At 43.1% G+C, this 57671-nt stretch carries 40 protein-coding genes (1 of these 40 running past the window's edge); 28 read left to right on the forward strand and 12 right to left on the reverse strand.

Annotated elements, in window-relative coordinates:
• The 6 genes from BUB28_RS01890 to BUB28_RS01915 all read left to right on the forward strand — a co-directional run.
• On the forward strand, nt 1–782 hold the 3' portion of the coding sequence (locus BUB28_RS01890) for a DUF5711 family protein (RefSeq protein WP_242939908.1). Its footprint begins 382 nt before the window's first position; the window shows 782 of its 1164 coding nt (coding positions 383–1164); the start codon falls outside the window, past its left edge; it ends in the stop codon at nt 780–782.
• A 67-nt stretch (nt 783–849) separates the two neighbouring features.
• Complete coding sequence (locus tag BUB28_RS01895; RefSeq protein ID WP_072948128.1) at nt 850–1746, forward strand: hypothetical protein; 897 nt, start codon at nt 850–852, stop codon at nt 1744–1746.
• A gap of 75 nt (nt 1747–1821) precedes the next feature.
• Entirely contained in the window at nt 1822–4179 is a 2358-nt protein-coding gene (locus BUB28_RS01900; protein WP_175547783.1) for an ATP-dependent Clp protease ATP-binding subunit, read from the forward strand.
• Nucleotides 4169–4870 (forward strand): cohesin domain-containing protein, encoded by a 702-nt coding sequence (locus tag BUB28_RS01905; protein ID WP_072948130.1) that lies wholly within the window; start codon nt 4169–4171, stop codon nt 4868–4870. Before BUB28_RS01900 ends, BUB28_RS01905 begins: the two co-directional genes overlap by 11 nt.
• A 268-nt stretch (nt 4871–5138) precedes the next feature.
• On the forward strand, nt 5139–6266 hold the full coding sequence (locus BUB28_RS01910; protein ID WP_072948132.1) for a DUF4317 domain-containing protein: 1128 nt from the start codon (nt 5139–5141) through the stop codon (nt 6264–6266).
• A 195-nt stretch (nt 6267–6461) separates the two neighbouring features.
• Nucleotides 6462–7142, forward strand: coding sequence for a hypothetical protein (locus BUB28_RS01915; protein ID WP_072948134.1), 681 nt, complete (start codon nt 6462–6464; stop codon nt 7140–7142).
• 134 nt (nt 7143–7276) lie between these two features.
• On the opposite strand, the gene BUB28_RS01920 is transcribed toward BUB28_RS01915, so the two are convergent.
• Nucleotides 7277–7690, reverse strand: coding sequence for a bis(5'-nucleosyl)-tetraphosphatase (locus BUB28_RS01920; protein ID WP_072948248.1), 414 nt, complete (start codon nt 7688–7690; stop codon nt 7277–7279).
• Nucleotides 7691–7959: 269 nt separating this feature from the next.
• On the opposite strand from BUB28_RS01920, the gene BUB28_RS01925 reads away from it, so the two are divergent.
• Together BUB28_RS01925 and spoIVA are read left to right on the forward strand one after the other, a co-directional pair.
• Complete coding sequence (locus BUB28_RS01925; RefSeq protein ID WP_072948136.1) at nt 7960–9501, forward strand: DUF3794 and LysM peptidoglycan-binding domain-containing protein; 1542 nt, start codon at nt 7960–7962, stop codon at nt 9499–9501.
• Between the two features lie 116 nt (nt 9502–9617).
• Nucleotides 9618–11093: a stage IV sporulation protein A gene (gene spoIVA / locus BUB28_RS01930; RefSeq protein ID WP_072948138.1), complete on the forward strand. Its 1476-nt coding sequence runs from the start codon at nt 9618–9620 to the stop codon at nt 11091–11093.
• A gap of 501 nt (nt 11094–11594) precedes the next feature.
• Here spoIVA and BUB28_RS01935 read toward each other — a convergent pair.
• Nucleotides 11595–15500, reverse strand: coding sequence for an endo-1,4-beta-xylanase (locus BUB28_RS01935; RefSeq protein WP_072948140.1), 3906 nt, complete (start codon nt 15498–15500; stop codon nt 11595–11597).
• A gap of 605 nt (nt 15501–16105) precedes the next feature.
• On the opposite strand from BUB28_RS01935, the gene yicI reads away from it, so the two are divergent.
• Nucleotides 16106–18406 carry an alpha-xylosidase gene (gene yicI / locus BUB28_RS01940; protein ID WP_072948142.1) on the forward strand — a complete coding sequence of 767 codons (2301 nt, stop codon included), beginning with the start codon at nt 16106–16108 and terminating at the stop codon, nt 18404–18406.
• 70 nt (nt 18407–18476) lie between these two features.
• A complete protein-coding gene (locus tag BUB28_RS01945) occupies nt 18477–19667 on the forward strand; it encodes a CPBP family intramembrane glutamic endopeptidase (RefSeq protein ID WP_072948143.1) in 1191 nt (396 codons plus the stop codon).
• A gap of 244 nt (nt 19668–19911) precedes the next feature.
• Here BUB28_RS01945 and BUB28_RS01950 read toward each other — a convergent pair whose 3' ends face one another.
• Nucleotides 19912–20895 carry a CPBP family intramembrane glutamic endopeptidase gene (locus BUB28_RS01950; RefSeq protein ID WP_072948144.1) on the reverse strand — a complete coding sequence of 328 codons (984 nt, stop codon included), beginning with the start codon at nt 20893–20895 and terminating at the stop codon, nt 19912–19914.
• A gap of 129 nt (nt 20896–21024) precedes the next feature.
• On the opposite strand from BUB28_RS01950, the gene BUB28_RS01955 reads away from it, so the two are divergent.
• From BUB28_RS01955 to BUB28_RS01985, 7 genes are all read left to right on the forward strand, one after another.
• Entirely contained in the window at nt 21025–22752 is a 1728-nt protein-coding gene (locus BUB28_RS01955) for an ABC transporter ATP-binding protein (RefSeq protein ID WP_072948146.1), read from the forward strand.
• A complete protein-coding gene (locus tag BUB28_RS01960; protein WP_072948148.1) occupies nt 22752–24641 on the forward strand; it encodes an ABC transporter ATP-binding protein in 1890 nt (629 codons plus the stop codon). The genes BUB28_RS01955 and BUB28_RS01960 overlap by 1 nt, the downstream gene beginning before the upstream one ends.
• 124 nt (nt 24642–24765) lie before the next feature.
• On the forward strand, nt 24766–25494 hold the full coding sequence (locus BUB28_RS01965) for a hypothetical protein (RefSeq protein ID WP_072948150.1): 729 nt from the start codon (nt 24766–24768) through the stop codon (nt 25492–25494).
• A gap of 315 nt (nt 25495–25809) precedes the next feature.
• Nucleotides 25810–26259 (forward strand): hypothetical protein, encoded by a 450-nt coding sequence (locus BUB28_RS01970; RefSeq protein ID WP_072948151.1) that lies wholly within the window; start codon nt 25810–25812, stop codon nt 26257–26259.
• 214 nt (nt 26260–26473) lie between these two features.
• Complete coding sequence (locus BUB28_RS01975) at nt 26474–27607, forward strand: CAP domain-containing protein (RefSeq protein ID WP_072948153.1); 1134 nt, start codon at nt 26474–26476, stop codon at nt 27605–27607.
• A gap of 220 nt (nt 27608–27827) precedes the next feature.
• Nucleotides 27828–28394 (forward strand): RNA polymerase sigma factor, encoded by a 567-nt coding sequence (locus BUB28_RS01980; protein WP_072948155.1) that lies wholly within the window; start codon nt 27828–27830, stop codon nt 28392–28394.
• Between the two features lie 13 nt (nt 28395–28407).
• Nucleotides 28408–29892 (forward strand): hypothetical protein, encoded by a 1485-nt coding sequence (locus BUB28_RS01985; RefSeq protein ID WP_072948156.1) that lies wholly within the window; start codon nt 28408–28410, stop codon nt 29890–29892.
• 320 nt (nt 29893–30212) lie between these two features.
• Here the strand turns inward: BUB28_RS01985 and BUB28_RS01990 are convergent, their stop codons facing one another.
• From BUB28_RS01990 to BUB28_RS02005, 4 genes are read right to left on the reverse strand one after another with little or no spacing between them, the layout of a single operon-like run.
• The gene (locus BUB28_RS01990) at nt 30213–31442 is read right to left on the reverse strand and encodes a sensor histidine kinase (protein WP_072948158.1); all 1230 of its coding nucleotides are present in this window, start codon (nt 31440–31442) and stop codon (nt 30213–30215) included.
• Between the two features lies 1 nt (nt 31443).
• Nucleotides 31444–32109 carry a response regulator transcription factor gene (locus BUB28_RS01995; RefSeq protein WP_072948160.1) on the reverse strand — a complete coding sequence of 222 codons (666 nt, stop codon included), beginning with the start codon at nt 32107–32109 and terminating at the stop codon, nt 31444–31446.
• A gap of 1 nt (nt 32110) precedes the next feature.
• Entirely contained in the window at nt 32111–32872 is a 762-nt protein-coding gene (locus BUB28_RS02000; RefSeq protein ID WP_072948161.1) for an ABC transporter ATP-binding protein, read from the reverse strand.
• Between the two features lie 16 nt (nt 32873–32888).
• Nucleotides 32889–35258 carry an ABC transporter permease gene (locus tag BUB28_RS02005; protein WP_072948163.1) on the reverse strand — a complete coding sequence of 790 codons (2370 nt, stop codon included), beginning with the start codon at nt 35256–35258 and terminating at the stop codon, nt 32889–32891.
• Between the two features lie 266 nt (nt 35259–35524).
• On the opposite strand from BUB28_RS02005, the gene BUB28_RS02010 reads away from it, so the two are divergent.
• The 8 genes from BUB28_RS02010 (at nt 35525) to BUB28_RS02040 (ending at nt 45575) form a co-directional block, all read left to right on the forward strand.
• Nucleotides 35525–38095 (forward strand): dockerin type I repeat-containing protein, encoded by a 2571-nt coding sequence (locus tag BUB28_RS02010; RefSeq protein ID WP_072948164.1) that lies wholly within the window; start codon nt 35525–35527, stop codon nt 38093–38095.
• A gap of 118 nt (nt 38096–38213) precedes the next feature.
• Nucleotides 38214–38879, forward strand: a complete 666-nt coding sequence (locus tag BUB28_RS02015; RefSeq protein ID WP_072948166.1) for a zinc-ribbon domain-containing protein — start codon at nt 38214–38216, stop codon at nt 38877–38879.
• A 266-nt stretch (nt 38880–39145) separates the two neighbouring features.
• Nucleotides 39146–39286 carry a DUF6688 domain-containing protein gene (locus BUB28_RS17610; protein ID WP_431767966.1) on the forward strand — a complete coding sequence of 47 codons (141 nt, stop codon included), beginning with the start codon at nt 39146–39148 and terminating at the stop codon, nt 39284–39286.
• Between the two features lie 277 nt (nt 39287–39563).
• A complete protein-coding gene (locus BUB28_RS02020) occupies nt 39564–40847 on the forward strand; it encodes a carbohydrate-binding domain-containing protein (RefSeq protein WP_072948168.1) in 1284 nt (427 codons plus the stop codon).
• Between the two features lie 17 nt (nt 40848–40864).
• Nucleotides 40865–41782, forward strand: coding sequence for an FAD:protein FMN transferase (locus BUB28_RS02025; protein ID WP_072948169.1), 918 nt, complete (start codon nt 40865–40867; stop codon nt 41780–41782).
• A gap of 4 nt (nt 41783–41786) precedes the next feature.
• Nucleotides 41787–43403: an FMN-binding protein gene (locus BUB28_RS02030; RefSeq protein ID WP_072948171.1), complete on the forward strand. Its 1617-nt coding sequence runs from the start codon at nt 41787–41789 to the stop codon at nt 43401–43403.
• Between the two features lie 71 nt (nt 43404–43474).
• Nucleotides 43475–44152 (forward strand): response regulator transcription factor, encoded by a 678-nt coding sequence (locus tag BUB28_RS02035; protein WP_072948173.1) that lies wholly within the window; start codon nt 43475–43477, stop codon nt 44150–44152.
• Nucleotides 44142–45575, forward strand: coding sequence for a HAMP domain-containing sensor histidine kinase (locus tag BUB28_RS02040; RefSeq protein WP_072948174.1), 1434 nt, complete (start codon nt 44142–44144; stop codon nt 45573–45575). Before BUB28_RS02035 ends, BUB28_RS02040 begins: the two co-directional genes overlap by 11 nt.
• A 233-nt stretch (nt 45576–45808) precedes the next feature.
• Here BUB28_RS02040 and BUB28_RS16900 read toward each other — a convergent pair whose 3' ends face one another.
• Together BUB28_RS16900 and BUB28_RS02050 are read right to left on the reverse strand one after the other, a co-directional pair.
• Complete coding sequence (locus BUB28_RS16900) at nt 45809–46696, reverse strand: dockerin type I domain-containing protein (RefSeq protein WP_175547784.1); 888 nt, start codon at nt 46694–46696, stop codon at nt 45809–45811.
• The gene (locus BUB28_RS02050; protein WP_242939904.1) at nt 46686–46871 is read right to left on the reverse strand and encodes a hypothetical protein; all 186 of its coding nucleotides are present in this window, start codon (nt 46869–46871) and stop codon (nt 46686–46688) included. Before BUB28_RS02050 ends, BUB28_RS16900 begins: the two co-directional genes overlap by 11 nt.
• Before the next feature lie 318 nt (nt 46872–47189).
• On the opposite strand from BUB28_RS02050, the gene BUB28_RS02055 reads away from it, so the two are divergent.
• Both BUB28_RS02055 and BUB28_RS02060 read left to right on the forward strand, forming a co-directional pair.
• On the forward strand, nt 47190–48416 hold the full coding sequence (locus BUB28_RS02055) for a DUF6348 family protein (RefSeq protein ID WP_072948177.1): 1227 nt from the start codon (nt 47190–47192) through the stop codon (nt 48414–48416).
• Between the two features lie 98 nt (nt 48417–48514).
• Nucleotides 48515–50731: an AAA family ATPase gene (locus BUB28_RS02060; RefSeq protein WP_072948179.1), complete on the forward strand. Its 2217-nt coding sequence runs from the start codon at nt 48515–48517 to the stop codon at nt 50729–50731.
• 110 nt (nt 50732–50841) lie between these two features.
• Here the strand turns inward: BUB28_RS02060 and BUB28_RS02065 are convergent, their stop codons facing one another.
• Nucleotides 50842–52266, reverse strand: a complete 1425-nt coding sequence (locus tag BUB28_RS02065) for a hypothetical protein (RefSeq protein WP_072948181.1) — start codon at nt 52264–52266, stop codon at nt 50842–50844.
• 414 nt (nt 52267–52680) lie between these two features.
• On the opposite strand from BUB28_RS02065, the gene BUB28_RS02070 reads away from it, so the two are divergent.
• On the forward strand, nt 52681–53874 hold the full coding sequence (locus tag BUB28_RS02070) for an alpha/beta hydrolase-fold protein (RefSeq protein WP_072948182.1): 1194 nt from the start codon (nt 52681–52683) through the stop codon (nt 53872–53874).
• A gap of 115 nt (nt 53875–53989) precedes the next feature.
• On the opposite strand, the gene BUB28_RS02075 is transcribed toward BUB28_RS02070, so the two are convergent.
• Together BUB28_RS02075 and BUB28_RS02080 are read right to left on the reverse strand one after the other, a co-directional pair.
• A complete protein-coding gene (locus BUB28_RS02075; protein WP_072948184.1) occupies nt 53990–55393 on the reverse strand; it encodes a leucine-rich repeat protein in 1404 nt (467 codons plus the stop codon).
• 104 nt (nt 55394–55497) lie between these two features.
• Nucleotides 55498–57270 carry a hypothetical protein gene (locus BUB28_RS02080; RefSeq protein ID WP_072948186.1) on the reverse strand — a complete coding sequence of 591 codons (1773 nt, stop codon included), beginning with the start codon at nt 57268–57270 and terminating at the stop codon, nt 55498–55500.
• Between the last annotated feature and the right edge of the window lie 401 nt (nt 57271–57671).

The following is a 57671-nucleotide window of genomic DNA, read 5'->3' on the forward strand; positions in this document are numbered from 1 at the left end:
AGAATGGAGGAAATGAGCTGAGTGTAGAGGACGAAGACGAAGTTTTCTATACCAAATCATTTGCCAAGCAACTTATCCTCTTTGCGAGAATAAGTGAACAGGGCTATACAGCTGTAGTTACCACATCTGATAATTTCAGCTGTGAGCTTGAAGTATATGACAAAAGGGGAAAGCGCATATACAAAAGACAGTGTATCGAAATGGTCAGCGACCTTAGCTTTATAAATAACAGTAAGGGTTGTATGCTGAGCTATATCTCGGCAGAAAACGGTCAGCTCGTTACAAATGTTCAGGAAATAAGCTTCACCGAGAAGGCAGAACGCTGGACTTCCCCGGGACTTAATTTGCTCGGACTTGAGATCTGCGGATTTGACAAGGGCGCTTTTGTGCTCGGAGATGATGCCTGCGGATATGTTGACAGCAAGGGTCAGATCAGCTCATACTATTCGTATGACGGCGACCGTGTTGCAGGTGCGAGTGAGGGAGGTAATTCGGCTGTGATCGTCAATAATGATGACAGAAGAAGGTACACCATGGCGTTATTCAAAGGCGGAAAAGCCGAAGCTCTTATAATTGATCTTGAAGAACCATCAATTGACGTTACAATTTATGAAGAACTTGCTTATGTAATGTGTCAGGGCAAGATATTAGCCTATGACTTTAACGGCGGACTTCGTTCGGTTGCTGACGTAAGTGATTCTTACACAGGTTTTGTACGAAGTGATGATCATATTTTCCTGAAAGGCTATAATAAAATAGATCGTATAGACTATGAAAGCTGATTTGTGATACACATTAATTCACATTCCGAAGGGAGGAAGCGCCGTAGAAGCACACGGTGCAAAAAATATGGGAGTACAATTCTGGTGGTTTTACGATGTTATCGTTGTAGCAGCGATACTCGTATGTGTGTTTATTACGATAAAGAAAGGGATAATGAAAGCAGCAGTCGCATTCGTTGGATATGCTCTTTCCATAGCGATAGCTTTTTCATTCAGTACATCAATAACAGATTCCATCTATTCAAAAACCGTAAGGGAAAGCAATATCAAGAAGATAAACCAGACCCTTTCAGAGGGCGATTTTCTTGATGACCTTATAAAGTATATTGAAAATCTCGGCTATAACGTAAGTGTTGACAGAAGACAGCTTGAAAGCATATGCTTTGAGGGCACTGAAATTGATACAAAGCTTTATAAGTACCTCAATAATATCAACGGCAGAAAAGTCGATGAGGAAAGTGCATTTTTAAGCAAGCTCCACGAGGGATATGCTTCTCTTGTAAATACACTGGTATCAAAGCAGCTCAGTCTTTATTCGGCAGAGTATGCAACAGAAAAGGTAAGAACAAATCCTAAGGAATTCGTTCATTTCCTGCCTCTTCTCCAGGATCCTGACAATACAAAGCCTGCTGCTCAGTTTATTGTTGATACTTACCTTGAAGCTCCTTATATAAGCCAGATAAAGCTTACAGTAATGATAGTTCTGCTTATATTCTTTGTTTTGATGACTATTTTTATCGAAACAGCAGCAGGCAGGAACAGCCATATGGAGCCAAGTTTCGTTGCTCATTCCATAAGCGGAATAATAGGCTTATTCAAGGGATTTGTAATAATAGTTATGGTCGCTGTTATGATAAGGCTTTACGTGGTTCTCGGAAGCAATAAGATGCTTTTCTTCAACCATGAGGCTATTGACAAGACATATATATTCAAATATTTCTATAACTTTATAAAAGATATGTGACAAAAAGCAATATTACTGCTTCCGCCGAAACGGCGTGAAGTTCTGGTATAATTAACCGACAGGAGGAACTGCCTGATGATAATGTGCAGTAAATGCAAAAAAAGACCTGCGGTGGTGTTCATCACCTCTGTTCAGGGAAACGAAAAGAAAAATGAGGGACTCTGTCTTTCTTGTGCAAGATCGCAGAATATCCCGCAGATCAAAGAATATATGGATAAACTCGGCATCACCGACGAGGAGCTGGATCAGCTCTCAGATCAGATGATGGGAATGTTGGACGGCGACAGCTTTGAAATGGGCGGCTCCGGCGTTCTTCCCGATTTTATAACCAATATGTTCGGCGGAAATGATGACGGGGATAAGTCGGACGAAAATACAAGCGGCGGATTTGATCCGAGGAGCTTTTTCAGTTCAAGAAACAGCTCTTCCGATGATAAGTCATCAGACAGCAAAGATAAAAAAGGGGGGCTTTTCGGACGCAGCAAGGAAAAGAAGGCTAAGGAGCCTAAATTCCTCGGCAGCTACTGTACCAATCTTTCTCAGAAGGCAGCAGACGGCAAGCTCGATAATATTATAGGCAGAGATAACGAGATAGCCCGTGTTATACAGATACTTTCAAGACGTACAAAGAATAATCCATGTCTTATCGGTGAGCCGGGTGTCGGAAAGACAGCCATCGCCGAGGGCATCGCACTTCGTATAAATGAGGGAGATGTTCCGTTTAATCTTGTTGACAAGAAGGTATATCTCCTTGACCTTACAGCTCTCGTTGCAGGAACTCAGTTCCGCGGACAGTTTGAGAGCCGTGTAAAGGGACTTGTTGACGAGGTAAAGAAGGAGGGCAATATAATCCTCTTTATCGACGAGGTACACAACCTTGTAGGCGCAGGAGACTCTGAGGGCTCAATGAATGCGGCTAATATCTTAAAGCCGGCTCTTTCAAGAGGAGAGGTGCAGGTCATAGGTGCTACCACATTCGGAGAATACCGCAAGTATATCGAAAAGGACTCCGCCCTCGAAAGACGTTTCCAGCCTGTTACCGTAAACGAGCCTACTATCGAGGATACAGTAAATGTCCTTGTAGGAATAAAGAAGTATTACGAGGAATTCCACAAGGTACACATTTCTGATTACCTTGTAAGATTATGTGCTGTACTCTCAGAGAGATACATCACAGACCGTTTCCTGCCAGATAAGGCAATAGACCTTCTTGACGAAAGCTGTGCATATGCTTGTATCCGTTCACCCGAAATAGGTGAGTACGAAAAGCTGAAGAAGGAAATAAAGGTCATGGAGGATATGGAGAAATCCATTTCCGAGCAGGAAGAGATAGATTATCAGGCTCTTGCCGAGGTAAAGGGTAAGCTTATCCATATCCGCGAGACTGAAGCAGAGCTCAAGGAAAAGGCTGAAAGCGTAGATGTTGTCGAGTCCGATATCACTAAGGTCATCGAACGCTGGACAGGAATACCTGCCGCTAAGATAGCTGAAAATGAGTTTATGAAGATATCAAGGCTGGAGGATGCTCTCAAAAAGAGAGTCATCGGTCAGGACGAGGCTGTGGGAGTTCTCACAAGAGCTATCAAGCGTACAAGAGTACAGCTCAACAAACGCCGCAGACCTGCTTCGTTCATATTTGTAGGTCCTACGGGCGTAGGTAAGACTGAGCTTGTAAAGTCCCTTGCCGAGGAGCTTTTTGACTCGCCAGATCCGCTTATAAGACTTGATATGACAGAGTATATGGAAAAGCACTCTGTTGCACGTATGATAGGTTCGCCTCCCGGTTACGTAGGCTATGAGGAAGCAGGACAGCTCACAGAAAAGGTACGCCGCAAGCCTTATTCGGTAATACTCTTTGACGAGATCGAAAAGGCTCACCCTGACGTTATGAATATCCTCATGCAGATACTTGACGAGGGCAAGGTGGACGATGCACAGGGCAGAACTATAAACTTTGCAAATACTATAATCTGTATGACCTCAAATGCAGGCTCTACAGATAAGAGCATAGGTGTGGGCTTCAACCGTACCGAGAACGAGATATCAAGAGATAAGGCTATGAAGGGTCTGAGAGACTTCCTCCGCCCCGAGTTTATAAGCCGTATCGACGAGATAGTAGTGTTCAAGGATCTCACAAAGGAGAACTTTGCTGATATAGCTGCACTTATGATAGACGAGATGAAGGAACCTCTTGCTGAGAAGAATATCTCTATCGAGTATACAAGAGAAGCTCTTGAGGTCATTGCTGAGAAGGCGTTCGGCAAGCCCTACGGCGCAAGAGATATCCGCCGTGTTATCCGCGAGGAGGTCGAGGATCAGGTGGCACAGATCATTCTCGAACGTGCTTCTGAGGTAAGTGTTATCAGCATCTCGGCTGAGGGCGATAAGATCGTTGTCAGCGGCAGGAAGGAGCAGTCCGAAAATGAAGCATAAAATAGGCGCAGTCCTTGCGGCTCTTGCTATGACAGCCTGTCTGACAGGCTGCCTTGAGCCCGATAAAAAGGAAAGTGCAGATAAGACTCAGACAGATACAACGGCTGCTCAGAATGTAGAGCCTGTCACTGATGAAAACGGGGCAGAAATGACCGAGAGCATGGAGCTCATGCGCATCAAGTTCAAGGATATCCCCGAGGCTTCAAGCGGTCCGCTTATAAAGCTTAGCAAGACAGAGGCAAAGCCGGGCGAAATAGCTAAGGTTACGGTATCTGTTACAGGTGCTGACAAGAAGTGGAATATGTGCGGTATACACATCACATATCCAGATGTATTGCAGTGCCAGATAGAGAACGAGGAAGACCTTACGGTAGAGTATGAGCTTGGTGAGGCTACAAAGCGAAATGCAGGCTTTGTGGCTATGGACTGGGAGAGAAATCTCGCTCCTGAGCTTGAAAGAGAGCATAAGCGTTCCGTGTTCTTTACTACCATGTTCAAGGATAATGAAGGTCAGGACGGCGATATAGCTACGTTCTTCTTCAAAGTTCCCGATGACGCTCAGCCTGGTACAGTCTATGACCTGGGCTATTATTACATGGATTCGGATATGTTCCGCGACCTTGAAGCAAATATGTCCTTCGAGAAATATGCCTTTGAGCACCTCGAGGGCGGAAGCATTACTGTAAGATGATATATTATATTTAACAGTTTAGAATGAAATAGTACTTTTATTTAGGGAACGCCCTCTCTTGCAGGGCGTTCCCTCTTTCACAACAGTTCACTGAACTGTTGTGAAATTCACCCTTTGCGGAGCGCCTTACGATTATTGGGCGTTGCCCAACCCCACCAAAGGCTCTGCCTTTGGAATCCGCTAAAGGGTTGTGAACCCTTTAGAATCCCATTATTAGTTTAATAGATTTTTTCTGTATAGACAAGGATAAAAGAAAGGACATTACATAATGAATAAAAAAGAAACAGCAGAGATAAAAAAGAATTTTTCCGATAAAAGCGGCTTTTTCATTATGGAGCGTGTTCTCACAGCTTTTATTGACGCTGAAAAGAACGTGAGATACCACAATGTAAGCTCATGCCTTACTATGCCTGTTGAGGAGCATGATGTGTATGACGAGACTCTGAAAAAGGTGCTCAATACCAACGTAGGCAAGGCATTTGTGGAGTATGAGTTCCCGAATGAAGCCTATGACGAGGGACAGCCACAGAATATCCTCTATACGCTTCTTACCTCGGAGCTTAAAGACGATATCGCCTGTGAGGACTTCCTCAATCATATCGCCAATAATATCGCATATACAGGTCCGTTTGCGGTTATAACCTCTTACTGTACATATACTATCCGCAAAAAGGACAAGAATGACGAATTTGCAGATGGTGAGGACGAGATATACCGCTATATCCTTACAGCTATCTGTCCTGTAAATACAAGCAAGGACGGCTTTATCTTCGACAGCGTAGGCAACGAGATAACAAAGAAGGTGAATACAGAGCTTATTATAAGCAAAGCTCCTTCGGACGGCTTCCTTTACCCTGTTTTCAGCAACAGGAGCTCGGATATCAACCACGTTATGTACTACACAAAGAATATAAAATCACCTAATGTATCCGTTGTTGAGAACGTTCTCGGCTGCACCTTTGTTATGTCCGCTGAGAGCGAGAAAAGCAGCTTCCAGAGCATACTCAAGAATGTTGTGGGCGATGACCTTGATTATACTCTCATAAAGACCGTAAACGAGAAGATACAGGAGGTTGTTGAGGATAACAAGGACGATACAGACAGAGTAGTTATCGACAATGCAAGACTAAAGGATATCCTCGTAGATGTGGGACTCCCCGAGGAGCGCGTGAATATGGTAGAGCCTGTTTACGAAAAGGTCTGCGGTACTGCGCCCCTTACTGCGGCAAATCTTGTGGAGACTAAAACAGTTCTTACCTCTCCGGGTATAACCGTAAATATCAAGCCCTCTGCGGCTGATAAGGTGCGTACAAGCGTTGTTGACGGCAGAAGATGCCTCCTCATCGACATTGACGACCCGACTATCGAGATAAACGGACTGCCTGTTACTCTTTGAGAGCACTTAGCCGTTAGCCATTAGCTTGCAGGGAACGCCGCTTCGGCGTTCCTTTTTTATGTTCAAAAATTGCGGGGATATGTGTAATGTTTTACGGTTTTTGCGACTTTTTATGTTATAAACTTGACATGATATTATACATGGTGTTATAATAATATCGGTTAAACCAAATCTAAAACAAAAGGAGTTTTTAAAATGATTTTAGGCAAAAAAATCAGCAAAGCATTAAGCTTTGTCATATCTCTCACACTTGCATTGGTCATTTGTATCTGTAGCTTTGAATTTTCAAGCAATAAAATAAAGGCTAATGCGGCTGCGGCAAAGATAGCTACTCTTACCATTCATTCAGATCCAACAGGCGGACATTATGGACTTCCTGTAGGACAGCATGCGTTTCTTAGTATCAGAAACAAAGCTGGATATGATATAAGTGTTCTTGGTACTAATGTTCCGCCAAATGGTGCAATAACGATAGGAACCACAAAAAGTCTTGATGGTCAAGGAGATGGAATTTACACAAATGCTGAAGCTTGGCTTATAAAGAATAAGGGCTATTATAAAAAAAGAGTATCTCTTTCAATAGATATTACACTTGGAGAACTTTTTAAATTAAATGATGTAATGTACAAAAACAATACTTGGTCATGGTATTTAAATTGTTCGATTTTTGCCAGAACAGTGTGGAATTCAGTTGCACCTAAAAGTTTGGAATTAACGGGTGGAACACCTGTTATGCTTGCTGATAGCATAAAAAGCAAGAAAACCTATAAAGATGCTGCTAAAATTGGTACTTGTGATAAAGCAAATGTCAGACGCGTAAAAAAGGCTAATAAATACGCAAAGATTGATATGAAAAAAGTTATGAAAAACGCTTGAAAATAAGTATATTAAAAGGCGGTCAATGACCGCCTTTTCTACTTGCTACTCACTACTTTCTACTTACTCACGGGCGCACAGTGTGCGCCCTTCCTGCAAGATAAAAACTCCCTCACTATTGTGAGGGAGTTTTTTCAGTGATTTTCCTTGATAGCGGTCTTTGCCTTTGCGACTATGGTCCTGTCGTTCTCATAGGACAGGATATTTGTGGCATAGGATATATCCACCCAGCGTATTTCTGCGATCTCGCCCTCCTGTGGGGTAAAATCAACGTTCTTCGCTTTTGCAAGAAAGTAAACGACGACCTTCATCGTGTCCTTCTTCGGTGAATAGGTAACTGTTTCTCTGAATGTCGGATCAATAATAACATCAATGGAGGTCTCCTCCATTATCTCACGACGAGCAGTTTCAATCTCGGTCTCGCCCTTTTCAACGTGCCCCTTGGGGAAGGACCAGTGACCGCTGTTGATATGCTTTATCAGCAGTATTTCCGTATTGCCGTGGTATTTCCTGTAGACAATTGCGCCGCATGATTTCTCGTGAAGCATAGATAATCCTTTCTTGCCTGCAAAAACAGACAGAATCAAGAGCAGTTCACCCTGCTTCAGAGTATCATGTGGTGAGCTGCTTTTATATAGTTCAAAATTAATTATACCATATAATGGGCAATAAAGCAATATGCGCGGCAAAAAAAATTCGTGCCGAATGGTAAATCGTGCGAAAAAACGTGTAAAATGCGCATATTTTTTTCTCATGCATACTTGTACCTGCGGCTGAATATACATTACACAAAGCAAACTTCAAGGAGGTTACCGTTATGGACTTAAAACTTAACAGAGAGACCGTGCCAGCTGCCGAGATGATATACGACGGTATTCAGGAGCAGGCAGTTGAACTGGATTATATCCTTCCCGATTACTGTCCCGATATTTTCAGACTTATCCGCTGCGAAACTTCGCCTGTGATAACCGACTGGAGCATCAGCGGCGACAGGCTGACCTATGAGCTCAGGTGCGATATACATATCCTTTACTGCGGCGAAAACAGCAATGAGGTGCAGTCTGTGGAGCAGCACAGGAGCTTTACCAAAACCGTTGAACTCGGCAGAGCGGCGGAGTCTGCGGAGGTAAAGCTTATCCCGAAGGCTGACCACGCTAATTTCAGAGCCGTGAACAAACGCCGCCTTGACCTGCGCGGAGCTGTTTCCACAAAGATAACCGTTACAGGTCAGCAGGAGCAGGAGGTCATATCCGATGCAGTGGGTATGAATATACAGTTGAAAAAGACTCCCGTAAAATTTGCCGCAGGCAGGCTTACTGCGGAGAAGAATGTCCGTATAGAGGAGGACATGGAGCTTGGAGCGGCTCAGCCCGATGTTTCGGCAATTCTCAATTGTCGGTGCAGTGCATCTGCCTGCGAGATAAAGCTTGTTTCGGGAAAGCTTTTAGCAAAGGGTGAAATTGATGTGGAAATACTGTACTCGGGGGATAACACCGTCGAGGCTATGCGTTTTTCCCTTGATTACAGCCAGATAATCGACGTTGACGGACTCGATGACAGTTACGACTGCACGGTAGCTCCCGAAGTGCTCAGCTGCGATATAGCTGCATCGGAAGACAATGAGGGAAACAACCGTGTACTGCGGTGTGAAGCGGAAATACGGCTCAACTGTCGGGCTGTGAGGACGGCAACTGCCATGATAGCCGAGGATGCTTTTTCAACAGTCTACCCTTGCAGTGTTGAAATGTCGGAGATAAAAGCCGAGCAGATACCTGCGGTTTACGATGAGAGCTTCAGGCACAGCGCGAAGCTTGCTGACGGGGATAACGTGCCCCAGACTGTCTATGCTATGTGGAGCGAACCTAAAAATATAAATACCCGAATAGGCGATGACGGGCGCTCTGTGGTCATAAGCGGTATGCTGACCTATTCTATGGCAGCTAAGGACAAAGCGGGCATGATAGTTATGCCCGACCGTGACGAAGCCTTTGAGGTCACTGTTGGACTTCCCGATAATATAGGCGGCACATCAGTTTCGGCAGAGGTTCGGGTACGCGAGACCTCATACGATATATCCGCCGAGGGAGTCCTTACAGCTAAGTCGGATATAGGCGTTAAGCTACTGGTGTACAGTGCGGACTCCATAAAGGCTGTTACAGATATCTCTGTTGACGAGACTTCCAAAAAGGAGCGTGACGGCGATTATGCCATAAAACTGTATTTCGGTATCGAGAACGAGGATATATGGGATATCGCAAAGCGTTACAGTACAAGTGTTGCGGCTATCATGGAGGAAAACGATCTCAGCGGTGAACGCCTTGAAAACGGCGGTATGCTGCTGATACCTATTGTTTCGTGAAGTATTAGAGCTAAGAACTTAGAACTAAGAAATATATAATGAGAACTAAGAAATATCAGTTTAACTATCTTAGTTCTTAGATATTAGCTATTAGTTCTGATAAAAAGGAGTATTTTATGGCTAAAGATATATACAGCAATATTGCAGAGCGCACGGGCGGCGATATTTATATAGGCGTTGTGGGACCTGTACGCACAGGCAAATCCACCTTTATCAAGCGTTTTATGGAGTCGCTTGTAATTCCCAACATCACCAGTGAGTTCAAGCGTGAACGTGCTATTGATGAGCTTCCACAGTCCGCGGCAGGAAAGACAATTATGACTACAGAGCCAAAGTTCATACCCGAGGAGGCTGTGCAGATAGACCTTGGAAATGGTGCGGAGTTCAACGTAAGGCTTATCGATTGCGTAGGGTATATAGTCCCAAGCTCTTTGGGCTATATCGAAAACGAGCAGCCCCGTATGGTAATGACTTCGTGGTTCGATGAGGAGATACCATTCAATATGGCTGCGGAGATAGGCACACAGAAGGTCATCACAGACCACTCTACAATTGGTCTTGTCATAACCACAGACGGCTCTGTAACGGATATACCGCGAGAGGAGTATGAGGAGTGCGAGGAGCGTGTTATCCGCGAACTGAAGGAGCTTGGCAAGCCCTTTGTAGTAATACTCAATACAGTTGCTCCGAATTCGCCTGAGACTGCCGCTCTTGCTGCAAGACTCACAGACCGCTATGACGCTAAGGTAATACCTGTGAACTGCCTTGAACTGGGGGAGGAGGATATCCGCAGCATAATACGCGAGATACTCTTTTCCTTCCCCATAAAGGAGATAAATATCCGTACTGCGCGGTGGATAAATTCTCTTGGCAAAGGACACTGGCTGAAAACGGAGATACTGGACTGCATACGCAATGCTGCAAAGGATATACGGCTTGTCCGCGAGGCTGAGGACGCTGCTGCGGCTATAGCACAGTGTCCGAATGTGCTGAAAGCGGAGATAAGCAGCATTGATCTGGGCAAGGGCTCGGTGACTATCACAGCGGAGCTGGACAACAGTCTTTTCTATAAGATACTTGGTGAGACTACGGGTATCGAGATAGAGAGCGAAAGCGACCTTATGCCCCTGCTTACGGAGCTCAACGACATACGCCGCAAGTATAAGCGCATAGAGCCTGCACTGGCTGAGGTTGAGGCTACGGGTTACGGTATTGTTATGCCCGAGCTGGAGGAAATGTCCCTTGAGGAGCCGAAAATAATCCGTCAGGGCGGCAAATACGGCGTAAAGCTCAAGGCTTCCGCACCGTCAATTCATCTTATGAAAGCCAATATCAACACTACTATAAGCCCTATTGTGGGTACTGAGCGGCAGTCCGAGGAGCTTGTTATGTATCTGCTGGACGGCTTTGACGACGACCCGAAGAAGATATGGGAGAGCAATATTTTCGGGAAGTCCCTTCACGAGCTGGTCAACGAGGGACTTCACAGCAAGCTTTTCAAGATGCCTGTGGACGCACGAATGAAGTTGCAGGAGACTCTCGAACGAGTCATAAACGAGGGCTGTTCGGGACTTATCTGCTTTATTTTATGAAAAAAGGCAGCGTGACGCTGTACCCTTGCCACGTTGTCGCTCGCACACTCGCTCACTCTCATCAAAAACGTTACTTGTACATCGCTTACAGAGCTAAAAAAGGAGTACTGCAAAGGTACTCCTTTTTTTAGCCGTTAGCTTGTAGGGGCGGCGTTCCGCCGCCCGTCGATTAACGTAAATTTGTAGGGGACGGTGACTCCATCTTTTTTGTTTGTAGGGGACGGCGTCCTCGACGTCCCGAGTAGGGGCGGATATTATCCGCTCACAGGTCTCAGATTTGCTTTAAATGCCCATTTGTAGGGGCTGCCTTTGGCAGTCCGCAGTGTTCATAGCTGTAGGGGGCGACGTCCCTTTTTCATATAGCAACAAGAAAGCCGTGCTGCCTAAGCACGGCTTTCCTGTTCTGATTTGTCCCTTACAATTTATTTTTGGAATTATATCAATCTGAGCGGCGCGTTGTGCAGATGCACCGCTCAGACCAACATCGAAAAGGAATTATGATTACGAGAACTTCCAGTAATCGAATTCGCAGTCGCCGCTGAATACCATATAGATATCCTTAACGCCTGTTACGTTGTTCTCTGCAGCTGCGAGTTCGTTCTCGCTGCCGTTGAGCTCGCCGTAACCGATGCAAGTACCTGAAGTAGAACCTACACAGAACTTAACTACTGCGTTGCCGCTGCCCTTGACTGTGATAGAAGATACGCCATTCTTGAGATCAACGCCGCTGACCTTGATCCAATCGCCCTTCTTAGCCTTGACAGTTGTGTTGCCAACGCCGCTTATGCTTATGTTCTTAGACTGGTTAGACATTGTCTCAGCCTGTACGATCTCGTATGCGTTGAGGTTCTCGATCTGGCTTACACCCTTCTGTGAGCCGCTGCAAGTGATCTTTCCGTTGCTTATAGTTGCCTTATCGATACAGGGTGATCTGTAGTTAAGACCCTTGCCGCCGTTAACGCCCATACGCATTTCGAGCTGACGTGAGTGATAAAGTACATAGTAATTGCCCTTGAATTCGATAATTGAGTGGTGGTTGTTACCGCCGTTATCAAGTCTCTGTGTACCTGTATTCTTGAATACAACGCCCTGATACTGGTAGCCCTTGAGAGGATCTGTTGATGTCATGTAACCGATATCAGCATTGCTGAATGACTGACCGTTTACACTTGTACCGCCGGGAACATTCCAGTTGTGGCAGAATGAATAATACCAAGTATTGCCGATCTTGATCATGCTTGAGTCTTCAAAGAGGTAAGGTGTACCCGGATCAATAGGTGTACCTACGATGGAGATCATGTCATCGCCGAGCTTAGCGATACGACCCTGCTTTGTATTAGCAGCCTGTCCGTCAGGAACACCGCCGCCGTATGCGATTATAGCAGTATCTGTATCAGGATCATAGTAAACGCCCGGATCGAAGAGCCATGTTACGTTACTGTTAGGTGTGCTTCTTGAAATAAGCTCGTGTCCAAGAGGATCCTTTACATTCTTGGTGAATGTCGGGTCATCAGCTGTGATAACGCCGATACCTGAACCATTGTTTGCAAAGTAAAGGAAGAACTTATCCTGTCCCTTGATTGTCTTCCATGCAGCATCAGGAGCCCATGCGTTATTAGCCCATCTTGCAATAGGTGTGCCGTTAACTCTTGTCTTTGCAACAGGGATCTGACCGTGGTCAGTCCAGTTTACAAGGTCTGCTGTTGATAAGCAGTTGATGTAGCCTGAAGAATAATCGTTTTCAATAAGCTGATTATTCTTGTATGCGAACTGATCTGCTGTTGTGTAAACGTAAAGTCTGCCGTCATATACGAGCCAGCCCGGGTCAGCACCGAAACGCTGAGTATAAAGCGGGTTGTTCTCGCCTTCCTTCTTGAAGCTTTCTGCGAGTGAAAGACCGCTGAACTTGCCCTCATACTTTGAGGTATCAAGTGTAGGAACTGCCGGCTTGTTTACTGGGAATTCCTTGATCTTGCCAAGGAGGAAATTCTGGAGAAGAACGAGGTCATTAACCTCAAAGGTTCTGCTCTGGTCAACGTCAGCAGCCTGCTGTGCCTTTGAATCACTGAAGCTGCCTGCGAGGAGGCCCTTTCTTGCGGGGATCATATCCAGTGAGTTGATAACACCGTCTAAGTTAACATCACCGAGGGTAACTTCAACATTTGAATTCTGTCCGGGATCAGATGTTCCGGGATCGGTGATTGCAGGCTGTCCGGGACCTGCGATAGCTGTACCGGCAGGAGCGCCGATAGCCTCGTCAATGAAGAAATCACAGAGATTGGTCTCGTCTGTAGTTTCAACGTAGATCTGCATATTTGAAGCGTCAGCAGGGAGCTTATAGTTCTTGTTGATAAGCTGTACCCACTCGCCCTTAGGAGCTGTGCCTGTAGCGATCTCAACGTAATTAGCTGTACCTGAAGCGTCCTCATACTGGAGAGTGAACTTGAACTCTGTATTGCCGCTCTGATTTGTCATAGCGTTAACTGAGAAGCTGTAAGTCTCGCCGGGAGTAAAGATGCTTGAATCAAGTGCAAGTGAAGCACCGTTCCAGGAATTCTCACGGCCGGTGCAATAGAGAGACTTGCTGCCGGCATACTTAGCTGAACTGCTTGTCTCAACTGAAGCAGAACCTCTGCCTGTCCAGCCTTCTGATGTGCTCTCAAATGTGTGGTGGAACCAGTATCCTTCATCTGAAACCTTTGGCGGCTCAGGAGGAGTATAAGTTCCGCTTGCGCCTGCTCTCGGACCTGTATATGGGATACCTGTTGTCCACTGGCTGTCGGAAACAAGGCTTGTTATAGCGCTGTATGCAGCCTTTGGCTGGTTGCTTCCGTCATAGAGGAGAGGCTGATTGCTTCTGCCGCTGTTCTTATCTGTACCTACCCATGAGTTGTTATCGTTTGGTCCCCATACCTGTACGAGAGATACGAAAGGTCCGTTCGGATGCTGTGTATTCCAGTCCATAGCGTGCTTGAAAATAGCCTTATACTTGTCAGCCTGCTGCTGTAATGTGTACTTGCCGCCTTCTGTTGAAAGGTCAAGCTCAGTTACCTGAACGTCGAGACCGAGGTTGAGGTACTTATCCATAGCAGCGAGGTAAGAGTTTGTGTCGCCCCATGCGTTGCTTGCAGCGCAGTTGAGGTGTGACTGCATTCCCATACCGTCGATGAGTCCCTTTGCCTTGAGTGGCTTGAGGATAGTATTGATAATACAGTTCTGCTTGTCGTTAGCGAACTCGTTATAGTCGTTATAATAGAGCTGGCAGGTTGAAGGAGCATACTTTCTTGCATAAGTGAAAGCCTTCTCAACGAAGCCGTTGCCGCCGTAAACCTGAGCCCACTTGGAGCTTCCGTTACCGTTTGAAGGTCTTACGCCGCCCTGTGAAGCAGTACCGTCGTTGATTACCTCGTTACATACGTCGTATGCGTAAAGGTTGAGCTTTGGATACTGTGTAGCGAAAGCGTTGAACATATTCTTTATGTAGCTTTCCATACGCTGATCCATTACTGATGAGCTTACCCATGAGCCGTTATTGCTGAAGTTTGTCTTGAAGAACCAGTCAGGAGTCTGGCTGTGCCATACGAGGGTATGTCCTCTGAAAGCGATATTGTTCTTCTCAGCAAAGTCACAGATAGATGCGCAGCGGCTGAGTGAAACCTTGACGTTTGTATCTGTTGAGCCGTTCTGAACGATAGTAGCATCAGGCTTTGTCTCGTTCTCGCACTCGATAGCGTTATGATCCTTCAGGATGATACCTGTGATACCGCTGTTGTTTATTGTTGAGCCGTTAAAGATATTACCTACACGGAAGTAAGCACCGAATTCGTCCTTGAGTCCCTTGCCGGAAGGTGCTGCGTGTGCCTCCAGCGCAGCCTTGTCTCCTGTGATAAGGAATTCATCAAAGAAGAAATCGCCTGTAGAATCGTTTGTGATCTTGAGCTTGAACTCGTAGCTTCCTTCAGCTGCTGTGTAGTCGCCCTGGAGCTCTGTCCACTCGCCTGCGAGGACAGTCTTTGAATCGAGTTCGACAACAGTTTCTTTCTTTGTCACTTCATCAATAGTAAGAAGTGAGAAGTGGAATCTCTCAGTTGTCTTGCTGTAAACCTTAACACTGTAAGAGTATTTATCTCCGCCAAAGAGATAGAGACCCTTTGAAGAAGCAGCACCGTCTTCAGGTGATATACGGCCTGATACCTTCATGCCTCTTGACATATCAGTGCCTGCTGCTGACTGCGCTGTCAGTTCTACTGTTTCTCCCTCGCCGTACCAGCCTTCATAGCTGCTCTCGAAATCGTTGTGTACGATCTCGGCAGCATATGTGTGCTGTAACATTTCGGGGAAGGCAGTCATAACTCCTGAAAGGCAGCCGGCAGCCGTAAGGCTTGCAACTAACTTTTTAACTTTCATTATTTTCTCCTCCTCATAATTAAATTGTATATTTTTCGTTCAACGTTATGATATATTTTATATCATTTTATGCTGTTATATCAATTCTACTCCTTTACATTATTGTTTGCAACCCAAAAAATAAAGATTAGGTGCACAAAATGCAGAAATGACCATTAAAATGCTGTTTTTTATGAAATTTTAGTTAAGAAATTACTATCGACAGCATAATAGTGCTATTTCGTAAAATGTGTGATATTTTACGAAATATGTTATAATTATTTTGCTGTATGAGTGATCGGCAAGCAGGCGTAAATGTGGTAATATAGCTGAAAATACAATGATTTCATATTCGTGGTAAAACTGTACAAAAAAGTGAGATCAGAGGTGTCCGAAGCGGAAAAACCATGTTTTAAATTACCACAAGTTAACGGTGCCAGTATTTGTTATGGTAAAAATATGACACTGCAATACGCCGCAAATCTTGGTTACTGTCATTTTTTGAACTTATGGTGTGAATTATTATGACATTAGGTGTAGTTTGATAGAAAAGTTCATATTTAAATGGTATCATATAGACTATAATACCACATTTGTGCTAAGACATTTTACAAGGAGTGAAAATAATGAAGGTTTCCGACGGATTCTGGCTGAACAAAAATGGCTATAACGTACACTGGGCAGTCCAGATCTATGAAGCGGAAGCGGACGACTGCGGTGTAACGGTATATGCGTCTACACAGTGGATATCAAATAAGGGCATGACTCTCGGAGGTCCTATGCTCACTGTCCGCTTTACGTCCACCCTCGAAAACAGTATTAAAGTTACCATAAGTCACTTCAGCGGAAGCAGAGAAAAACAGCCTTCATTCCCCATAAATGAGGACAGCGGCATGAGACCTGTTATAAACAGGCTCAGCGAAGGCGGCTATGAGCTCATATCAGGCGATACCTCGGTCAGGATAGGCAGCGAGGGGAAGGAGTGGGATATATCATACTATTACCGCGGAAAGCTCCTTACAAGAAGCGGCTGGCGTACTACCTCGGTCATTACCGAGGAGGACTGGCACAGAGAGCGTGAATGCTTCGGGGAGCGGTTTTTTGCCCAGTCCGATAACGGGGGAGGTACCTTTATACGTGAGATGCTGAACATTTCCGTTGGGGAGTATATCTACGGATTCGGCGAAAAGTTCACCACATTTGTGAAAAACGGTCAGACTGCTGAGATATGGAACAATGACGGCGGCACCTGTACGGAGCAGAGCTATAAATCGGTGCCGTTTTTCGTTTCGTCAAGGGGCTACGGAGTTTTCGTCAATCAGACGGAAAAGGTAGTTTTTAACGTGGCTGACGAAAATGTTACAAAAACTGCTTTTACGGTGCAGGGGGAGTCGCTGGAGTATTTTATCTTCGGCGGCGACAATATAGCTGAGGTCATAAGCCGATATACAGCCCTTACAGGCAGACCTGCACTTCCTCCGCCCTGGTCCTTCGGACTGTGGCTCTCCACTTCTTTTACTACGGATTACGATGAGGAGACTGTAAATAAGTTCATAGACGAGATGAGCAGGAGGAATATCCCGCTTGATGTTTTCCACTTTGACTGCTTCTGGATGAAGGAGTTCGAGTGGTGCAGCTTTGAGTGGGACAAGAGGAAATTTCCCGAGCCCGAAGCCATGCTTGCAAGGCTGAAAGAAAAGGGCTTGAAGATATGCGTGTGGATAAACCCGTATATTGGGCAGAAAGCTCCTGTTTTCAGGGAGTGCGCGGAAAAGGGCTATTTCATAAGAAACAGGGACGGCTCGGTATTCCAGTGCGATATGTGGCAGCCGGGAATGGCTCTCATAGACTTTACAAATCCTGAGGCGAGAGAGTGGTTTTCGGCTAAAATACGCGGACTTGCGCAAATGGGCGTAGATGCGGTAAAGACGGATTTCGGCGAGAGGATACCAACAGATGTGTGCTATTTCGACGGCTCAGACCCTTTCAAGATGCATAATTTCTACTCGTATCTGTATAACAGGACAGTGTATGAAGCCTTGAAAAACGCTAAGGGAAGCGGCTGCCTTTTTGCCCGTGCTGCTACCGCAGGCTGTCAGCAATTCCCTGTACACTGGGGCGGAGACTGCTTCTCGGACTATGAGTCCATGTGGGAGACTCTCCGCGGAGGACTTTCGCTGTGTATGTCGGGATTTGGATTTTTCTCCCATGATATAGGCGGATTCGAGGCGGAGGGAACTCCCGACCTTTACAAGCGTTGGACGGCATTCGGGCTTATGTCCACACATTCCCGTTATCACGGAAACAGCTCTTACCGTGTGCCGTGGCATTTTGACGAGGAGAGCTGCGATGTTTCGCGGCATTTCGTAAAGCTCAAGGGCAGACTCATGCCCTATCTGTGGTCAAATGCGGTCATTACCCATAAAACGGGCGTTCCTATGATGAGGGCTATGGCTGTGGACTTTACAAACGACAGAAGTGCGCTTACCGTTGATACTCAGTATATGCTGGGTGAGGCATTGCTGGTTGCTCCTGTTTTCAGCGAAGACGGGGAGTGCAGCTTTTATCTGCCTGCTGTGGGCGTATGGACCGATATACAGACAGGCGAGGAGCTGAGCGGCGGCTGGTATACAAGGAAATACGATTATTTCGGTATGCCACTTATGGCAAGACCGCGTTCAATTATCGTTTACGGCGATTTCAAGGGAACTGCGGACTATGATTATGCCGATAATATGCATATCGTGGTCTATGGACTCGGTGAGGGCGATACTGCGGAGACCTGCGTTTATGACCGTGACGGAGAAAAGTCTGCGGAGATAAGGGCGGAGCGCAGAGGAGAGACTGTGCATATCTTTGTATCGGGTACGGATAAGCCTTTTACCGCAGAAAGTGCTCAGGGTTTGGGAATAGTGCTGAATAATTGATTTTTCCCTTTACATTTCGTAAGGATTGTGGTAAAATTATTTTCAGATGTAAACGAAAGGAAGGGATACGATGACGGAATTTGATGATACATCAGATCAGAGAGCGCAGTTCGCAGCCCTTAATCATGAAATATATAATCTTACGAAGCAGCTTGAGGCTAAGGAAAGGGAATATCTCGACTCTACAAAGACCGATCTGTATGACCCTTTCAAAAATCCTACGGAGTTCCGATGGTACAGAGATGACTATTCGGAGATACTTCCGTGGATAACGATGCCCGAATTTTCGGTGCCGTTTGAGCCCGCAAAGGTGGAAAAGTCGGCGATACGGCGATATTACAACATCGGCGGATTCACGATGCTGTTTCAGTTCCTCGCTTCTAATCTTCTGGCTCTGGGACTGATCTACCTTATTAAGTATATACTCGCTGCGGTAAATCCCGATGCTTCGGCAGGATCGATATCTCATTATATTAGCAGGAGCTCCATATTCCCTGCAATAAATATGATAACCTACCTTGTGGCAAATATAGGCTTTGCGTTCATAGGATTAAAATGGGCAAAAATAAAATCCTCGTTTATGATAAAGACCAAGGAGCTGGGCTTCGGCGATATATTGAAGTATTGCTTGTCGGGACTGTTCATATGGGTAGTTGCGGCGTATTTATCGTCGGGGATAGAGGATATCTTTTCGCAGTACGGCTTCACTACCGATGTCATGGAAGAAGATTACGGCAAAACAGGTATTGGCTTTGCGGTAATGACTGTATACAGCTGTATTATCGCTCCTGTAACGGAGGAGATATTCTTCCGCGGTGCGCTTATGAAGATATTCTCGAAATCAAATCAGCATTTCGGAATAATGGCTTCGGCTGTGTTCTTCGGACTTGCTCACGGCAATCTGCCGCAGTTCATGCTGGCATTCCTCATCGGTATATTCTTCGGACATATTGATATGAAGCATAATTCAATAGTCCCGTCGGTTATCGTCCATATATTTATCAATTCTATGGTAACTGTGGTCTCTCTGGTGAAGGACGAGAATATGCTCATGGCTGGACTTACACTGCTTATGTTTGCGGCTGCGATAGTCGGACTTGTAATGCTTATCCTGTTCAGAAAGGAATGTAAGCTGCCTGTTTCAACACCTGCACAGACACGCAGAGGCTTTGCTATCGCAAAGACTTCCGTGGGCTGTATAATCGCATTTGCGGTGCATTTAGGATATCTTGCACTGCTTATCATCTCTACAAAAAAATAGATATTGTCTATTAGTCATAGCGTTTCTGAAGGTATTGTCGGAAATGCTATGGCTTTTTTATTTTTAGGTCTTATGTGTCCTTCTATAATAGGGCATAAAAAAAGAAAAAATCAATGGAAAACCATTGATTATCAAGAAAATATTTTTTTAATTCTATGTTTTGAACAAAAGCAAAGGCGGTGTTTTGTTTAAAACGGCGACAAAAAGGAACGCCGAGGACGGCGTTCCCCTGATTTGCTTTGGTTTATTCTGTTTTGGGGGCAGGTTCGGAGTTCTGAGTTTTTCTGTAAAGTGCAAATGCTGTCAGGGCAACGCCTATCGAAAGTATTAAGGTGGTGAAGATACTGCCCTCTATTCCGAATTCGCCGCCTGTAAGAAAGGCTTTGTCGGATATCTGTGTTGTGCGGAACAAAGACTCGGTATCTCCCGAGCCGCTTACGCTTATGCCGTAGATATTACCCTGTGTGAAGTTCCATATGGAATGGATAGCGCATACTCCCCATATATTATCGAAGAGCATCATGTAAAATGCGGCAAATACGCCGAAAAGTGCAAGGTTTATGAATGGGACGACTCCGAAGCCCGGATTTGCGGCGTGGGCAAGGGCAAAGGCTGCTGCGCTTATTCCTACGGCTATAGCGGTATGGTGTCCGCCTCCGCCTATGGAGTTCATAAGGTATCCGCGGAAAATGAATTCCTCGCTCATGCCCTGTACGAAAAATCCCAGCAGGAACAGTGCAAGTATCTTGTAATCAATGCTGTCGCACAGCTTTATGCTGTTTGCGCCAAATGCAACGCTTAGGAGAGTTATGGCGCTCATCATGGCTATGCCTATCAGGAGTCCGATAAGATAGTGTGGGATAAGTCCCTTTTTTCTGGCGCCCATTGAGCGGACAGGTCTCATTTCAACACAGCGGCAGTAGAATATTGCACCGATAGTTCCGAATATGGTGGACAAAAGTGAAGGTATCATTACCTTTGGAACGGCGGATACCTTGGTGGCTATCTTCATCGACTCTGTTAAATTGAATTTTTCCGTGTTATCAAGATATCCCTGTTTCCTCATTTCTTCAATCATGGGCTTGGTGGTTATTATGGAAGGTATAATGGATTCAAGCAGGAATATTACGCCGAATACTACTATAAATGCAAGCAGTATCGCAGTCAGTTTTTTTGAAGTGTGTGTGTGTGACGCTTCGTCAAACATTTTGGGTCTGTAATCGAACATTCAAACACCTCCGATATTTATTTTACTATAGTATACGGGACTTGTCAAGGCGTCTGCTTATTTGACATTTCGGCTTGAAAATGTTAGAATGTAAGTTAGACTATATTTAAAACAGAAAGGGGAATGCCGATGTATAAAACTATTTTTTCAAACATCGGAAAGTACAAAAAACAGGCGATACTTTCACCTGTGACCATTATCGGCGAGGTGCTCATGGAAGTGCTTATCCCTATGGTAATGGCTCTCATTATCGACAACGGCGTCAAAAAGGGGGATGTCGGCTACGTTGCGAAAATGGGCGGACTCATGGTGCTCATGTCTGTGTTTTCGCTGTGCTTCGGAGCACTTGCGGCAAGATTCAGCGCTGTTGCGGCTATGGGATTAGCAAAAAATCTCAGAAGTGCGCTTTTCAGGAAGGTGCAGGACTTTTCCTTTGCAAATGTGGATAAGTTCTCAACGGCTTCGCTGACAACAAGGCTCACCACCGATGTTACAAACATTCAGAATGCGTTTATGATGTTCATTCGTATGGCTTTTCGTTCGCCTATAATGCTCGTATGTGCGACTATTATGGCTGTAAGGCAGAATGCAAGGCTCTCTCTGGTGTTCCTGTTTGCGATACCTGTGCTGGCTTTTGCGGTGTTCTTCATTATCTCGAAGGCTCACCCGCGCTTCGGAAAAATGCTGAAAAAGTACGATGACATGAACGGAAAGATACAGGAAAACCTTATCGGTATCCGCGTAGTAAAGGCTTTTGCCCGTGAGGAGCATGAGAAGAAGAACTTTGAGGAGAATACCGACAGTGTACGCCGTGCGCAGTTTGCCGCTGAAAAGCTGGTAATACTCAATATGCCTATCATGCAGCTGGTAATGTATGCGAGCATCACGGCTATACTCTACTTCGGCGGTCATATGGCTGTCAACGGGAATATTAAAACAGGCGAGCTTTCAAGCTTTATCATGTACGTCGGACAGATACTCCTGTCACTTATGATGATATCAATGCTCTTTATAACCTTCGTTATTTCAAGAGCTTCTATACAGCGTATATACGAGGTTCTTGCGGAAGAGCCTACTATCAAGGACTCAGAGGCTTCTCAGGTATCTGCTGAGGACGGCTCTGTGCGCTTTGAGGATGTAAGCTTCAGCTATTATGATGATATGGATAATCTTGCCCTTGACAGTATAAATCTTGACATAAAATCGGGCGAAACTATCGGTATCATAGGTGGTACAGGTTCGTCAAAGACCTCGCTGGTACAGCTTATCCCTCGTCTTTACGATACAACAAAGGGCAGAGTTATTGTTGGAGGTCACGATGTTAAGGAGTATGCTCTGGAAACTCTGAGAAATCAGGTCGCTATGGTCTTGCAGAAAAATGTGCTCTTTTCGGGCACTATCAGGGATAATCTCCGCTGGGGAAACGCAGAGGCTACAGATGAGGAGATAATCGACGCCTGTAAGTCCGCCTGCGCTCATGATTTCGTTATGAGTTTCCCAGATGGCTATGATACGGACTTAGGACAGGGCGGTGTAAACGTTTCGGGCGGACAGAAGCAGAGACTGTGTATCGCCCGTGCCCTTCTCAAAAAGCCTAAGATAATCATTCTCGACGATTCCACAAGCGCTGTGGATACCGCTACGGACAGTAGTATCAGAAAGGCTTTCAGCGAAAAGCTTGCCGATACTACCACTATAATTATTGCTCAGCGTATTTCCTCTGTTATGGACGCTGACCGTATAATCGTCATGGACGGCGGCAAAATAACAGATGTGGGCACACACGAACAGCTTATGCAGACAAGTGAGATATACCGTGAGGTATATGACTCACAGCAGAAAGGAGCTGATGAATAATGCCTCCTGTAAAACAAAGAGAAATGGCTAAGCCTGAACATACCTTTGCCGCATTGAAGCGTATTTTCAGCTATATGCACGGCTTTCGCATACAGTTCGTATTAGTTATTATCGGGATATTCATCAGTGCCTTTGCGGGAATAGCGGGAAATTACCTGCTGAAGCCCATCATCGACAATCTTGAGAACGCTTTCAAGACAGGTCACTGGAAATACGGCAAGTTCATAGGCATACTTACCGTTATGGCGGTAATATATGCTCTTGGTGCGTTGTCCACGCTGTTTTATCAGCGTGTGATGATGAAGATATCCACAACCACTCTCATGCGTATAAGAAACGACCTTTTCTGCAAAATGGAGATGCTCCCTATACGCTTCTTTGACAAGCATACTCACGGCGAGCTCATGAGCCTTTACACCAACGATACTGACGCTATACGCGAAATGCTCAGCAACAGTATCGCTCAGTTCATAAGCTCCGCTATAACTATCGTGGGCGTTTTCACGGCTATGCTTATTTACAGCTGGAGACTTACCATACTCGTTGTGGCTGTACTGTTCGTCATAGTCAAGGTAATAGGCTTTGTGGGCTCACGAAGCGGAAAAGGCTTTGCGGCACAGCAGAAGGCTCTTGGCAGAGTAAACGGGTATATCGAGGAAATGATAGACGGTCAGAAGGTAGTAAAGGTATTCTGTCACGAGGAAAAGGCAGGAGAGGAGTTCGACGCACTTAACGAGGAGCTCTGCAAGGCTGCTACCCATGCAAATACCTTTGCCAATATCCTTATGCCGATCATGAACAATCTGTCCTATATACACTACGCTCTGACTGCTATTGCAGGCGGTATCATGGCTGTAAAGGGCATAGGCGGCATGACTGTTGGTACTGTTGTGTCTTATTTGCAGTTCACACGTTCCTTCTCGCACCCTATCACACAGGTTTCTCAGCAGTTAAACTCAGTTCTTACCGCACTTGCAGGCGCTGAGCGTATCTTCCGCGTCATTGACGAAGAACCAGAAACTGATGACGGATATGTTACTCTTGTAAACGCTGATATAGCAGCTGACGGCACTATTACCGAGTCTGACGAGCGTACAGGCAGATGGGCTTGGAAGCACCCTCACAAGGCTGACGGCACTGTTACCTATACCGAGGTGCGCGGAAACGTGGAATTCGATGACGTAGTATTCGGCTATGAGCCGAATAAGACTGTCCTCAACGGTATTTCGCTGTATGCAAAGCCCGGTCAGAAGATCGCCTTCGTTGGCTCTACTGGAGCAGGAAAGACTACCATAATCAATCTCATAAACCGCTTCTACGATGTACCCGAGGGCAAGATACGCTACGATGGCATAAACATCAACAAGATAAAGAAGGACGACCTGAGGCGTTCACAGTCTATAGTATTGCAGGATACCCACCTTTTCACAGGTACGGTAATGGAAAATATCCGCTACGGCAGACTTGACGCAACAGATGAGGAGGTATATGCGGCTGCTAAGCTGGCTAATGCCGACAGCTTCATACATCACCTTGAAAACGGCTATGATACCATGCTTACCGCTGACGGTGCAAACCTTTCACAGGGACAGAGACAGCTCCTTGCCATTGCCCGTGCTGCTGTTGCCGATCCTCCTGTGCTTATCCTCGACGAGGCTACAAGCTCTATCGACACACGTACAGAGGCTCTTATCGAAAAGGGTATGGACTCGCTCATGGAGGGCAGAACGGTATTCGTTATCGCTCACAGGCTTTCCACTGTCCGCAATTCCCACGCAATAATGGTGCTTGAGCACGGAAAGATAATCGAGCGCGGAAACCATAATGAGCTTATTGCTCAGCACGGAAAGTATTACCAGCTCTATACGGGAATGTTTGAGCTGTCGTAAGTTATTTTACACAATTCATTTTTTTGCCGCAGATAAAAGTTTGTTGAATAAACAGCTTGAATCTGCGGCATTTATCGTGTATTATTATATTAGTATAAAGTATGACACGGAAAGAGGATAATATATGAAAATAAGAAGAATATTCTCGGTACTGGCTGCCGCTGCTGTTATCTGCGGTACTGCTTCATGCAACGAAAAGGTCAAGACCAGTAAGAATGCTGATGATACTGTTAATAAGTCTGCTGCTCCTTCAGACCTTTCGGGCGTTGATTTTGAGGATACAGTTACAGCTGGCTCGGGCGATGCTTACCTTGCTATTGCCGATAAGGACTTCACTATGCAGTATCTCGGCGGAAGCGATGAGAATAATCAGCTCACTTTTGATGCAGGAGTTGTCCACATCGACGGCAACGGAGATTATAAGGTAAGTGTAAATGCGGACACAAAGGGCTTCAGATACAGAGCTACGGGAGATCCCGATAAAGAGTACAAGCCAAAGGGTCTGGAATATGCTGCTGTTATTATAAATGACGGCGAAGCTGCTGTTCCCGATGCAGTTATCACTATCAAGAAGGTAAAGGTGGACGGTAAGGATATAGAGCTGAAAAAGAAGAGCTTTACCTATACGGACGCAGGAAAGCTCCGCTCGAATATTTTCAATGAGTGGATAGCAGATGACGGACTCCCTGAAGATTCAAGGACGGATAAGGGGGCGCTTTTCAATAATTTCGATAATTCTTCCCCCTCAGATATCAACGACGGAAGCTATTCAGCTCAGCTTGTTGATACTGGCGTATTCAATGAATGGACTAAGGTAGAGGTGGAATTCAGCATTTCCGGACTTGATAAATAACACATAAATCCACAGAATCCTCACGATTTATCCGTGAGGATTTTTCTTTTCGTTCAGTTTTCTGTCACAGAATACACATATCGGGGGAATATAATACAAGCATAGAACAACGGGAAACAGAAGTTCTCCCGTGAGATCATTTACAGACAGCTTCTATTTTTCATATAAACCACCCTAAAAAGGAAAGGCACTCGGTTACGGGTGCTTTTTCTGTTTAAAAAATATTATTAATCAATATTGACAAATTATCCGCGGTGTGTTATAATGAAATTACAGCAAAATTACCGAAAACTACCACAAATGGAGGAAAAAACAATGGCTGATAATACAATGTCTAAAGTAGTTGCAGATTTCTGCGAGCTTCTCAGAGAAAGAAATGTTCCCTTCGAGACTAATGAGAAGGACGCAAATATGCTTAGATTTCGCACAAAGCTGCCTCACAATGAAAGTGTGACACCACTTGTGTTCATTCATGTGAACGGAGATACTAATGCTCTTTCACTTGCACTGAGCCAGATGGTACGCTTCAATGAGCCTGAGGTCGATGTATATAAGGTTATCAATGAATTCAATTCAGACCCCGAGTGTTTCGGCTGCAAGATGTTCATTGACGAGCGCGGCGAGCTTATCGTTCTTGTAAATTCTGTAGTCGGCGGAGAGACTCCTCACAGACTTGTAGAGGATTATCTCAACATATCTATTCTCTGCATAGACAAGCACCTCGGAAAAATTCTTGAAATAATTAAGAATAGCGAAAATAATTAACGATATATAGGCAAAAATACGAATTATTTTTCGGATAAAGCAAAATCAATTCTACGTTTTGTATACTTTTTATTGTACAAAACGTAGAATTTTGTTGTGAAATTCGACAGTTTGCATCAAAACCTCTTTAAATTTATATTTACTTGTGCTAAACTATAATTAACAAACAGTTATATTTTATGAGCACAAAAAATATGTTTATGGAGGTGTTGGTATGAGAAAGATCAGAAATACTTCATCAAAGGCAATGGCGGCTTTTTTATCTGTATTAATGGCGTTGAGCTTTTTGACTTATCGTCCGAGGGTCGCTCATGCCGTGGAAGACACTGACCTTAAAGTAATGGCAGACGAGATAGTTATACTTGTCAATGAGGCAAGAGCAGACGCAGGCTTGAAGCCGCTGAGAGCTGTTCCTTACCTTAACGATAAGGCGCGTGAGCGTGCAAGAGAGCTTATCTTTGATTTCAGCCATTATCGCCCGGGCAGAAGAATTTTCTACCTTACGAATGAATGTGAATTCACTCTTGAAGATGTGAGCGAGGAGCTTACAGAGTCTATCGCAAAGCAGCTCGATGAGAAATGGTGCTTTGCAACATGGAGCGAGGACAAGAAGAGCTTCAGAGTCGATGTGAAGAAAAAGGACGACGTTGAAAGCGTACTTATCTGCGAGAACGTTAGCTTCAGCAGCTTCGAAACTACAGAGGGGCTTGCCGAAAAGATAAGCGGAAAGCAGTTTTTTGAAACATGGAGCGAGGATAATAAATCATTCAGCGTTGACAAGAAATATGAGTCCGCTGTAAATAAGTTCCTCCAGGAAGAAAAAATCAAGTATACTATGGGCGATCTTTTCATCACCATAATAGATGCAGGTCTTGTTCCTTATGCAAGAGCAGGAGAGAATACAGCCGGCGGTTCTGATAATGCAAAGGCTACATTCAATCAGTGGAAGGGCTCGCCTGTTCACTGGAAAGCTATAATGAACCCCGATTATACACACATCGGTGTTGGCGTGGCTTATGAGAAGGACAGCACATTCAGATACTACTGGGATCAGATATTCATAGGCACTACTAAGGAGCTTGACGGTCAGTATATCCCCGAAAGCACAAAGACTGTCCCCGTTGGTTCAGGCGATCTCAACGGCGATAAGGAAATAAGCTCGTTCGATCTTATTACTATAAACAAGTTCCTGGCAAAGGAAATCGAATTCAACGAGCTCCAGATGCAGAGTGCGGATCTTTTACAGGACGGTATAATAACTGCTGCCGATGCAGTGGTGCTGAGAAAGTATATCCTGGGTCGGTTCCATACCATTCCTGTTACTATGGAAATGTTTTTGAATGGATAGATAAAGAAGAGGGAAAATATAGAAAAGTGTGTTCATGGCAGAAGCAGCTGAGAGATCAGCTGCTTCTGCTTTTTATATATACTTGCAGAATGACGAAAAAAGTGGTATCATCATATAGTCGGAAGAAAAATAATTTTTCATGTGCTGTAACATTTTATAAGGGTGCTGCGAATGTTCTTTATGAAAGGTCGACCTTGAAAAATATAAAGGAGGAATGAGTATGACAAGCAACGAGCTTAAAGCAATGCTTGAGCGATCACCTGCGGAATGCCATAGGGCTCTTGTCAAAGAATACGGAAAATACGTTTATGCGATAGTTTTCAATAAACTCAGAAACTGCGGTACAAGGGAAGATATAGAAGAGTGTGTGAGCGATGTCTTTGCTACTATATTTATGAAGTATGAATTCGATGAAAACTGCGACCGCGATATAAAGGGTTATATCGCCACAGTCGCAAAGAGAAGTGCAATAGACCGTTTCAGAAGCCTTACAGCGAGAAATAATCATACCGTATATTCTGATGATGACGAGATGCAGGAGCTTGTCTCGGACTTCAGCGTTGACGAGCGCGTTGACCGCTCTGAACTCCGAAGAGTGCTTCTCAACAAGATAGATGAGCTTGGCGAGCCTGATTCAACAATACTTATACAAAAATTCTACTATAATCGCAAATCGGCGGAGATCGCAAAGTCTTTATTTATGTCTGATGCTTCGGTCAGAACAAGATGCAGCCGTGCAATGGCAAAGCTGAAAGTCAAGCTTGCCGAAGCAGGTATAACAAGGTAAAGGGGGAGAAGCTATGAAAGAGAAAAATATATTCGATATACTCGGAAATGCAGAGGACGATTCTATGGAAAGACTTACTGACAAGTGTCCTGAGATAACAGATGCACAGCTCGAAAAGATACTTTCTATGAGCGAAAAGAAATATGAAATTAAAAAGAAAGAAATGTTTGGAAACAGAACAGAGAAAGATAATAATATAAAAATGACGAAAAATGATGTTGTAGAGGGCGTTGAAAGGGTACGCAGACCTGCATGGCTCACACCTTTGTATTCAGTCGCATCACTTATTCTTGTGGCAGGAGTTGTGCTTGGTGCTATGGCTTTCATGCGCAAGGATAAACCAGGAAAGATAGACACAGGCGTTATAAATCCTGCTGTTACAGCTACAACAATAAAGGTAAGCGGTACAACTCATGTATCCACTGACAAGAACGGCTCTACTATCACCACAACAGTAACAACGACTGCAATAGACGGCAAGGCAAAGACCGAGGTCGTGACTGTTGAAGGCGGTAAGGCAGTAAATGAAGAGATAAAAGAATTCGTTGGCGAGTGGAAGTATCAGGTCTCAGCATCAGGCTATAATACTGTGGATAAGGGTGCAAAGGATAACGGTATCGTAGTCGTACACGAGGACGGAACATACACATACACCGACATTAACGGCAATGTGGAAACAGGTACAGTAAAGGCTGGCGTTGAGGAATTCGGCGGTTCAAGCTCCCGTACTGTAAATTTCTATAAGGGTTCTGAGTTCAGCTTTGGCGGCTATTACCATGAACCTGATGTGATATCTATCGGAAACGGCAGTGCGTCACGTCTGGTAAGAGGAACTATGTATAATGATTACGGCAAGCCTGATTATACGGAATATCAGAATACCGCACGTAATCTGGTTGAAAAATACTACGAAATGATACCGGAGTTTTTGTTCAGGTTCAGAGAATACAGAAATATGAATGATACTGTTACTTTTAAGCTTAAATCTCTTAATTCAGGTGAAATAGAAGATGTAGTATTTGCTCGTATTTCAGGCAATGGACTTGAATTCAATTCAATGGACGATATTTATGCCTATAAAAGAACAGTAATGACAGAAAGCTATTATGAAGCAGCTTTATATGCTGATTATAAGTATATTGATGATAGTTATAACAGCGGCGACTATATAGACGAAACAGGTGTTCTGCCAAGTAAAGCGATCAACAGCAAAGGTTATATTATATACAGAGGCAATCTGTATGTAAGCACAAGCCCTGAACAGGTAGGCTGGATAGGTCATACAGCTCCTACAGAGCCGATAATCATAACAGATGTTACAGCTACATCATTCAGAGCTTATTATCCAAGTATTATTGGAAATTACGGATCCGAAACACATCTGAGCTGTGATATATTTGATTTCGTTCTTGACCCAAGCTGCAATGACTGGAGAATAAACAGTCTCACATATGACGATTACTCTGTATATCAGACAAAGGCAGCAGAAAATAGCTAAACTAAAAGCCCCGACTTTAACCGTGATACTAATATAGTATTTTTGTACCTTATATTGAGGGAAACCCTTTTGAAAAAGGGTTCTCCCTCAAACTCCCTTCCTAAAACTTCTGGTTTTATTTTTTCACAGATAGGGCGCACTCAAAATAAAAAAGTTCCGCAAGTAATGCGGGGGGGCCCTATCTGTGAAAAAATCAGCTAAAAAGTCTTTGGAAAGGGGTTCGGGGAAGAACCTTTCCTCAGAAAGGTTTTCCCCGATAAAAAGTATAAACTGCTATATGGGTATCGTGGTTAAGTCGGGGCTTTATTTATATAACTATATCATGTTTGTTTCGGGCATACGACAGTTATGTTCATACAGCCCGAGGATATTTCGGCGAAAATGCTTCCGCCCATAAGCTCCATAAGTCTGCGGCATATGTAAAGTCCGAGACCGCTGCCGTTCTGTGAACCTGCATTGGAGCCGCGCCAGAAGCTGTCGAAAATGTGGGGCAGCTCTTTGTCGGGAAGGGTGCAGCCTGTATTTGTAACAGTAATAAGGCGGCAGTCCTCTTCGTCGGAGAAGCTTATGGAAATACTGTTTCCGTCACCGTATTTCATGGCGTTTTCGATTATATTCTGCAATACCTCTTCAAGTCTGTCAGCATCGCCGTGGAGCATACAATTGCTGTATTCGTCAATGCTGAAAGAAGTGCCTATGACGGACAGCTTATCGCTGTAATATTTTTCTATCTTGCTCATGACATCGCTCAGATAAAACTCGGAGCAGCGCACATCGAAGTCCATAAATTCGCTGCTGAGATTAGCTGAAAGCTCATTGACTATTTTTTCTATCTCATTTGCCTTGTCGTTGATGCTTTCGGCTGCTTCAAGCTGCTTTTCGGGCGAGGAATATATACCCTTTGAAAGCGCCTTGGAATAGAGTTTTATGGCAGCAAGCGGCGTTTTGATATCGTGTGAAAGAGAAAGCAGGAAGGTCTTTTCATTTTTTGCGTATTCCAGACTTTTCTGACGGGAGTGCTCAAGCTCCTGTCGCAGCATATCCATTCCCCATACGAATTTGCCGAAAAATCTGCTTTTGTGTTCTTTCAGAGGAATTACAAGATTTCGCTTTGATAGCTGTTCGGGCAGGGTGCTGAGTTCGTTGAAGGGCTTCAGCAGCTTTTTCTTTATGAACACGAATACGGCAAGAATAATAAGCGTAAAGACGGCAAGAGCTATATCAACGGCAATGAGCATACGGTTGCTTTTCTTTTGTTTGTCAATGTATTCTATGCGGTACAGCTTGTTGTTTATTTCCTTTATGACGTACTCGTTATCGGAGCTGTAAAAGCTGCTGTCACCGCTGTATTCATATATGCCGAGTATGTTCGGATAATCGTCCGCACTTACCTGTCTGCCATTTTTGAGCTCCTGCTCTATGCGGTTCGTCTCGATCTTATAAAGCGGTACAGATGAAGTGTTCTGCCTGAGCAGGACTATATTCATTATCAGAAAAAATACAGCCATAAGAGCAAGAAAAACAGCTATGATCTTGTTGAAGCTCTTCATTTCAGCCCTCCCAGCGGTAGCCCTTGCCCCATACGGTAAGGAGCTTCTGCGGGACTTTTGGGTCGTCTTCTATCTTCTGTCTGAGCCATTTTATATGTACTGTCAGCGTTTGCGGCTCTGATTCGCTGTCTGCACCCCATATCCTGTTGAAGATGAAGTCCTTGTTGAGGGTCTGCCCCTTGTTTTCCATGAGGAGGTGAAGGAGCTCGAATTCCTTTGCTGTCATATTAAGCGGTAAACCGCCCTTTTTCGCAATACCTTCCGCAAGGTCAAGAGTGATATCCCCGTCAGTGAGCTTGTCTATGGCAAGTCTGCGCCTGAAAATTCCCTTTATCTTGGCGATGAGTATGTCTATATCGTAAGGCTTTTCGATATAGTCGTCAGCTCCCAGCAGTATGCCGTTGAGCTTGTCCTCCTTGTCTGTCCTTGCGGTAAGGATAATTATAGGAGTATTGTCCTTTTCTCTTATACGCTTGCACACGGCAAAGCCGTCCATATCGGGAAGCATTATATCCAGCAGGACAAGCCTTGCCCCGTATTTTTCAAACAGGGACAAGGCTTTCTCAGCCGAAGGAGCTGTGCTTACCGTATAATCCTCACTGCGAAGAAAGTCGCACAGGAGACCGCAGAGCTCCTCATTATCTTCGACGATAAGTATATCTACCATTTTACCAACCCATTTCCTGAAGCCAGTTATTAAGGCCGCGTTCACGCTCATGCAGTGAAAGCTCTTTATTGATATTATACTCTCCCTTGATGTTTCCGTCAACTATAAAAAGTACCCTTGAGCATTTTGCGGCTACTTTTGCATCGTGGGTAACGAGCATTATGGTAGTACCATTGTCGTTGAGCTTTGTAAGCTCGTTCATGACCTCATCCGAGGCTGTGCGGTTGAGAGCGCCTGTGGGCTCGTCGGCAAATATCATATCGGGATCATTTATCATGCTGCGGCATATGCAGGCTCTTTGCAGCTGACCGCCCGAGACCTCGTTGATATCGTTGTCGCCTATCTCGCTTATGCCCAGCTTGTGCATGAGCTCCTTGCCGCGCTTTGTGATATCCCTGCGGTTTTCCTTTTTCTTTTTCGACTTGACGGCAGGGAGAATAATGTTGTCGATGATAGAGAGATTTTTCATCATGTACATCTGCTGGAAGATAAATCCCATATCATCAAGGCGCATTTCTGCAAGAGCGTTTTCGTTCATGTCGGAAAGGTCCTTGCCGCAGAAGCTTACATTTCCTGCTGTCATCTTGTCCATGCCCGATACAGTGTACAGCAGAGTGGATTTTCCCGAGCCCGAGGGACCCATGACAGCTACCATTTCCCCCTTATCAATATGGAAGCTGACGTTTCTCAGAACGTTGTTCTGTCTTTTGTTTATGATGTAGGTCTTGCAAAGGTCCTTTACATCAAGAATAGTTGTATTCATAACTCATATCTCCTTTTTATTCGATATCGGAAGTGTCCGAAGCCTTTATTTTTTTCATGTAGAGCGCTGTCAGGAAAGCACCTGTTATTGTAGCTGTGATGACTACGAGAGGATATACGGCGTATATCTCAACGGGTCTGATGTTGTAATCGACGCCGTTCAGAGCTCCTAATATGCTGAATACAGGGTCGATGCAAAGCTTTGTCACAGGCAGGCAAAGTGCAGCTGCGATAACAGAAGCGGTAATTGCCACTACAACAAAACGGAGCGTGTGCTGAGCGATAACGGAGCCTGTCTTGAAGCCCATAGCCTTCATAAGAGCTATTTCCGGTTTTTCCTTTGAGATGATCGAGCGTTCTATAAGTACGGATATCATTATGATGATTATTGCGGTTATTATGAGCACCATCAGCTTTACGCCGCCTATGGTATCCTTTACAGAGTCGCCTATGCAATCTGCAACAAAGCCGTCTGCATCATCTATATACTTTGAATCGAAGATATCCTTCATCTTTTCTATGCGCTTTTCAGTTTCTTCTGTGTCAGGGTGATCGTCGAAGTCGATCTGGAATCCCAGTACATTTGACAGGAGTTTGTCAGGAATTTCAACACTTTCGTGAAATCTTCCTGTTTCACCAAGCTGTACAAGGCTGTTGAACAGTGCCGAAACTATATATTCGTCGGTCTTGCCGTCGAGAGTGATATTGACCTTGTCGCCAACGCCTACATCAAGTTTGTCTGCAAGTATCTTTGTGAGAGCAACCTCGTTTGCATACTTCGGACCGTAGCCCTCGGTGTATTCATATTCGGAAGCCTTTGTGTCTGCACAGTACATGAATGCGGAAGTAGCTTTTTTGTCGTTTGATTCAATAAGCGGGAATACGATAGCTTCTGAATGTACCTTGCCGGGCATACCGTTTTCATCAAGCTTCTGTTCTATTTCGGAGCGTATTTCGTTGTAGGTAGTCTCTCCGCCGATAAGGCTGGATATCATCTTTGTGTCTGTGATGTATGCATCGCTCTTTGTAGCACACATTTTCGGCAGGAGCTTTTCGCTTGCAAGGGTATTTGCAGTGTTTGCTAGTCCCATTATAAGGAGCAGGCATACACTGAAAATAACTGTCATTATACCGAACTGCTTAGGGCTGCTGAAAACATCGTTCACAGCAAGGAAGCCTGTTGTGCCAAGCTTGCTCTTTCCAAGATGAAGGAAGCCCTTTTTCTTGAATCTTTCGCCTGTCTGACCGCTTCTTACTGCGTCGATAGGGGAGAGCTTCTTTATCTTGCGTGTACAGCTCCAGCAGAAGAGAAGTATCACGGCAATTACTGCAAGGCTGCAAATTATGTTGATTATCAGAGCGTTGTCGTTTTCGAGCACCATGTTTTCGCTTACGCTCTGTATGAGGGCGTTTCCGAAAGGAATACTGATTGCAAATCCGATAACTGCTCCGATAATTGCTATGCCCAGATATTTCACAAGGTAAAGTCCGCGGACGGAATTATTTCTCAGTCCGAGAGCCTTCATAACGCCTATTTCGCGGAAGTCCTCGTTGATAGTGAAGCTTATGGTAAATCTGAGTGTTACGAACGAAACAAGTATGAGGCATATACTTACTATGAGGAGAAGTCCTGCAACGACGCTGTTCATTATGTACGATGTTCTTATCAGGTTTATGTCCTTGTTGAAGGGGACGTTGGGCAGGTCTGAAAGGTCGGAGGCGAGCTCCTTCTGATCGTAGCCGTTGATGTAAAATATCTGAGCAGAGTTGTTTTCAACAGCTTTTTCGTCTGCGGTGAACTTTTCATAATCCTTGTTGTTGATTATTATACGGGAATTTCCCATCATATCAGAGCCGAGGAAAGCGTCCTTTGCGATGCCTGCATATGAGAAGGTCTGCTCGGTATCGCCTATTTTTAAACTTATCTTTTCGCCGATCTCAAGGTCTATTTTTGATAATATAAGTCCTGTAAGATATGCTGTGCCCTCTTTAACTTCCGTAATTACTTCGTTGTTCTTGTCGAAGTAGTTTATCTTGGCATTGTCAATGGAAAGAGCAAGTAAGATGCCTGACTGTTCCGCAAGCTTTTTGCCGTTGCGTGTCAGGCACTTGTCGTCAAAGAAAAGCTGATCCTCTCTGCGGAAGTCCTTAACGCTTGATTTTTTTGCTATCAGGTCATTTATCTCGTCACCGTTATTGCTGGTATTGATGACGAAGTGATCGCTGAGATCTGCTTTTTCAAAGTAGTTGTCAAGACCGTTTATTACTGTGGAGATGTTGTTGACACTGCTGGAGGCAAACATGGTCGCAAGTATCACGAACAGCAGTAATATGATGTTCATGGTCTTTTTTCGTTTAAGATCCTTTTTGAGCATTCTCAGATACATATTGATCCCTCCCTTTCTGTGATTATATATTAGCATGGGAATTATTAAATAATCCTTAAATGTCTTTTCAGGCGGAAAATACATCATTTCCATATAATGATTGTAACATTATTATTTAATAAATTCAAGTGGAGTTTTTATTGCGGGAGCAATACTTTATGAATATGTAAACAATGGCTGAAATGCTTGATTTCATGGTAAAACCATGTTATAATGTGGTCGAGCAGAGGTATTTCTGCAAATTCTGAGAATGGCAGGTGAACACAATGAAATTGAAAAAGCTTACAGCTGCATTTACGGCAGCGACAGCAGCAGTTATCCCGTTTTATTCAGGCAATTCATCATTATTATCGCTTTCAAATGTGTCTGCGGAGGAACAGGCTTCGGTGAGTCCCGACTGGATACCCACCAGCTTTGAGGAGGCTCTGGAATTTCGCAATACATACGGAGCAACTCACATAGGCTCAGCCAATGACTCTGATATCGTGTGCCTTGTTTTTCAGGAGAAAGCTCCCGATACAAAGAAATACGAGATAGTTAATACTGATGCACTGCCTACGACATACTATCATAAGGTATTCAAGGACGAAGAAACGAACACAGCCTATGATGTCTATGCCTTCAAGAAGGCTGTGACAGGTGTCCCGGATTTTGATATAAAATTGCTCTGCGATAAGGAAGTACAGCAGGTCTATCATTTTACAAGCTCGGGAACTCAGATAATAGAGAACGATATCTACAGCTGGCTTCCGGACTGCATAACGGAGTATGAGGCTTATATCAAGGAAAACGGCAGAGTATCCGCGAGAGATGATCTCGTTGTGTTCGGGCTTGAATATGCTGCGGGAACAAGGTACAAATGGACAGAGGCAGATAAGAGCTATACCTCAAATCTCAAGCATTATGACACGGTGGATTGCAGCTTTGAAACTGCTGAACTGCTTGACGGCGGCAGTATACACAGGCTGGAGGTGTATAAGGCTGTAAAGGATGGAAATGCAAAGATAACCTATAATTTCGGCATTATTCCCGATGAGGGAGAAAGTCCTGCCGAACAGACTCTTATCGCCGATTGTACCGTAACTGATAACGCACAGAAGGTCACTCTTGATGAGTCTTATATACAAGATGCAATATTTAAGAAAGCATCGTACAGCTTATATGGTACCGACCTGACTGTTTCGTCATATGATATCTATGATAAATTTGCAGAGTCGAAGTCGGCTGTTATCAATTCACAGGACGAGCTGAAAAAATTCCTTTCAACATATCTTAAAGAAGCTGCGATAAAGAATTTTATATCCGTATACGATGAAAGCTTCTTCAAGGATAATGTACTGATGCTGAATACCTACCTTGACCCCTACCGCGGACGTGTGTTCAAGCATGGATTAAAGGGAGTTCAGTATAAGGACGGTAAGTTGGTAATAGGCTATACGTCCATAGTCAGTGCAAATCTTATGAGGACCTCTTACTTTGATATATTGCAGTTAATTGTTCCGAGGAGCGAGTATAAAAAATCCGAGGTCGTATGGCAGAACGAGGAAAAGCTTGAATATGACCTTAAACGTATCAGTATTATTGACGAGGATACAGGGGAGTATATAGAAATTCCCTACGGAACTGCGCTTGATCTGTTCGGCAATGACATGAAGTATATCGAGGGCAGCAATCCGTATTTCAAGGAAGTATTAACTGATGACGGGCATGATATCGAACTGAATGAGAAGTATCTCCCTTACGGCTATGAGCTTTCAAAAACTTCACCGAAGGAGATAAAGGAATACGGAAACAATAACGCTGATATAGTATTCAGAGTGAAGAAAAAAGGACCTGTTTATGTTAAATTTGCAATAGATAGGGTATCGACTCTTACCTCGAATATCTTCAAGAATGTGCCGCAGCAGGGTTTCAAGCCTGTGGTGGCAGAGTCCGAGGAGGAGCTTGACAAGGCACTTTCCGCCTGCTTTACAGATGAGTTTAAGAAGAAGTATTTTTATGAATATGATTATGAATTCTTCAAGAAAAATGTGCTCATTCTCAACTTTATGGTAGAGTCTACTTCTCCGAGAACTATCGGGTTCGGTGATGTTGAATTCTCAAAGGATACTATCTCCGTATACTATACGATGCCTTCGACCGACTTCGGCGTATGCAACACGGATTATCTCTGTATAATGCAGGTGGCTGTTCCTAAGAGCGGCTATGAGGGACAGAAGGCAGAGTGGAAGTGCATGGGCGATGCAAACGGCGATGGTGAATTCGGCATAGCTGACCTTGTTAACATGCAGAAATGGCTTGCTTCATCGCCTGACGCAAAGCTTTCTGACCTTAAAGCTGTTGATTACTGCAATGACGGCGAAATTGATATCTTTGACCTTGTAGCTATGAGAAAGAAGCTTATAGAAGTGCATCAGCTTGATGCGCCTGTAACATACGGCATTGAAGCACAGTATGTACGCACAGACGGATATATAAGCGGTGCAAAATATCCTCAGACCAAGCTTATCACAAGTGCCGAGGAGCTGAAAAGCTATATCGAGGCAAATAAGGATAAGTATAATATGAAGTCGGAGGAGTTTAATGATGCTGTCGAAAAATACAGCAGCAAATGGTTCGATTCCAATAAGCTTATGATAGTTGTGCTGGAGGAGGGAAGCGGCTCTGTGCGTCACGGAGTTACTGAGGTAACAAATAAATCTGTGACTATCAACCGTACAGTTCCTCAGGTTGGAACTGCCGATATGGCTGAATGGCATATCTTTATAGAGTATCCCGGAACTGCAAATATAAGCGATAAATTCAGCGTTAAGTTCTATAATACGCTTCTGGACTGATAATATTAATAAATATAGTCGATTATTGCGAAAAAATATATTTTTGTGTATACTTCTTGACAGGAATGTGATAAATATGGTAAAATGAGTTATATTGATCTTTTAGGAGGTATTATTTATGTTTTGCAAACATTGTGGGTCTCAGATCCCCGACGGTTCTGAAAAATGTCCGTCATGCGGAGGCAGTCTGACAGGTTCGGCAGCCTCACCGGCATCGTTCAATTCCGCTAACAGCACTTCTGTGAAGGAGCTTGCAGACAATTTCACAAACATTGCTGCCGAAAGGACAGCAGGTCTGCCGCTCGGACTCATTGCAAAGGTTTGTATACTTATTGCATTGGTGACATTCTTCCTGCCTTTCATTTCGGTATCATGCAAGGATAACGAGTATGCAAGCAAGATGGAGGAAAAAAGCTATTCGGGATTTACACTTATGCTGGACCTTGAGGATGATGACGATGAATCTTTAGATAGTCTGGAAAGTGATCCTAAGCCCAATATCTTTCTTATCCTTGCTTTTGCAGGCGGAGTTGCAACAGCTGTATTCATCTTCTACAAGAAGAAGTACAAGCTTGCTGCTATGATAAGCGGTGCTTCAGCCATTGCACTTATCCTGTTCAGAATGACATTCTTCAGCTACTATGATTTCCCGTCCGAATCAAAGAAATATATAGATATTGATACGAAATTCGGATTGCTGTTATGTATCCTGATGATGCTGACAACTGCCGCGGCGTGCTTCTTAGAGGATAAAAACTCCCAAAGCGGCTCGTCAACACTATAAATGATTAATGAAAATAAGCCGCAGTACCTTAGGTACTGCGGCGTTTTTTATGTTTACTTCGGAAATCCGTCAACGGATATTAACAATCCTGTTAAGCACAGTTGCATTGGCTATTTATAGACGTTTGTGGGGATAGGCTCCTGTGGGCTCTCAAATACGATGTTTCATGTTAGTGCTGAAAAATATATAGTCCACGCAGCTGCTCTTACTGCTTTTCACTTCCTTATGATACTTCCTGCCGTACTTTTTCTGATAATACTTATGTTATTCTCGGTCAGGTACCTGACGGTGTAATAAAGGAATTTACCGTGACGGCAGACCGGACGTTTTCTCAGCAGGTTCCGTCACCGCTCATCGACTATGATGGGCATTATCTATGTACTGTTGCTGTACCCGTGCCGATGTAGTTTATTTTGTAATGCCCCCATTGAATGGCTGTTCATATTATTCCTGTACACATTTGACGCTCCCCACGAAAACCGAATTGCCGTTCAGTATTCGGATTACTATAAAAATGAACTTCATACAATAAAACAGGTTTCACATATCTCTCACAATTTGAAAGTCAAGATTCCACATTTCAGAATGATAATTCCACTTTCGTTCCATTTTATCTTCAAATACCTGCGATATAATACAATCATAGAAACAAACACAACTCTCCCGACGAAAGGAAGTATCATTATGAAAAAAAATTATATAGCGTCAGCTTTTTTAATGGCAGCAATGGCAGTTTCAATGACAGGCTGCGGAAATAATAGTTCAGTATCCGAAAACACATCAAAAGGCACAAATGCAAAGACTGCTGTATCAGACAGTACCGAAACTATAGAAAAGACTGCAAAGGCTGATAAAGCTTCTTCTGAGAATAACGATTCCGCTGAGATAAAGCAGCTTTCAAACAATACTCAGGAAACCACATTTACAGAGCGTGACCTTGAGCAGACCGCAGATACAAGCGAAGCCAAGAACGTAACAGTTGCCGATAACAAGACAATTGACATAACCGATGAGGGCGTGTATACTATAAGCGGCAATGCTGAAAACTGCACTATCAGGGTCAATGCTGACGATTCCGCAAAGGTACAGCTTGTACTGGACGGCGTAAGCATAACCAATGATGATTTTCCTGCTATATATGTACTTTCGGCAGACAAGGTGTTCATAACCACTACAGACAGCGAGAATACTCTCACAGTCAGCGGACAGTTCACAGCTGACGGCGAGAACAATACCGACGCAGTTATCTACTCCAAGGACGATATTGTTCTCAACGGCACAGGCACTCTCAATGTTACCTCTTATTACGGCAACGGTATCACAAGCAAGGACGATATGAAGATAACAGGCGGAACATACAATATCAAGGCTGCTCTGGACGCATTTGAAGCTAACGATACTATTTCGGTTTATGACGGAAATTTCAATATCACCACAAACAAAGACGGTTTCCACTGCGAGAATGACGAAGCCGAGGGAAGTATCACTATCTCAGGCGGTTCATTCACTATCAACAGCGTAAGCGACGGCATACAGGCTTGTGCAGTTCTTCAGATAGACGGCGGCGATTTCAATATCACAGCCGCAGAAGGTCTTGAAGCTACATACATAGTTATCAATGACGGCAATATCACTATAGATGCCAGCGATGACGGAATAAACGCTGTAACAAATACAAATGCTTACGAAACAGCAATAGTTTTCAACGGCGGAAATATCAATGTCTCAGTAGGTCAGGGCGATACGGACGCCATTGACTCCAACGGCTCAATCTATGTGAACGGCGGAACGATAAATGTTACTGCTCAGATGTCCTCCTTCGATTATGACAAAACAGCTGAATTCAACGGAGGTACAATCATAGTCAATGGACAGGAAGTTTCTGAGATACCACAGAGCATGATGGGCGGCGGTATGCGTGGCGGTATGAACGGCGGCTTCGGCGGCGGACGCGGCGGCAGATTCTGACAGCATGAGGTGATATTATGATCGGCACTGTTCGGACTCAGAAGCTGTTCTTCGCAATGGGGACAGTCAATACCATAACTGTATTTGAGGAATCAGATGAAGCTCTGTCAGCCGCAAAGGAACGAGTAAAAGACCTTGACCGCAAACTGTCGGCATATTCCCACGACAGCGAGATATACGCAATAAACAGCCGTGCAGGCGTAGCTTCTGTGGCTGTATCAATGGACACTTTCAGGCTCATAAAACATTCCGTAATGTATTCAAGGCTGACGGAGGGGCTGTTCGATATAACATCAAGACCGCTGTCACAGCTGTGGAAAAATGCGGTAAAAAGCGGAAATCTTCCTGATGAAAGTACACTTGATGAAGTACGAAAGCTTGTAAACTACAGGGACATTATCCTCGATTATCAAAAACGCACAGTAATGCTGAAAAACAAGGGACAGCAGATAGACCTCGGAGCTATAGCAAAGGGATATGCCGCAGACGAAGTCAGGAATATACTTCACGTCTACGGCGTAGAAAATGCCCTCATCAATTTCGGCGGAACTGTTATCAATATAGGACAGCAGCGGAATATCGGCATACAAAAGCCATTTGCCCCTAACGGGCGATCCGCTGCTTCAATAAAAATCGAAAACGGAAAAGCTGTTGTATCATCGGGACTTTACGAGCAGTTCTGCATCATAAACGACAGTTTTATACATCATATAGCTGATATACGAACAGGCAAGTCCTCGGATTCGGGACTGCTCGGTGTTACTCTTGTGGGAGATAACGCCGAGGAGCTTGATGCACTTGCAACTGCTGCTTTCATAATGGGAGCAGAAAAAAGCATGGAGCTCCTGAAACAGCGTAATATCGAAGCATTATTCATTACAGACGACAAAAAACTCTACGTCACTGAAAATCTCAGAGAAAGAATAAGGAAGTGATAGTATGAAAAAAATATCACCCATACAGATAGTCAGGGCGGTAATTCAGCTGATAGCCTTTGTGACCGTACCTGCCCTGTTTATCACCATATTCTCGTCAATAGGCGGACTTATAACCTCAATAGCAGGCGGCAGCTTCGTATTTTCAGATAATATCGGCAGAATAATACTGATATCAGGAGTATTTCTCATAACGCTTGTCTGGGGAAGATTTTTCTGCGGATTTATCTGCTCTTTCGGTGCAATGCAGGACTTGCTGAATTCCATTGGAAAGCTGATACCATTCAAGATAAAGGTTCCCGAAAAGGCTGATAAATGGCTCAAGCTCCTGAAATATGCAGTTCTTGCATTTGTTGCGGTCGGAGTATGGGGCTTCTCCGTCACGGACGATACAGTATGGAGTCCGTGGGCGGTATTTGGAATTTACAGTTATTTCAGCGGATGGAGCAGTCTGAAATATTTTCTTACACTCGGCGGAGTACTTCTGCTTCTCATTATCATAGGCTCGCTGTTCATTGAACGCTTCTTTTGCAGATATCTCTGTCCTCTCGGAGCGCTGTTCTCACTGGTATCACGTTTCAGGATATACAGCCTGAACCGCAAGCCTGAAAAGTGCGGGAACTGCAAGCTCTGCACAGAAAAGTGCTCAATGGGCATACCTCTTTACAAGTATGATGAGGTCCGCTCGGGCGAATGTATAAACTGTATGAAATGCACTTCCGTCTGTCCCAATGAGAATATATCGGCTGACACACTTCCTGCAATATCGGGAACTGTTGCCGTAACGGCTGTGGCAGGTCTTTACTACGCAGGAGTTCTCACTGCTGTTCCCGATACTGCCGAAGAAAACAAAGTGCAGGTTCAGAATATTGCTGAAGCTGAGACTAACGGCATATATACAGACGGAACATATAAAGGCAGCGGAAACGGTTTCAGAGGCAAAACAGAAGTCACGGTAACTGTTGAAAGCGGCGTTATTACCGATATTACGGTTGATTCATACAAGGACGATAAGGAGTTCTTCCAGAAAGCCAAAAGCGGCGTGATAGCCGATATAATAAAGTCTCAGAGCACAGATGTTGACGCGGTGAGCGGTGCAACATTCAGCAGCAACGGCATAATCGAAGCAGTGAAAAATGCGCTTGGCGAGGAAATAAGTGAAGTTACTGAAACAGCAACAGAACAAAGCAGAAAACAGAAAAAGCACAGTGAAGCTACTACAGAAGCTGTTGCTCCCAAAGCAGAAACTACAACCGAAAGTGCGACATCTGATGATAACAATATAGCCTCTGATACAGCTGGACAATATGCAGACGGCGTTTATACAGGCACAGGAAACGGCTTCCGCGGTGCGACAAATGTGACGGTTACGGTCGAAAACGGCGAAATTACTGAAATCACAGTCAATTCATACAGTGATGACGATAAGTTTTTCAGCCGTGCGGAAAGCGGAGTTATAACATCTATCATCAAGTCTCAGAGCACAGATGTTGACGCAGTGAGCGGTGCAACATTCAGCAGCAACGGTATAAAGGAAGCTGTTGCTGACGCTCTCGGTATCGAGTTCACAAATCCCAACAGCACACAGCAGAGAGGTCACGGCGGCAGACATTCTCATTAAAATACAGGCGCTCTTTACAAAAGAGCGCTTTTCATGTATAATATTTACAATAATAACTGCGGAGGTGTACCATGCCGAAAATATTGATAGTTGATGATGAGCCGAATATAGTCACTCTCATAAGCCGTTACGCTCAGCGTGATGGGTATGATATCGTTACAGCTTCTGACGGACGAGAAGCCATAGATAAGTGCAAGACTGAGAATTTCGACGTTATAATCATGGACGTTATGATGCCCGATACTGACGGCTTCACAGCCTGCAAGAAAATAAAGGAATTCAAGGATATCCCCGTGATAATGCTCTCCGCAAGAGGTACGGAGTTCGACAAGCTCTTCGGCTTCGAGGTGGGAGTTGACGACTATGTGACAAAGCCTTTTTCTCCTGTGGAGCTTATGGCGCGTATCAAGGTCGTCATAAGCCGAAAGCCTGTACAAAAGCCTGACAGTGCAGACAGCAGACATATAATCGTTGACGGCATAGATATAGATACTCTTGGCAGAACAGTGCTGATAGACGGCGAAAAGGCTGACCTTACCGCAAAGGAATACGCTCTTTTTCTTATTCTCGTTAAGAATAAGGGCATAGTTCTTTCCCGTGACAGGATACTCAACGAAGTGTGGGGCTATGACAGCTTCGGAGTAGACAGAACGGTTGACTGGCAGATAAAGCTTCTCCGCAGCAAGCTTGGAGCATACCGCGACAGCATAAAAACAGTGCGAGGGGTGGGATATAAATTTGAAGTGTAAAACAAATTCATTCCGAAAAAAGCTGCTCAGCTGGTTCATGTTTTTTACAGTTGTCATATTCACTGTTCTGTGGCTTTTGCAGACGGTCTTCCTGCAAAAATTCTATAATGGCATGATAATCAGGAACACGATAAAGGTCGCAGATAAAATAGCTTCGGAAGGTCAAAACAGTGATATCACCTCATATATAGACGATATTTCACGGAGCAATTCCATACTTGTATTCGTTACCGACACTGACGGGAATATCATTTATAGTTCAGACGAATACAAGAAAGGACACAGAGGCAGATTCAGAGATGAGCGTTCTGATTTCAAAAACGAGTATCATCAATACAGGGAGCTCCCCGAAAACTATTCGGAATTTCTAAGTGCTGTCAACGCTTCCGACAGCGGTGAAGCCGAGCTGCAAAACGATGATATTTACGTTTACGGCAGACTGATAGATTATTACGGCAGCGATGAAAAAGTCGTACTTTATGTGGGGACTACTCTCAATGCTGTCGGATCGACTGCAAGGATCATACGCATACAGCTCATGTGGGTAACGCTTCTGTCAATAATCATAGCTTTTGTACTGGCGCTGTTTATGTCCAAAAGCTTTTCAAAGCCTGTTTCGCAGCTTAATGAAAAAGCTCATAAGCTGGGAGAAAATGATAATGATACGGAGTTCGGTAAGGGCTTCTGTACGGAGCTTGACGAGCTGAACAAAACTCTTGATACTACTTCCGAAAAGCTGAAAAAGAACAGAGAATTTCAGAACGAGCTCCTTGCAAACGTATCCCATGATCTGCGTACTCCACTGACTATGATAAAGGGCTACGCTGAAATGATAAGAGATATTTCCCGCGAGGACGAAAAGCAGTGCGCCGAGGACGTTGCTGTTATCGTAGAGGAAACGGACAGGCTGACTGCCCTTGTGAACGAGATACTTGAATATTCCGAGCTGCAAATGTCCGACAGGGAAGCTGTGATGAATGACGTTGATCTCAGCGAAACTGTATCATCTGTGGCTGACAGCTTCGGAAAGCTTTATTCAAAGGACGGATATGACTTTGAACGTAATATTGCTGACAGTATCCATGTAAAGGGCAATATTTCACGGCTGCAAAGAGCGATTTATAATCTGCTTGACAATGCCGTCCGCCATGCGGGGGAGGACAAGTGGGTAGGTATTTCGCTGAGAACTGATAATGGCAAGGCGATTATTGAGATATCAGACCACGGCAGCGGTATCGCTCCCGAAGAACTCGGGCATATCTGGGACAGATACTATACCAAGCGTCAGCGCAGCGGCAAGGGCGTTTCGGGACTTGGGCTTGCTATCGTAAAGCAGATCGTCAGCCAGCATAACGGCGTCTGCAAGGCTGATTCCGAGGTAGGTGCAGGCAGCGTTTTCAGTATAGAATTAGATGTGGAATGATATTCACGTCAATGTGTTTATCTGAATAAAAAATGAGTCCTCACAGTTTCGGCTGTGAGGACTTTTTGTCTTGTGATGACAGCGGAATTGAATAAGCCCTGCCCCAACGCGGTACAAGGCTTATTCTGACTATTTACTGGGTAAACCTTTCTGAATAAAGGCTTTTCTCAATAATCAGTACAAATTGCTGTATGGTCATCATAGTTAAAAAGAGTGGTTTTTAACTGTATATTTTACTTTTTCAGATATTCTTCCAGGCTTTTTGATTCTCCCTTAGGGGCTGTAGAAGTATACGCATAGTAAGCAAGTATATTTGAGGCATCAATGGAATTGATCATTTTGTCATTATTAACGTCAGCTGAAAGCTTCTGATCTTCAGTGTATTTTCCGATTTGATTTGTGGATATCTGAGCATAATATGCAAGTATCGAAGAAGCATCGACTGCGTCGATTTTTCCGTCAGCGTTTACATCTCCAAGTGTTTCAATTTCGATAGTTTCGATTTTGCTGTCGGGAGCAGGACCGTAACGGAAAGTTATTCCTTTGTAAACAAGAGGATTCTGCTCAGTCCACACAGATATGAGCTGATACAGTCTTACCATTGAATCCTCATCAGTAACAGACGGATCGAGTTCAACATCTATTGATGCGACTTTTACGTAAGTATCCTTAGTATTACCGTCGGCATCGGTTTCAGACTTTTTATAGAACGCAAAATCATTATTTTCAGTATCGATTTTGTAATATTTTTCCGGCATATTCAGATCTGATGCGATCTTCTCAAAGTCATAATCATAGTAGTTTTTTCTGTTCAGATCGCTTGCTTTTTCACTTTCAAGCAGATCGGTCACGCCTTTGAGCATATAGTCCTTTGGCATAACTGCTACCCATTTTTCGCGTCTGATCTCGAGTGTTGATTTAGCTGCTTCTTTGCTTATATATGTCAGATCATGCTCTGAACAATACTGCTCAAGTTCATTTTCCTCTAAAGCATATAATTCCTCAAATGTCATTGTTCCTGATGAAGCGGCAGCCGATATTGATGCTGTGACGGGAAGCATGGCTGTTCCAACCGGTATTGCTGCGCACATCAAAGCTGCTATTATTCTTTTATCTTTCATGATATGCCTCCTTTTTGATATCTGTAATTTTTCCTATAACGGTCATTATCTTCTCAAGGTGCTTAACGCCGATGCCTTTGATCTTGCTGAGTCCTGACTCAAGAGCCGGGATATCAATGGTTTTGCCCTGTTCTCCGAGCAGTTCAGCTCCATATTGAAGAATGAACTTTATCATTCCTCTTAAAATTTATTATATCATAATACAGATATAATGTAAATACATAAAGCAAAATTGCTCCTGAATGGCGGTCATCTTATTATACATAGATCCAAGGATATTATCCTAAAATTCTTCCTGAAAACCGATAGCAGCGAGAGAAGATTTATTCTGAACGATGCGATGTATTCATGTCTTAAAGCTCTTAAAGCGGAGCAGGAGAATATGATACGCGAGACCAATAACTTGACATTATAATATATGGAAGAGTATAATATGGTTATTAAATGACGAAGCAAGACGGCGTTGAATGATTATAACGAAGAGGAGAAAGATATGGGTTTTAATTTTTTCAAAAAGAAAAACAAAGAGATCAATAAACCTGCTGAACCTGTTATCCCAGAAAAGCCTAAAATGCTGACTAAAGAAGAAATACTCCACAGAATACTTGATGGAGACTTTTCAAACTTGATAGAACTTAAATCCGAAATCAAAGACGAGATCATATATATTCCTGAATTGGAAATGAGTATCAAGCCATTAGTGCTTGACGTTAAAGAGAGAATTGTTTGCCTTGGTTTTGATATGTACATTGATGCCATGAAAATGCATTTCACCGAAAACAGTACAGGCTTGGGACAGGACTGTGAAGCCGCTTACGCATTAGCTGTGGGTACTTTCGCCTTTTCGTTTATGCGTGGATTGAAAGCGGTAGCTGATAATTATGTTAAATGCAGGATGACGTCAGAATTTGCAGGACATTCGCACTCATGGAGCGTTTACAGCAGTGATGCTGTTCGTACAGGCTATAAAGGTGGAGCCCGACAAGCCTCTTATTATTGGGAACTTATTAATGAGGACATTATCAAGCGTCTCGGTAATCAGAAAGCTGTATGCGTAAAGATTTTCAATTCCTCCATTGGATCAAAAGTTATCGGTGAATGCAGGATCAATGATATCCTTGTACCTGAGCTTGGAGATAAAATTGCTGAAATCGCCAAGAAATGGGAAACGGACGGATATGTAACAGAAAAGCAGTATTTCTTTATCGTTCAGGACGATGATACCATTTCCGAGTATCCTTATGCAGGGAAAGAGGACAAGGAGAAGCTTCGTTCAAATGTCGCTGAATTTCTAAAAAACTTCAATAAGGTAACCACGCGCGAAGATTTTGACAATATTATTGAAGCTACCTCAGCTGTTACCGGTGATAAATTGCTTGCAGAAGAATGCTTCTATTTTATACCGCAGATATGTGGAGAAAAGTTCTTTGACGGAGCTTTTATATACAGTGATGAGTTAAAATTTGTGTATCCTGATAATACTGCTATCACTTCGTATAAATGTCAGATCTCGGACTATATTCCTGTCACTGATGCTGTTTATGATTTGCTAAATTCAAAAATACTCGGAGAAGATACAGATCGTGTTTATGGCAGGCTTGCAGCAGTAAGTTCGCTGTTCGATGCATATGAACAGGTGAAGGAAAAGGTTGAAAATCCAAAAGATATTAAGGTGAATTATATACAGTTTAATGTACCTGAGGATTTCGAGGTAAGATAGATGACAAAAAATTATTAATGTGGTATAATTAGCGTTGTGTATATAATATTATAAGTTTTTATATGTAACACATTTGCAATATGATCGGAGGATATGATATGTTGCGAAAAATTAATTATCAAAAAAAGAAAGAGGAACTATTAGAAAAACACGGGGCATATTGTGCTTATTGTCAAGCTCCATTATTTCCGAATAATATGTGTATTGATCATTATTTGCCTATGAAATTTTATCCTGAGAAAGCAAATGATGATGATAATCTTATATTGTGCTGCCGTGAGTGTAATATTAGAAAATCAAGCCGCTTGCCATATGATGAAAATGGTAATATCGTAATACTCAACCCATATACAGAAGAGTATAAAAAAATGATACGCGGAAGTAAAAATGGACGCCTTGTATTGAACCTTGATAACGCAACGCCTGCAATGCTGAATACGGTTAAAGAATTAGCACTGGACAAGAGAGCGAATACATACATATATCATGATACGGGTTCTGCAAAGGTATCTGATGATCTTGATATCAAAAAAGAAACAAAAGTTGAGACAGAGCGTTTAAATCGCATAAATAAGGTAAGAATAAGGAATTTTAAATCTATTGAAGATATAGAATTATCGCTGAACAGGATAAATGTTCTGATCGGCGGAAATAATGCGGGAAAATCCAGCATCTTGCAGGCGGTACAATTTGCTATAGGTGTTGCACAAACTGCGGGACGTCACGAAAAAGATGTGTATGCTAAGCCCAAGATAGTATTTTGTGATGATTCTTCTGCTTTTTTGTATTCACCTACTGTTGACATGAATGCACTTATCAGAAAAAAAGAAGGTTCTGAAAAGAACGGGATAGATATTACTTTTTCAACGAAAACTGTAAAAACCGATATAGTACTTTATCATAAGCTCAATAATTCGTTTGAAGCGAAAATAAGCAACACTTCACTTTTCAACGCAATAAAAAGCAATACTTCTCCTTACTGTGTTTATATTACAGGACTTTCGGGACTGCCTTTGACAGAGGAATTCACAGCAAAAGCAAAGGTTCTTAAATCTGCTACAAGAGGCGATTCAAATCTATATCTTAGAAATATTTTGTGGCTTCTTCACGAAGATGAAGATAAAAGTAAATGGGAGAATTTTTTGAAAAAATTCAAACTTTTTTATCCCGAGTATACCATTGATATATGTTTTTCACCTGAAATAGATGAAATGATAAATGTATTTGCAATTGTAAAAAAAGACAGACAGGCTAATTTGAAAATACCGCTGGATATGTTGGGAACAGGTGCATTGCAAGTAATACAGATACTGTCATATATCAGTTATTTCACGCCTTCCATATTGATACTTGACGAACCTGATACCCACCTTCATCCGAAAAATCAGAAGTTGTTATTTGAAGTTTTAAAAAAGTATTCAGATAAGGAAGGAACTCAGATACTTATCGCTACACATTCAAAACATATTATGGACAGCGCACAAAATGCGAAAGCTACATCTGTATTTTGGATAAGCAGGGGAGAAACAGCTCAGGAATTGAAACCCGGTTATAATACAGAGGTCATAAGTGTATTGCAGGAAATAGGAGAAGCTACTCTTGCCGAGTTGAAAAAAAGCGATCTGAAATATATTATTTTTACGGAAGATGAAAATGTTGATAAAACAAAATATCTGAAGACTATTCTGGAAGCATCGGGAGTGAATGAACGATCGGTGGCGATAGTGCCTTATTATGGCTGTTCCAAAGCAGATAATATCATAACTGCGTATAAACTTCTTGAGAATTTTAATTCTGATCTGAAAATAATAGTACATAGAGATCGAGATTATCTGAACGATGAACAAAAAAAGGCTTACAAGAACTCGTTAAATAAGAAAGGTATCAAGGGTAAGATCAGTGTATGGTTTACTCCGGGAAGTGACCTTGAGGCGATATTTGTTGATGCTGCTCATATAAAGGCGTGTTATCCTGAGCTTGGGGATAGTATTATCGAAAATGCAATAAAAGAAGCATATGCTGAGGCTAAAGCTGCAAGTGTAAAGCGACTTGTTGAACACCAAAAGGTAACGGAAAGAGAAAATAATAAAAAGATGAAATCGACCGAGAACTCGCATAAAACAGAAGCAGATCTTGAAAGCTTATATGATAGCGATCCGTCTTATTATTGCTATGGCAAAAAAACTTTTAGTGCTTTGAAGGCGATCATTCAGAAAAGTTTGCATGAAAATCCAAAGCTGATAGAACCTACAAAGTTTATAGAGCAAAAAGAACTGAAGGCTCTTTTTAAAGACACTTCCAAAATAAAAAAATAAAATGATATTTTAGCATAACAAAAAGTCCCCGAAATGTCGGGGACTTTTCTTATGTAATAATACGATTATTAAAACGAAAAAGCATTGTTTATTTGAAAATTGGAGCGATATTATCTAATTGCTTCGAATCTGCTTTCAAAGTCATTGGCAGGTGTCTCGGATGTTTGGATAAGAATTATATTTTCATCATCTATCCTTCTTGCATATGCAATATGCGGATATGAAGAAACTGTATATGAGATCTTTACATATTCATTGCCGCCGAGAGAGATTCTTTCGGGACCGCATATATCTGTTACTTCAAAATCGGAAGTATAATCCATTTCCTCAAGCTGTAAGAATTCTTCAGCAGATATATCGGGATTTTCCGGATATCTGAGCTTTGTGTTATAAAACCAAACATTTACCTTGTTATACGCTTCACCATAGGTAACAGAAGCATCTATCACGCCTGTCTTATAGTGAGCTCTTTCTTCCTCGCTCATAAATCTTGTCGGCATCATATATGAGGTATAAAGGTTTGAATCGTCAAGAAACTCAGCATTTTCGGGAAATTTGAGCTTTAATCCCGCATAATCCGAAATATATGTACTGCCTTCGATCCTGCCCATATCAAAAGCTGTTTTCGCATTAGAAGAATTGTCATACTGTGAGCTGTTGCCTTCAGGATAATAAGCTGTATCTGCTGTATACGCTTCCCGGACGGTAGTCGGTTCGGGTGTTCTTCCTGCTTTTTCCTCATATACTGAATAATCTGTTGATTCAAGGCTATTTATGCGCCATTCTCCGCAGCTTGGTTCAATTATAAAATCAACGATATCGCAGCATGATGACACTTTTGATTCGTTTGAGCCTAAAATATTGGGATAATATGCTCTGAACGATGTATCTGTTACATCTGTTATGATTATTGGTTCGGTTGGAGCTGTATGACCTATCCAGCCTACCTGAGGAGAGACTGTATTTGTGTACATTTTTCCATTGTACATGATATAGCTCTTGTAATAAAGCATATCCGATATATCAACACCTGTTTCGTCGATATAGTCGCCGCTGCTGTAGTCGCTGCTTATTTCGGTACATTCAGACATTGGGTATTTGTTTGCGAAGCTTTCGGAATATACTGTCTTTTTATATTCCATAATGTCATCTATAGAATTGAACTCAAAACCCTTGCCTGAAATGCGTGCAAATACAACGTCCTGTGTATCGCCATTCGTATACGGAGCAGTCAGCTTGAAGGTCACAGTATCATCAGGATTAGAATAAGAGATGAATCTGTACAGGAACTGTGGTTTCATTTCATAGTATTTTTCAACGAGGTCAAGTGCGATATCTTCATATGAAGAATCTTTATATTTATTCGAGCTGCTGTTTGTCTTTTCTGTTTTATCAGTTCCGGCAGAAATGGCTACAACACCGGTGTTGTCTTTAGGTGAAGCCGCCATATTTGACAGTGAAGATACTTCCTTACCGCATGATGTAAGTGCGCTAAGTGCTGCTGCAAATGTAATGATCATTGTTTTCTTTTTCATAATTATAACTCCTTTTTTCAATATACCTTTGTGGATTTAAAAGCGCCTTTCATAAATTACAATCGTAGCAAGAGAATGAAGTGTTACATCTGAGGCAAAAAATTTTTGAAAAGTTTTTTATGATAAGAAAATGCGAAAAGATATCAGTGCAAGAAGCTTTGCGTGACCCGAGTTCATACCTTTCAGTTTTTAGCGAGTTATAAAATTTGTATCAATATAAATCAAGACTGTATGTCGTTGCCCTTTTTTCTTTCATTGTAATACTTAAAAACTGATAATATCAATAATCAAATTATTTGAAAGGGGATTATGCCACTCCTTTTTATCTTAAAACAGTTAAATCTTGACTTTTGAGCAGGTACGCGATAAAATTAAGGTATCAATTCAAGCAATGACACACGGAGGAATATTAAAATGAATATTATCAAAAAAGCAACAGCAGCTCTTACGTCTGCCGCAGTTCTTGCGGTTGGCTCTGCTATGCCTGCAATAGCTGCAAACAATGGTGACCTTAACAATGATGGCGTTATCGACTCGTTTGACCTGATTTTATGCCGCAAGAACCTGATAACCATGTTTTCGGGCGGGCAGGCTGATATGCTGGGCGATATCGACGGCAACGGCTCTATCCAGATAAACGACCTTGTGCTTCTGCAAAAGTATGTACTTGGCTCAATAAAGGAGTTCCCGCAGACAACAACTACAACAACGACTGTTACCACAACAACTTCTGCACCTGTTACTACTACGACTACAACAGTGAACAGCGGCGACAGCTACATGAAGAAAATGGCAGCGGATATTAAGCTACACGAAGACAGCTCCGTTACCGAGAAAAAGGGCGGCGTTGACTATGGAACAATAGAGAAAAAGACCTATTACTCCAAGGACGCCGAACGCGAAAAGAACCTCAATATCCTGCTTCCCCCGGGCTATGACAGCAGTCGGAAGTATCCTGTAATGTATGTTTTCCACGGAATTTTCGGCTCTGAGGATTCCATGACAGACGACAGCATGAAGATACAGACTATGCTTGGAAATCTTATTGCTTCGGGCGAAGCTGAGAAAATGATAATTGTATTCCCACAGATGTTCACCACAAATGACAGGAATCTTTTCCCTGCATTTACAAATGAATCCTCACGAGCTTATGACGCTATCCGTGAAGACCTCGAAAACAGTATAATGCCGTTTATGGAGGAGAATTACTCTATCAAGACAGGCAGAGAAAATACTGCTATTACAGGCTTCTCAATGGGCGGCAGAGAGGCACTCTATGTTGGAGTCACAAGACCTCAGCTTTACGGCTACGTTGGCGGAGTTTGCCCTGCGCCCGGTATATTCCCCACTGTTGACGGCAATATGACTCATGAGGGCTGTATGTCTCCGAGCGAGTTCTGCTTCGGTTCAGCTCCGAGCCCATATGTACTTATGATAACCTGCACCAGATTTGACGGTACTGTAGGCGATGCTCCCGAGAGCTATCACAAGGCACTTGAGCAGAACGGAGTAGAGCATATCTGGCACGAGCTTACTGACGGTGACCACGGTTCAATATCCGTCAGAGCGCATATGTATAATTTCTTAAGATACGTATTTAAAGCATAATAAACGATCCCCGAGCTATTGCTCGGGGATCACTTATATTACTTTAAAATTTTTCTGTACAGAGCTGTTCCGTGACAGAAGTCCTTCAAGTATATTCGGATTTGTCAGGAATTGATCATGCTCTTTCGCCGAGGCCGAGTGTTCTGAAAGGTACATTGCCCTTGTAACCAAGTTTTTCGTTATCCTTTGTTCCGTAGAAGTCATCTACATCAACGACCCAGTCTTTTGAAGATAAGTGACGATCAGATATTACCTTTTCATCTTTTCCTAATGGAAATGTCTTAATATAAGCGAGGTATTCAGCATCTGTATAGAAATGCTTTGCGTGAAGCGAATCAAAATTGTACCACTTTCCGTCCATTTTAATGAAGTTCCAGCCGTGGCAGTGACCGTCTCCGCCAATAAGGATATCTTCTGAATTAAAGCCTGCTGCTACTGCAAGGTTATAGAATGAACGTGTAAATCCGCCGCAAACGCCTTCTCTTGTGCTGAGAGTGGTAGGAGCACAGTTCATATCACGGTGGTTATTGCTATTGGGTCCCTGTGATACATAGTTTCTGAGCTTCTGAGCAAGGTTTGTGAGCTTTTCCTTTTTAACTTCTGTTGAATCATATTCGTAAATATGGATATTCCAGTTGTCAACGATCTTCTTTGAAATGGAAGCAGTAAATGAAGGGATACCCTGACCTGTCATTACCATTCCTTCTTCATTATATCTTGTATCGTTGCAGCCCCAGAAAACGTCAACAGCGGTGTCAATGTTCTTACGGTCTAAGATAACAGCGTTTAATGCATCACAGTTATAAAAAGCGCAGCTTTCAATAGTAAGGACACTGTCATCGTTTGAGGAATTAATTAAAATACCGCTAAGAGAACTACAGTTCTTGAACGCATTTGCGCCTATGACATTAATATTTCCTTTGATAGCTAACTTTTTGATTCCGGAATTTTCAAAAGCATTTGTTCCGATAGCAGTTACACTGGAAGGTAAGTTAATGGCGGTAAGAGATGTACAATTCTTGAATGTTTCATAGTTTATATATGATATGCTGTTGTTGCCGTTAAAGTCGAAGCTGCTCAGAGAGCTGCAATCCTTGAAGGCTTCTCCGTCAATGTAAGTGATATAAGGAGAGAGAGTTACTTTCTGAAGATTGTAATCGCCCTTGAAAGTTCCGTACTTGATAGCTGAAAGATATTTTGCATGAGAAAAGTCAACTGATTCAAGAGCCTTGCAGCCGCTGAAAGCGTATGCCGACACTTCTCTTATATAATAGTATTTGCCGTCAACATAAATATTTATCGGGATCCTGAGCTTTGTAAGATTTGAATCGATACCTGTAACAACAGCGGTATCATCGTAATAGTTGTAATGGATACCGTCAATTACAGTTTCGCCGTAAGCATAAGCTGCTGATGCAGTCGGAACAGAAAATGCAGATGTATTGTTTGTGAGAGGTGCTACTGCTGTAACTGCCATTGCAGCAACAGCTAAGAAGCTAAGTACATTTTTAGATTTCATTGTTTTTTTCTCCTTTTATGATAGTATTATTATAACCTATAGTAAATATCGGCATTTATGACTTTATCCGACATTTGAATAAAGTCATAAATGTCAGTGGTATTTTACTTTACGTAACCTAATTCGTCAGCAAAGTAGGTGATGCCGTTAACTGTGAATTTGCGGTTGAAATACTGACGGCCGTCAGCGCCAACATATAATGTTTCATTCTTGTTTTCGTCTCTGATAAAACGGTTTGTAACTTTGTAGCCGTTTTCGTCAAGATAGTAATAGCTTCCTCTGATAATATGCCAGCCTGTCCATACAGAGCCGTCGTTGCTGATGTACTTTCCGTCAGGAGTCCAGCAGTCGTTATCGAAAGCATCTATATCTTTTTCATCTATTCTGCCGTCAGCGTTTATATCCATGAGTTCCTTCTGGAGAGTAGAGTACTCAAATGCGCCCTTATCCTTCTGGTAACGTACATAATTTACATAGTTGAGGAGCATATCTCTGTCGGCAGAATCAAGAACATGGTCATAGTTTATATCGCCGCGCTGGAGATCAAGCTCTACGACGCCTGTATTTTTAGCACCGTCTATATCAACGTGTGCAACGACTTTTCCCAGATCATCTCTGAGAGATAATGAGTGAACATATACCAAAGTTGAATTTGAATTTGTAAGAGTTATTCTGTACTTTCTGTTTGTGAAATAATCATTTTTGCACATTGAATCAATATCTGTTACAATAGCACCGCTGTACGAATTGGTATAGTTATTGGAGAAATTGCTGAATGTGCTTACGTTGTTTTCGTTGTCAACGTCAACTGTCTGAATAGTAATGCCGCTGAGATCGGTCGAGTCAACATCTGCCTCGGCAAGAAGCTTCATGTTCTTAACTCCTACGTCAATTGTGTAGCCTAATGTGCTGTCATATCCGAATGCAGGAACTCTGTGATAGCCATAGCGATTGCATTTAATTTTATCGCTTGATGGTTTTAATGCATCATATGCGACCCACATGAAGCCCTTGTTTCTCCATTCATCGGTCCACTGTGTGCAGTTCTGATCACAGTTGTACCATGAATTAACGATCTTGAAAGCTCCCTTGAAGGTCTGATTTCCGAATCTGATCTGAATGTCATCATCATAGCCTACAATAGTAAAAGCGTGTCCAAAATAATTGTTATCTTTATTGATGTTTTGTACACAGGCATATTCACCGTCTTGAGTAGTTCCGACATAATAATCATAATCGAAGAAGCCTTGTGTTCCGATTATTTTATTATTAGCAAGCTGTTCTTTGAGCTTATTGATACCGTCTTCATAACCGTTTGAAATGATCGGGTGATAATCGTTAAGGCGTATTTTTAAAGCCTTACATAAGAGATCAGGATTATTTTCCTGATGAGTATAATCGAATTCTTCAGGCTTGCCATAAGGCGGTACATGGAACTCTGCGTCATTTATAGTCAGAGCACCCATCTGTTTTATGAATCTGTAAGCATCTACCAGGTTATAACCGTTGTTTGCACCCTGGTTTACATGATTGAAAATAAATTCAGGAGAAAAAGAGATGCTTGGAAGAACTCCGAATTTGTCTAAATAAGCTTTTCTTGCTTCATATGTAAACTGATAATATGTTGAAGTGAATGAAACGCACGAAAAAGTATCGCCCTGATTTCCTATTTTTTCAACAAATAACGGATTTGTTTTATCAACGTAGCCTTTTACAGAATCGTAAGCTTTACTTAGATCGACTTTTGAAGGAAGGCTTGATGAAGAGCTTGCTGCTGAAGCAGAAGCTAAATTAGTGCTGTCAGTGTTTGAAAGTACACCTGCTGCTGATGTTGTAATAGCAAGTGCTGCGAGAAACGAAAGAGCATTTTTTAACATGATAATTTCCTTTCTGTAATTAGATTTTTGATTTTTGTGGTTCATGAACTTTAACTTATGATATTGAAAGCATTGCGCATTTGCTTTTTTGGATAATAATAGCAGGTATTAATACTAAAAAAGCTATAGGGGGCTATCCGACTATTCTGGATATATGCTTTTTTATTTGCTGATTATTTTTGAGTAAGTGCTTTCATAAATACTATTCGGAATTAATTTATTTAATCGGACAAAAAACAAAAATATTTTTTACAAGCATTATAAAATGAATGAAGAAAAGCCTATATAATGCAACCGTTCGATAATATACCACCCATAAATAAACGATCCCCGAGCTATTGCTCGGGGATCGTTTATATTACTTTTAAATTTTTCTGTACAGAGCTGTTCCGTGACAGAAG

The organism is Ruminococcus flavefaciens, from assembly GCF_900143025.1.
Taxonomy (GTDB): domain Bacteria; phylum Bacillota; class Clostridia; order Oscillospirales; family Ruminococcaceae; genus Ruminococcus; species Ruminococcus flavefaciens_I.

Excerpts from the sequence above, each read along its gene's own strand:
- BUB28_RS01895 (WP_072948128.1), top strand. The coding sequence starts at position 850 with ATGGGAGTACAATTCTGGTGGTTTTACGATGTTATCGTTGTAGCAGCG.
- BUB28_RS01900 (WP_175547783.1), top strand. The coding sequence starts at position 1,822 with ATGATAATGTGCAGTAAATGCAAAAAAAGACCTGCGGTGGTGTTCATC.
- BUB28_RS01905 (WP_072948130.1), top strand. The coding sequence starts at position 4,169 with ATGAAGCATAAAATAGGCGCAGTCCTTGCGGCTCTTGCTATGACAGCC.
- BUB28_RS01910 (WP_072948132.1), top strand. The coding sequence starts at position 5,139 with ATGAATAAAAAAGAAACAGCAGAGATAAAAAAGAATTTTTCCGATAAA.
- BUB28_RS01915 (WP_072948134.1), top strand. The coding sequence starts at position 6,462 with ATGATTTTAGGCAAAAAAATCAGCAAAGCATTAAGCTTTGTCATATCT.
- BUB28_RS01920 (WP_072948248.1), bottom strand. The coding sequence starts at position 7,690 with ATGCTTCACGAGAAATCATGCGGCGCAATTGTCTACAGGAAATACCAC.
- BUB28_RS01925 (WP_072948136.1), top strand. The coding sequence starts at position 7,960 with ATGGACTTAAAACTTAACAGAGAGACCGTGCCAGCTGCCGAGATGATA.
- spoIVA (WP_072948138.1), top strand. The coding sequence starts at position 9,618 with ATGGCTAAAGATATATACAGCAATATTGCAGAGCGCACGGGCGGCGAT.
- BUB28_RS01935 (WP_072948140.1), bottom strand. The coding sequence starts at position 15,500 with ATGAAAGTTAAAAAGTTAGTTGCAAGCCTTACGGCTGCCGGCTGCCTT.
- yicI (WP_072948142.1), top strand. The coding sequence starts at position 16,106 with ATGAAGGTTTCCGACGGATTCTGGCTGAACAAAAATGGCTATAACGTA.
- BUB28_RS01945 (WP_072948143.1), top strand. The coding sequence starts at position 18,477 with ATGACGGAATTTGATGATACATCAGATCAGAGAGCGCAGTTCGCAGCC.
- BUB28_RS01950 (WP_072948144.1), bottom strand. The coding sequence starts at position 20,895 with ATGTTCGATTACAGACCCAAAATGTTTGACGAAGCGTCACACACACAC.
- BUB28_RS01955 (WP_072948146.1), top strand. The coding sequence starts at position 21,025 with ATGTATAAAACTATTTTTTCAAACATCGGAAAGTACAAAAAACAGGCG.
- BUB28_RS01960 (WP_072948148.1), top strand. The coding sequence starts at position 22,752 with ATGCCTCCTGTAAAACAAAGAGAAATGGCTAAGCCTGAACATACCTTT.
- BUB28_RS01965 (WP_072948150.1), top strand. The coding sequence starts at position 24,766 with ATGAAAATAAGAAGAATATTCTCGGTACTGGCTGCCGCTGCTGTTATC.
- BUB28_RS01970 (WP_072948151.1), top strand. The coding sequence starts at position 25,810 with ATGGCTGATAATACAATGTCTAAAGTAGTTGCAGATTTCTGCGAGCTT.
- BUB28_RS01975 (WP_072948153.1), top strand. The coding sequence starts at position 26,474 with ATGAGAAAGATCAGAAATACTTCATCAAAGGCAATGGCGGCTTTTTTA.
- BUB28_RS01980 (WP_072948155.1), top strand. The coding sequence starts at position 27,828 with ATGACAAGCAACGAGCTTAAAGCAATGCTTGAGCGATCACCTGCGGAA.
- BUB28_RS01985 (WP_072948156.1), top strand. The coding sequence starts at position 28,408 with ATGAAAGAGAAAAATATATTCGATATACTCGGAAATGCAGAGGACGAT.
- BUB28_RS01990 (WP_072948158.1), bottom strand. The coding sequence starts at position 31,442 with ATGAAGAGCTTCAACAAGATCATAGCTGTTTTTCTTGCTCTTATGGCT.
- BUB28_RS01995 (WP_072948160.1), bottom strand. The coding sequence starts at position 32,109 with ATGGTAGATATACTTATCGTCGAAGATAATGAGGAGCTCTGCGGTCTC.
- BUB28_RS02000 (WP_072948161.1), bottom strand. The coding sequence starts at position 32,872 with ATGAATACAACTATTCTTGATGTAAAGGACCTTTGCAAGACCTACATC.
- BUB28_RS02005 (WP_072948163.1), bottom strand. The coding sequence starts at position 35,258 with ATGTATCTGAGAATGCTCAAAAAGGATCTTAAACGAAAAAAGACCATG.
- BUB28_RS02010 (WP_072948164.1), top strand. The coding sequence starts at position 35,525 with ATGAAATTGAAAAAGCTTACAGCTGCATTTACGGCAGCGACAGCAGCA.
- BUB28_RS02015 (WP_072948166.1), top strand. The coding sequence starts at position 38,214 with ATGTTTTGCAAACATTGTGGGTCTCAGATCCCCGACGGTTCTGAAAAA.
- BUB28_RS02020 (WP_072948168.1), top strand. The coding sequence starts at position 39,564 with ATGAAAAAAAATTATATAGCGTCAGCTTTTTTAATGGCAGCAATGGCA.
- BUB28_RS02025 (WP_072948169.1), top strand. The coding sequence starts at position 40,865 with ATGATCGGCACTGTTCGGACTCAGAAGCTGTTCTTCGCAATGGGGACA.
- BUB28_RS02030 (WP_072948171.1), top strand. The coding sequence starts at position 41,787 with ATGAAAAAAATATCACCCATACAGATAGTCAGGGCGGTAATTCAGCTG.
- BUB28_RS02035 (WP_072948173.1), top strand. The coding sequence starts at position 43,475 with ATGCCGAAAATATTGATAGTTGATGATGAGCCGAATATAGTCACTCTC.
- BUB28_RS16900 (WP_175547784.1), bottom strand. The coding sequence starts at position 46,696 with ATGAAAGATAAAAGAATAATAGCAGCTTTGATGTGCGCAGCAATACCG.
- BUB28_RS02050 (WP_242939904.1), bottom strand. The coding sequence starts at position 46,871 with ATGATAAAGTTCATTCTTCAATATGGAGCTGAACTGCTCGGAGAACAG.
- BUB28_RS02055 (WP_072948177.1), top strand. The coding sequence starts at position 47,190 with ATGGGTTTTAATTTTTTCAAAAAGAAAAACAAAGAGATCAATAAACCT.
- BUB28_RS02060 (WP_072948179.1), top strand. The coding sequence starts at position 48,515 with ATGTTGCGAAAAATTAATTATCAAAAAAAGAAAGAGGAACTATTAGAA.
- BUB28_RS02065 (WP_072948181.1), bottom strand. The coding sequence starts at position 52,266 with ATGAAAAAGAAAACAATGATCATTACATTTGCAGCAGCACTTAGCGCA.
- BUB28_RS02070 (WP_072948182.1), top strand. The coding sequence starts at position 52,681 with ATGAATATTATCAAAAAAGCAACAGCAGCTCTTACGTCTGCCGCAGTT.
- BUB28_RS02075 (WP_072948184.1), bottom strand. The coding sequence starts at position 55,393 with ATGAAATCTAAAAATGTACTTAGCTTCTTAGCTGTTGCTGCAATGGCA.
- BUB28_RS02080 (WP_072948186.1), bottom strand. The coding sequence starts at position 57,270 with ATGTTAAAAAATGCTCTTTCGTTTCTCGCAGCACTTGCTATTACAACA.